A 55,062-nucleotide genomic window follows, 5' to 3' on the forward strand; every position below is an offset into this window, starting at 1 on the left:
CCTCTGGGACGACCAGGCGAACGCGCAGCGCGTCACCGGTCGGCTCTCCGCCCTGCAGGGCGAGCTCGAGCGCTTCACCTCCCTCAGCGGCCGCGTCGAGGACCTCGGCGTGCTCGTCGAGCTCGCCACGGAGGAGGGCGACCCCGACTCGCTCGCCGAGGCCGAGGCGGAGCTGGCACGGCTCCGGAAGTCGACGGAGGCGCTGGAGGTGCGGACGCTCCTCAACGGCGAGTACGACGCGCGTGAGGCCATCGTGACGATCCGCGCCGGCGCCGGTGGCGTCGACGCCGCGGACTTCGCGGAGATGCTGATGCGGATGTACACGCGCTGGGCGGAGCGCAACAAGTACGCGGTCGAGGTCTACGACGTCTCGTACGCGGAGGAGGCCGGCATCAAGTCGGCCGAGTTCGCGATCCACGCGCCGTACGGCTACGGCACCCTGTCGGTCGAGGTCGGTACCCACCGGCTCGTGCGCATCAGCCCGTTCGACAACCAGGGCCGGCGCCAGACGTCGTTCGCGGCGGTCGAGGTCGTGCCGGTGCTGGAGCAGACCGACGAGATCGAGATCGACGAGAACGAGGTGCGCACCGACGTCTTCCGCTCGGGCGGCCCGGGTGGCCAGTCGGTCAACACGACGGACTCCGCGGTGCGCCTGACGCACATCCCGACCGGCATCGTCGTGTCCTGCCAGAACGAGAAGTCGCAGCTGCAGAACAAGGCGTCCGCGATGGTCGTCCTCAAGGCCAAGCTCCTCGCCCTGAAGAAGGCGGAGGAGGCGGCCCTGAAGAAGGACCTCAAGGGTGACGTCGCCGCGTCGTGGGGCGACCAGATGCGCAACTACGTGCTCAACCCGTACCAGATCGTGAAGGACCTGCGCACGGGCTACGAGACCGGCAACCCGACGCCCGTCTTCGACGGCGAGATCGACGGTTTCCTCGAGGCGGGCATCCGCTGGCGCCGCGGCGCCGAGAAGGCCGAGTCGAACTGATCCCGCCGACGGCGAGACCCCTCAGGGGGTCCCGTCGTCCAGCGGTCGCCCCGCCTTCACCACCAGCACCGGCACGCTGACCTCGAGCAGCAGCCGCTGCAGGGTGCGGCCGAGCAGCATCTTGCCGAGCGGGCTTCGCTGGCGCGAGCCGATGACGAGCAGGCGCGGCTCGTGCGCCTCCACGGCGCCGACGAGCATGGCCGCAGCGTCGGCGCCGGGCCGCACGAGGTCGAGGGTCCACGGGGTCTCCCCGTCGGGCGCGCCGATCACGGCGGTCACCTGGCCGACGGCCACCTCGCGCTCGACCTCCTCGGAGCGGTCGTCGTCGACGCCGGACGAGGTCGCGACCACCACCAGGGGTGCGTCCTTCTCGCGGGAGAGGCGCGCGGCGCTGAGCAGCGCCGCCGCGCCGGCCTCGGAGGGTGCGTGCAGCACCACCACCGGGGCGTTCACGACGCCACCACGTAGATGACGGTGGCGAGCGAGGCGGCCACGGTGCCGACGAGCGTCTTCACGACCGTCCAGGTCTGGAACGTCTGGGTGACGCTCATGCCGAGCAGCTTGCCGATGAGCCAGAAGCTGGCGTCGTTGACGTGGGACAGCACCGAGGAACCTCCTGCGAGCACGATGACCATGGCGGCCGCCTGGACCGGGTTGAGGTCGGCGGCGACCACGGAGCTGGAGAGCAGGCCGGCCGCGGTGGTGATGGCGACCGTGGCCGTGCCGAGCGCGACGCGGATGACCGCGGAGATGACGAACACGGCCAGGATCAGCGGCAGGCCGGTGTCCTGCAGGGTCACCGACAGCGCGTCGCCGATCCCGCTGGCGATGAGCACGCCGCCGAACATGCCGCCCGCGCCCGTGATGAGGAGGACCGGGGCGATCGGCTTGAGGGCGTTGTCGAGGAGGTCCTCGACGACGACGCGGCTGGTGCCCCGCTTCGTGCCCAGCGCCCAGGAGGCGACGAGCACCGTCAGCAGCAGCGCGATGGGGGTGGAGCCGACGAGCTGCAGGAGGTGCACCCAGGTGGCGTCCTCGGACACGGCGCCCGTGCGGGCCGCGGTCGTGACCGCCGTGTTGAGGAAGATCAGCACCAGGGGGAGCAGCAGGAGCAGCAGCAACGTCCGCACCTTCGGCGGCGCACCCCGCCCGGCGGCATCGGCGGCGTCGATCTGGGGTCCGCCCATCAGCACATCGGGCACGGGGAGCACGATGCGGCGCCCGATCCAGGTGCCGTACAGGTAGCCGGCGACCCACCAGGTGGGGATCGCGACGACGAGGCCCACGAGGATCACGAGACCCACGTCGGCGCCGAGCAGGATGGTGGCGGCGACGGCGCCCGGGTGGGGCGGCAGGAGCACGTGCATCGTGGTGAGGGCGGCGCCGGCGGGCAGCGCGTAGAGCAGCACGCCACCGCCGACGCGACGCGCCACGGTGAAGATGATCGGCAGCATCACCATGAAGGCGGCGTCGAAGAAGATCGGGAAGCCGAAGATCAGCGACGCGATGCCGAGGGCCAGCGGCGCCCGCTTCTCGCCGAGTCGCTCCACGAGGCCCTCGGACAGCGCCTCCGCCGCGCCGCTGGTCTCGACGAGGCGGGCCAGCATCGCGCCGAAGCCGATGAGGAGCGCGACCTCGCCGAGGGTCCCCGAGAACCCGTCGAGGAGCACGTCGAGCACGTCGGCGGCCTCGACGCCCGTGGCGAAGGCCGTGCCGATGCTGACGATGACCAGCGCCAGGAGCGGGTGCAGCTTCGCGCCGATGATCAGCGCCAGGAGGGCGCCGACGGCGACGGCGGCGATGCCGAGCAGCGCGCCGGCACCGAGGTCGTAGGACAGCTGCAGCTCGTCGCTGGCGGCGAGCAGGAGCGTGGGGGGATGCATGCGTCTCGTTTCTCGCGGTCGTCAGGGCCGCAGGCGAGCCTGACGTGGTGCGAGCCACACTTCACGGTTGAGCAATCAACGGACGCAAGCCAACTTGTGGTCGCGCCCGGATCAGGACGCGGCGACCGCCACCGCGGCGCACCACGCGTCGGCGCGCCCGACGAGCTCCTCCGCGGAGGCCGCGGCCGTCGGCGCCGTCAGCGTGCACGTCAGCCACGCGTCCCCGAACAGCCCCCGGAACGACACCTCGGTGGCCCCGTCCAGGGCGCAGGCGAGGGCCAGGGTGGGCGCACCGAAGGCCGGACCCTCGAGCGCGTTGCAGCCGTCGGTGGGCGTCGCCGCGACGTACTGCTCCGCGTCCGCCGGCGGCACCGGCGGCACGAAGACCCAGGCCGCGGCCGTCGTCGGCTCCGCGGCCCCGTCGCTCCAGCGGCAGCCGAGCTCGTGGACGAGCTGCTCCTCGCCGGAGCCGAGGTCGACGGCGTCGCCGGAGGAGTACGGCGCGGCCTCCGCCTCGCTGTCGTCCGCGGCCCCGAGGGCCGCGGTCACGGCGGCGGCGTCCACGTCGTCGCAGAAGGGCGAGCGCTCCACGACGAGCGCCGTGGTGTCGAGGTCGGCGAGGGCCGGCGGGGGAGCGACGGTCGGCTCCGCCTCGTCCGGCTCGTCGTCGCCGGAGCAGGCGGCGAGGCCGAGCAGCAGCACCGCCGCCGCGACCGTGGAGGCGGTGCGGCGGCGGTGGTGTGCGGACGTCGGGTGCGAGCTCACCCGCCCGAATCTAGGGCACGACCCTCAGAGGGGCAGCGGGTCGTTGGCCGAGTCGAGGTGCTCGACGGTGGTGAACACGAGGTCGCGGTCGCCGACGTTCTCGATGTCGTGGAGCAGGTACTCCCCGGCCGCGAAGGTGAAGTGCCGGGTCTCGCCCGCGTCGTAGGCGACCTCGCGGGTCGTGCCGTCCGCCGTGTGCTGCCGGCTGCGGCCCGGGGTGATCGCCGTCCAGAAGTAGTCGAGCACGTGCCGGTGGGCGTGCCAGCGCTCCCCGGGCGCGAGCCGGATCTCCCAGACGCGGACCCGGCTGTCCTCGCTGAGCAGGCGGCCCCCGACGTGGCCGTCGTGGGCGTGCTCGGCGAACTCGGCCCGCAAGGCGTCGGACCAGCCGTCGAAGTCGCGGGCCACGACGTCGCCGGCCAGGGGCGCGTCGGTGAGGTAGGTGCTGTCGGTCGTCATCGGTCCTCCTGGTGGTGGGGTGGGGGTCAGCGGCCGGGGCCGTAGAGCCCGAAGCGCAGGTCGGGGTCGCCCGGCACCCAGGTGCCGTGCACCTGCGACCGGTCACCCATCTCCTGCACGCGGCGCAGCAGCCGCTGGCCGAGCTCGAGCTGGGCGGGCTCCCACTTGGCGAGCGCCTCCTCCACGTCGCCCGAACCCTCCGCGAGCGCGTCGTGGAGCGCCCAGGCGTTCGCGGCGGCCTTGGCGGTGCCGGCGGCCGCGTGGGGGCGGGCGGCGCTGGCGGCGTCGCCGATCAGCGCGACCCGGCCGAGGGCCATGCGGTCGACCCCCGCGTCGTACACGGCCTGGAGGTAGGGCTCCTCGGTGCGGAGCACGACCTCGGCGGTCGCCGGGGCGAGCACCTCGGCGGCCGTGCGGCGCATCTCCGCGACGTACCGCTCCTGGACCATCCCCGGGTGCAGCGACACCTTGGTGGTGAAGCCCCGCCGGTCGGTCATCAGCTCGTCGAGCTCGGCGCCCTCCTCGACGTTGCGGTACCAGACGTAGTTGAGCAGCCGCTCGCCCACGGCGCGCGCCCCGCCGGGCCCGGGGATCGGGTAGAGGGTGATGTGGGTGCGCGGCCCGACGCTGTAGGTGATGGCGTCGTGCACCAGGTCGAACGTCGCCGGGTCGACCTCGCGCTCGGGGACGGTGCCGCGCCACCCGACGTAGCCCGCGTAGCGGAGCTCGGTGCCGGGGGAGATCCGGCGGCGGCTCGGCGACGAGATGCCGTCCGCGAAGACGACGAGGTCGGCCCGCGTCGTGCTGCCGTCCGCGAAGCGCACGTCCACCCCGTCCGCGTCCTGCGCGAAGCCGGTGGCCGCCCGGCCCAGGTGGTAGCGGTCCGTGCCGAAGTCGTCGAGCAGCGCGGAGTAGAAGGTGCCCCACGAGGTGTAGGACCAGGTCACCGGGTCCTCGTGGAGCACGCGGTCGTCGGCGCCCAGGTACTGCACCCGCCGCGTCGACGTGCTCACCTCCTCGGGATGACGGGCGCTGCACTCGTCGAACCACCGGATCGTGTCGGGCTGCAGCACGATGCCGCCGCCGCGGCCGTCCAACGGCGTGGGGGTGCGCTCGAAGACGTCGACCTCGAAGCCGAGGCGCCGCAGCAGCAGGGCGGTGGTGAGCCCGCCGATCGAGCCGCCGACCACGGCGGCGCGGCGGCCGCTCCAGTCGTGGCTGCCGGGCGCCGGGGGCACGGAGGCGGTCGCGTTCTCAGGCATGGGTGCCTGCCTTCCGGGGGTCGAGGCCGAGGAACCGACGGGCGTTGTCCTCGAGCAGGGCGGGGTCGAGGCCGGCGGCGACCGGGGCGTCGACGGGCTTCGGGGTGCCCATGTCGAACGGGTGGTCGCTGCCGCAGAGGAGGTGGCTGCGGTCGGCCTGCTCGAGGAGCAGGCGCAGGGCCGCCGGGTCGTGCGTCAGGGTGTCGAACCACAGGTCGCGGAAGCCGTCGTGCGGCGGGCGGGCGCTGCCGCGCACCTCCGCGCGCTGCTCCCACCCGTGCCGCCAACGGCCCAGGAGCGCGGGTGCGCACCCGCCGCCGTGGACGAAGCAGATCCGGAGCCCGGGGTGCCGCTCCACCACGCCGCCGAGCAGGGTGGCGGCCACGGCGGTGCCGGTCTCGGTCGGGTTGCCGACCAGGTTGGCGAGGTAGTAGGACCCCCACTCGGGTCGCGGCAGCTGCATGGGGTGCACGAGCACGGCGACGTCGTGGCGCGCGGCGGCGGCGAGGACGCCGGCCAGCGGCCCGGCGTCGAGGGTGGTCGCGCCGACGAGCGGCGGCACGGCGATGCCGTGCACGACCCCGGTACGACGCAGCGCGGCCACCTGCCGGTCGGCCCGGTCCGCGTCGTGCAGGTCCACGAGCCCGAGACCGGCGAACCGGCCTCCGCTGTCGCGGCAGGCGCCGACCAGCGCGTCGTTGAACGCGTCGGCGTAGTCGCCCGCCCCGGGGGCGTCGACGACCCCGAAGGCGAACGGCGGCGCCGAGAGCACCCGCGACCCGAGCCCGGCCGCGTCGGTCTCGCGGGCGACCTGGTCGAGGTCGCTCATCGCCGCGGTCGGGATGGTCAGCGGCAGGTCGCCCAGGTGCAGCTCGCCGTCGCTGTCCCGGAGCGCGGGCAGGGGCGAGCCGGGGGGCAGCGCGAACAGGTCGGCGGGCAACCAGTGCGCGTGCACGTCGACGACGCCCGGACGCAGCTCGCCGGTCACGGTGCCGCTCATCGGGCCACCGCCGCCTCGAGCGCCTCGAACCGCGCGAGCACCTCGGCCTGCAGCACGGCGACCGCCGGGTCGGAGGCGCGGCGCGGCCGCGGCAGGTCCACGTCGATGACCTCGTGGACGCGCCCGCCGGGCGCCAGCACCACGATCCGGTCGGAGAGCTGCACCGCCTCGGTGACGTCGTGGGTCACGAACATGACGGTGCGACGGGACTCGAGCCAGATGCGCTCGAGGTGCTCCCGCAGGGACCGAGACGTCATCGCGTCGAGGTGGCTGAACGGCTCGTCCATGAGCAGCACGTCGGGCTCGACGGAGAAGGCGCGGGCGATGCCGATGCGCTGCTGCTGACCGCCCGAGAGCTGGGCGGGGTAGCGGTCCTCGACGTGGGGCAGCCCGACGAGGTCGAGGTAGTGCCGGGCGCGCTCGGTCCACCCGGCGCGGTCCGACTGCACGAACCCCAGGTTCTGCAGCACCGTGCGCCACGGGAGCAGCCGGGCGTCCTGGAAGACGTACCCGACCTTCGCGTCGCGTCCGCCGGCGGTCAGGCTGACCGTGCCGGACGTGTGCGGCTCGATGCCGGAGACGACGTTGAGGAGGGTGGTCTTGCCGCTGCCGGAGGGGCCGACGATCGACGTGAAGGTCTCGCCCGAGAGCGTGAGGTCGATGCCGTCCAGCACGCGGGTGGTGCCGCCGCGCGCGTCGGTGTAGGTCTTGACGAGGTCGCGGATCTCGATGGTGGCCATGGGGGTCCTTTCGGGTCGGCCGGAGGAGGAGGGGGCGCCGTCAGGCGGTGCGCCAGCGGGTCGCCCAGCGCTCCACCGGGCCGAGCACGAGCTGGTCGACGACGACGAGGAAGAGGACGAAGACGACGACCCAGGCGAGGAAGCCGTCGAGCTGGTTGGCGTCGTACCAGTAGCGGGAGCGCCAGCCGACGCCCGACGTCGAGCCGAACCACTCGGCGAGCAGGAGGCCGTTCCAGGCGCTCATGATGGCGAAGCGCACGGCGGCGACGGTCGAGCCGGCGACCGCGGGGGCGACCACGTGCCGCAGCACGTCGCGACGGGGGACCCCGAACGCGCGGGCCATGAGCCGCAGGTCGGCGGGCACGGCCCGCACGGCCTTCGCGATGTTGACCACCACGAAGGGCAGCGCCGAGAGGAAGACGGTGGTGACGGGGGTCAACCACCCGAACCCGAACCACATGGTGGTCAGCAGCGCCCAGATGACCGCCGGCGCGGCGAGCGCCGCCATCGTCAGGTCGCTGAGCGCGGCATCGGCGAGGCGGGACAGGCCCATCAGCACGCCGAGCGCGACGCCGACCACGAGCGCGACCGCGAGGCCCAGCACGAACCGGTTCATGCTGACGGCCAGGTTGCCCCACAGCTCGCCGGCGGCCTGCTCCGAGCGCAGCCGGTCGACGGCCTCGCCGGCCGAGGGCACGCGTTCGCCGACGACGGTGGCGAGCCACCACCCGACGAGCACGGTCGCGACCGCGGCGAGCACCGCGAGCAGGTCGGTCAGGTGGGCCGTCGTGAGGCGCGGGCCGGCCCGGCGGGGGGCGGCGACCGGGCGGACCGGGGTGGACGACGGGGTGGGGGTGGGCGGCGCGACGGTCATCGCAGCTCCTTCCGCCAGGCGAAGAGGCGGTCCTCGCCGAACGCGAGCGCGCGCTCCACGAGCACCATGAGGACGATGAAGAGGGCCGTCCACGCGAGCATGTCGGCGACGTGGAACTCCTGGTAGGCGCGGCGGATCATGAAGCCGACGCCGTTGCTGGCGCCGAAGACCTCGGTGAGGGCCTCGACCTTCCACGCCATGGCGAACCCGTAGCGGATGCCCGCGAAGACGAAGCTCGCGAGCGCGGGGACGTAGAGGTGGCGCACGACGTCGGCCGGCCGGCGGTCGAAGGCGCGGCACATCGCGAGGAGGTCACCGTCGACGGAGCGGGTGCCCTCGGCGACGTTGAGGGCCACGAAGGGCGTCGCGACGAGGGCCGAGACGACGATCGGACCGGCGGGACCGACGCCGAACACGACGAGGCCGAACACCGCGTAGGTCAGGCCCGGGACGTTGCCGAGCACGAAGAGGGGCAGCGAGAAGTAGCTCGTCGCGAACCGGCTGCGCCCCATGACGAACCCGATCGGGACGCCGGCGACGAGCGCCAGCCCGAACCCGGCCAGGATCTTCACGATGCTCGCCGCGAAGTGCTCCACCGCGGCCCCGCTGCCGACCACGTCGGCGACGGCGACGGCGACCTCGAGGGGCGTCGGCACGATCGGGTCGTCGACCCACGCCGCGACGAGGGCCCACAGCACGAGGGCCAGCACGCCGGTGGCGGAGGACACGAGCCAGCGCGGCGCCCCGGCAGCGGTACGGCGCGGGCGCGGCGCCGGTCGGGGCGTGGTCACCCGCGGTGCGGGCGCCGGGGCGGTCGGGGCGCTCACGGGGTGGCTCCCGTCTCCGTGTCCGCCGGGCCCGAGGGCCGGAAGGCGGGGTCGGGCATGTCGGGATCGGCCAGCCCCGTCGAGCGGAGGAGGTCGAAGACGGCCGCCTCGTCGTCGGCCCAGCGCTGGTCGAAGCGCACGTCGTCCACGACCCAGTCGTGCTCCGCGACGTACTCCTGCATGAAGGCGACGTCCTCGGGCGAGGACACGGCGAAGTGCTGCGGGTAGGCCGCGATGATCTCGTCGCGGTGGGCGTGCCACTCCTCCAGGCCGCGCTCCCAGAGGTCGAGGAAGGCCTCGACCTCCTCGGGGTGCTCGTCGACCCAGTCGCGCTGCGCGACGAAGACGTTGCCCATCGGGCCGTCGTGGCCGGGGGCCTCGAGCTCGGCGAAGAGGTCCGCCGAGGAGCGCCCGTCGTACAGGGCACGCACGCTGCCCTCGCGCAGCTCCTTCGCGGAGAGGTCGGGGTAGCAGATGCAGGCGTCGATCTCGCCGCGGGCGAGCAGGCCCGAGAGGTTCTGGATGTCGGCGACGACCAGCTCCACGTCCGCGTCGTCGCCGGTCAGGCGGAGCCCGTGCATCTGCTCGAGCAGGGCTCCCCAGACGAGCGTCCCCGAGACGGTCGTGAAGACCCCGACGCGCTTGCCGCGCAGGTCGTCGGCGGACTCGGCGGGGTCGTCGGACCGCACGAGGAGGCGGCTGCGCTCGGAGTTGTAGCGCCCGATGATGACGGTGTCGCGCTCGGTCTGCTGCTCGAGGCCGGGGACCTCGAAGGAGGCCGACGAGATGATGTCGGCGTGCCCTCCGGCGAAGAGCCCGAACTCGTCCCAGGTCGCGGAGGTCTCGATCTCGATGCCGGTCTCCTCCTCGAACTCCTCGAGGAGTCCCGTGTCGGCGAGGTGGTCCCAGACGGGGTCGGGGGCGAAGGTGAAGCGGATGACGCCGTCGCGGGCGGCCCGCGACGAGGCGGGCCCGCCGAGGCCGGCGGCGCAGCCGCTGCCGGCCAGCAGCGCGACGGCGACGGCGACGGCGCCGAGGCGGCGGGCCGGGGGTGATGAGGTGCTCAAGGGACGCTCCTGGTGGAACGGGGTGGTGGACGGTCACGTGGCTGTGACGGCAGTCACGCGATGGGTCCACACTCCGCCGTCGGCAACGCGCACGGCAATGTCGGCGTCCACACAAGTACGCTCGGATCCATGTCTCCGCCGACACCGGTCTCCGGGATCCCCGAGGTCCCCGAGGTCCCCGCACCCGACCTCGGGGCGTGGCTGGACGCGGTGGCCGGCATCGCCGCCGCGGTCTCGGACGACGAGCCGGTGGCCGCCCTGCTCGACCGCGTCGCGTCGACCGCGTGTGCCCTGCTGGGCTACGACTTCTGCGCCGTGTTCCTGCCCGCGCCCGACGGGCGGTCGCTGGTGATCGCCGGGTCCCACGGGCTGTCCGCGACCTACGTCGACCAGGTCAACGCGGAGCGACCGATCCTGCTCGACGTGCGTGGCGCGGAGGAGGCGCCGACGAGCGTCGCCTACCGCACGGCCGCCGTCGTCGCCCTCCCCGACATCGACACCGCGCCCGCCTTCCCGTGGGGCGGGGTCGCCCACGAGCAGGGCTACCGGGCGCTCGTCGCCGTCCCCCTCCTCCGGGGCGGCCGTGCCGTCGGCTCCCTCAACTGCTACCGGCGCCGCCCCCACGACTTCGGCGAGGACGAGCTGCGCCTGGTCACCACGCTGGCGACGCAGGTGGCGATCGCGCTGGGCACCGCGCAGCTGCGGGCCCGGGAGCGGGAGACGATCGAGGAGCTCGAGCGCGCCGAGCGCATCCACGGCGAGCTCACCGCGGCCTCGCTCCGGGGCGAGGGCGTGTCCGGGGTGGCGGCGACGCTCGCACGTCTCGTGGGCTGCCCCGTCGAGGTGCGCGATCCCGACGGTCTCCTCCTGGCCGCGGCGGGCGGTGACGGACCGGCGGAGGAGGGCACGCCGGCCGCCGCCGGTCTCGAGCTCCCCGTCGTGCTGGACGGTGACGAGGTGGCCCGCATCGGGCTGGCCCGGCCGGCGTCCGCGGTGGCGCGCCTCGACGTCCGGGCCGTCGAGCACGCCGCCACGGTGACGGCGCTCGAGCTGCTGCGGGCCCGGACGGCCGCGGAGGTGGAGGAGCGCCTGCGCGGCTCCCTGCTCGCCGACGTGCTCGCCGGTGTCGACCTCGTCCACGACCGGGTCGCCGAACGGGCCCGCCGGCTGGGCTGGGAGGCCACCGGGTCGCAGGTGGTGATCGGCGTGCGCGAGACCGGAGAGCCGGCGGACCCCGTCGGACGGCCGCGGTCCGCGCTGGTCGGCCTGGTCCGGGAGACCCTCGACGCCGGCACGCCCCGGGCGCTGGTCGCGTCGCACCGCGGCGACGTCGTGGTGCTACGACCGGCCGGCGACGGTCCGGGCGGTCCGGGTGGTCGGGCGGCCGTGCTCCGCGCCGCCGCCGACCTCGTGGAGCGCGCAGCCCGCCGGGGTCGGGCGGTGCGCGTGGTCGTCGCGGTCTCGGCGGCGACGGAGGACGCTCCCGCGACGTACCGGCTCGTGCGCGGCGCGCTCGACCTCGGGTCGACGCCGGGGGTCGTGGACCTCGCCGACGCGGGGCTCGACCACCTGCTCCTGCGCCTCGACGACCCGACGCTGCTGCGGGAGTTCGTGGCGTCCGTGCTGGGGCCGGTCATCGCCTACGACGCGGACCGCGCCACCGGGTTGCTGCGGACGCTCGACGTGCTGGTGGCCGCCGACCTCGAACGGGCGGAGGCGGCGCGCCGGCTGCACGTCCACGTCAACACCGTCGCGCAACGCGTGCGACGGATCGAGGAGCTGAGCGGGCTACGCGTGGGTCGTCCGCGCGACCTGCTGCGGCTGACGGCCGCTCTCGCCGTGGCGCGCGTCGCCGGGCTGCTCGACACCTGAGCGGCTGCCCGCGGCGTTCCCCAGGACCCGTGCCGCGGCGGCCGTGGCGAGGACGACCACGCTGCCGACCACGGCGGCGAGCACCACGAGCGTGGTGGTGGCGGACGCGGCCTCGGCGAGCAGCCCGACCGCGACCACCGGCAGGGTGAGGCCGGCGTAGGTCAGCAGCAGCACGGCCGAGAGCGCCTCGCCGCGCCGCTCCGGCGGGGCCAGCGCGCCGACCCCCGTGACGGCCGAGCGGAACGACAGCCCGACCCCCGTGCCGGCGACGGCGGCGGCGACCAGCGCCCCCGGCAGGGAACCGGCGAGCGCCGTCGCGGCGACGAGGGCCATGCCGCCGCCCAGGAGCACGGCGGACCAGGTCAGCCGCCGGGCGGTCGACCACGTCGCCGTCGCGAGCTGGCCGAGGGCCGCGCAGCCGAAGAGCAGGGTGACCGGGAGGTTGGCCACCCACGGGGACGTCGCGCCGAACACCTCGCCCATGAGGCGCGGTGCCAGTGCGGCATAGCTGCCGAGCACCGCGAAGGCGGCGGCCGCGGCCACCGCGAGAGCCCAGAACGTGGACCGCGCGTGGGCGGGGGCGCCGGGCCGCCGGGGCCGGGAGCTCGCGCGCGGCCGGGACGGGCGGCGGGTCTCCGGCACGAGGAGCAGCGCCACGGCGGCGACGGCGAGGGCCAGCCCGAGCACGACGTAGGGATCACGGGTGGGGGACCCGACCACGCCGAGGAGGGCGACGCCGACGAGCGGACCGGCGGCGAGACCGCCGAGGTTCGCCACGACCGCCGTCGACGCGGCCAGGTGGCTGCTCCCGGGACGGCTCCCCAGCAGCTCGGCGAGCGCCGCCGTGGCGGTGGGTACGACGAGGCCGATGCCGATCCCGCAGAGCAACCGGGCCGCGAGCAGGCCCGGCAGCGCGGTCGTGCTCGCGAAGACCGCGGCCGAGGCGACCTGCGCCAGCACCGCCGCGAGGAGGAGCGGGCGCCGCCCGTGGACGTCGCTCAGGTGGCCGCCGAGCCCGAGCGCGAGGAGCACGCCGACGGCGAAGGCGGCGAAGACGAGGGTGATCGTCAGGGACGAGAAGCCCTCGAGGCGGCGGTACTCGGCGTAGATCGGGGTCGGCACGGTCGCGAGGACCGTCGAGAGCGCGAACGCGACGACGACGAGGGCGGCCCCGGTGCGGGCCCGGGGGACGGCGGTGGTCATGCCGTCCAGCGTGCGCCCCAGGATTCGGCAGGTCCAGCGAACTTTTCCGAAGCGATTGTGCGCTCGGGTCGCACGGTCGTGGCACCATCGCGCCGTGGACCAACGGAGCCTCGAGGTGCTCGTCGCCGTGGCCGAGGAGCTGAGCGTCACCCGTGCGGCGGCCCGGGTGCACGCCGCACCCTCGACCGTGTCGGCCTCCGTGCGGGCGGCCGAGCGCAGCGTGGGCGCCCCTCTCTTCGAGCGCACGACGCGCTCGATGCGGCTCACCGCGGCGGGCGAGCGCGTGCTGCCCGCGGCCCGCGCGGCCCTGGAGGCGCTCGACCGGGTGCGGGCGGAGGCCCGGGAGCCGGCAGCCGGTCTGCGGGGACGGGTGCGGGTGGGGCTGTTCCCCGCCGTCGACGCGCTCGGGGTGCCGGCGGCCGCCTCCGCGTTCCAGGAGCGCCACCCCGACGTCGAGCTCACGCTCATCTCGTCGCCCGCCGGCTCGACCGGGCTCCACGAGGAGGTCCGCCGCGGCCGGCTCGACCTGGCGTTCTCGGCGCTCCCACGGCCCGTCGACCTCGCGGGGCGGCTGCTCGACGAGCTGCCGCTCGTCGCCGTGCTGCCCGCCGACCACCCCGCGGCCGCGTCCGACCGGGTCGCGCTCGCCGACCTGGCGCGCGAGCGGTGGGTCGACACGCTCCCCGGCTACGCCAACCGGGTGCTCCTCGAGACGGCCCTCGCCGCCGCGGGCATCGACCGCCGTCTCGTCGTGCAGGCGGGCGACCTCCCGTCGGTCGTCGCCTTCGTGCGGGCCGGCACCGGCGTGGCGGTCCTGCCGTCCATCGTGCCGACCGACGGGTGCGTGACCCGGGAGCTGAGCGACGACGTACCGCCGTGGCGCCTGTCCCTCGTCTGGCGCGCCGGGACCCCGTTGGCCGCCGCGGCGGCCGCGTTCCGGGACGAGCTGGTGGCCCGGCGGGGGTGACGGACACGCGCCGGCGGGGTCGCGGAGGCTCTCAGGGTGCTCGACTACCCTCTCGCCAGTGATCCGCTTCGAGAAGGTCTCCGTGACCTACCCCGGCCAGGGGCGCCCGGCGCTCGACGACATCTCCGTCGACATCGAGAAGGGCGAGTTCGTCTTCCTCGTCGGCTCCTCGGGATCCGGCAAGTCGACGTTCCTCTACCTCGTGCTGCGGGAGCTGCGGGCGACCCAGGGCCGTGTCTACGTCGCGGGCCGCGAGGTCAACCGCCTCGCCTCGTGGAAGATCCCGCGGCACCGTCGCCAGATCGGCACCGTGTTCCAGGACTTCCGGCTGCTGCAGAACAAGACGGTCGCCGAGAACGTGGCGTTCGCGCTGCAGGTGATCGGCAAGCCCCGCGCCCAGATCGCCGAGCTGGTGCCGCAGACCCTCGACCTCGTCGGCCTCGACGGCAAGGCCGACCGCATGCCCGACGAGCTGTCCGGTGGTGAGCAGCAGCGCGTCGCCATCGCGCGGGCGTTCGTCAACCGGCCGCAGATCCTCATCGCGGACGAGCCGACCGGCAACCTCGACCCGTCGACGTCGGTGGGCATCATGAAGCTGCTCGACCGGATCAACCGCACCGGCACGACGGTGCTGATGTCCACCCACGACAACAGCATCGTCGACCAGATGCGCAAGCGCGTGATCGAGCTGGAGAACGGCCACCTCGTGCGCGACCAGGCGCAGGGCGCCTACGGCTTCCAGAACTAGCCGACCGCCCTCCCGCGCCCCCTCGAACCAGGAGCGAGTTCCCCCATGCAGCTGCGTTACGTCTTCACCGAGCTCGGTCAGGGTCTGCGTCGCAACGTGTCGATGCACCTGGCCGTCGTGCTCACCCTCTTCGTGTCGCTGACGCTCGTCGGCGTCGGCGTGCTGCTCAAGCAGCAGGCCGACATCGCCGACCGCCAGTTCGGCAGCCAGGTCGAGATCACGGTCTACCTCTGCAACGAGACGGACGTCGCGCCCTGCGACGGCGCCGTCACCGCGGAGCAGAAGGCCGCCATCGAGGCGGCCATCGACGAGAGCCCGGAGACCTCGGGCTTCCGCGAGGAGAGCAAGCAGGACGCGTTCGACAAGACGCTGGCGCTGGCGGAGTCGAACGGCGACACGCGCCTGCTCGAGGGCGAGGACGCGGCGGTGACCGTGGAGGACTTCAACGAGTCCCTGTGGATCTCGCTCAACGACCCCGAGAAGTCCGAGGGCGTCGTGAGCGCGGTGGCGAACCTGCCCGGCGTGCTGCGCATCTCCGACCAGCGCGAGCTGCTGGAGCCGGTGTTCGACGTGCTCGACGCGGCCCAGTGGGCGGCGCTGGGCACGGCGGTGGTGCTGGTGCTGGCGGCCCTGCTGCTGGTCGGCAACACGATCCGGCTGGCGGCGTTCGCGCGGCGCAAGGAGATCGGCATCATGCGGTTGGTGGGCGCCTCGACGCTCTACATCGCGCTGCCGTTCCTCCTGGAGGCCCTGGTGACGGCGTTGATCGGCGTCGTGCTCGCCGGCGGTGCCCTCGCGGCACTGCTGCGCTTCGTCGTGCACGACCGGGCGGCCGACACGTTGCGGTTCATGCCGTGGGTGGACGGGAGCGACTACGCGGTGGCGCTGCTGGTCATCGCCCTCCTCGGCCCGCTGCTCACCGTGCTGCCGACACTCCTCCTCACGCGGAAATACCTCAAAGTCTGACCCGCGTCGTCTAGCGTCGCCTGCGATTCACTTCCCCGAACGAGCGAAGGCCCCTTCCCCATGCGCCTCCTCCCCGCGTTCCAGCGTCGCCGGCTCGCCGCCGCGACGACGGCCGTGCTGCTCTGCGTCGGTGCCGCCATGTCGCCGCTCGCCTACGCCGACGACGATGACGACGACCTGCGCGACCAGCAGAGCGAGGTCCAGCAGCAGATCTCCGGCGCCAACGCCGACCTCGCCGAGTCGAGCCAGCAGCTGGCCGCCGCGACGGCGGCGCTGCGCGAGTCCCAGGCGCAGCTGGCCGGTGCCCAGGCCCGTCTGACCACGGCCCGGGCCCAGCTGGGCGAGGCGCAGGCCTACGACGCGGAGATGCAGCAGCGGCTCACCGTCGCCGAGGCGCAGCTCGACGCGGCCGAGGCCGAGCTGGTCCAGGGCCAGCAGAGCGTGGCCACGCAGCGCGACCGCGTGGGCGACCAGATCGTCGCGCAGTCGATGGGGCCCGGCCCGGAGCTCGAGGCGCTGGGCGCCGTCCTGGGGGCCGACGACCTCTCCGACCTGACCCGTGCGCAGAACTCGCGCCAGACGGTGCTCGGCACCGAGACCCGGGCCTACGACGACCTCCGCGCCTCGGAGGTCATGCTCGACGTCAACGAGCAGCAGGTGGAGGCGGCCCGCGACCTCGTCGCCGACGAGCGCGCCGAGGCCGCCGCCAACCTCGAGCTCATGGCGTCGCTCGAGGCCGAGGCGTCGGCCGCCGAGGCCCAGGTCGCCCAGCTGGTGACCAGCAACCAGCAGGCGGAGGCGACGGCCGAGCAGGCCCGCAACGCCGACCGTGCCGAGCTCAACGCCCTCGAGGCGGAGAACGACCGCATCGCCGGCGTGCTCGCCGCCCGTGCCGAGGCGGCCCGCCAGGCGGCGGCCGCAGCCGCGGCGGCGGCCGCAGCCGAGGAGGCCCGCAACAACGCCGGCGGAGGTTCCGGTGGCGGGTCCTCCGGCGGGGGCGGTTCCTCCGGTGGCGGTGGCGGCGGCGGCAGCAGCAGCGGGCTGAGCTACCCGGTCAACGGGCGCGTCACCTCGCCGTACGGCATGCGCGTGCACCCGATCTACGGCTACTACTCGCTCCACGACGGCGTCGACTTCGGCGCGGCCTGCGGCACCCCGATGTACGCCGCGGCCGACGGCCAGGTCGTCGAGCGCTACTACCAGTCGGCGTGGGGCAACCGCCTCATCATCGACAACGGCTACATGCGCGGCGCCGGCATCTCGACGATCTACAACCACGCGACGCGGTACGTCGTGGGCGTGGGCGACCGCGTCCGCCGCGGCCAGCTCGTGGGCTACGTCGGCACGACCGGCTGGTCGACCGGCTGCCACCTCCACTTCACCGTCTACCGGAACGGCTCGCCGACGAACCCGATGAACTACTTCTAAACCCGTTGCGGGCCCCTGAGAGAATGGCGGAATGGCCAGGGAGCAGGGGCGCAAGATGATCGCGCAGAACCGCAAGGCGCGGCACGATTTCCACATCGAGGACACCTTCGAGGCGGGGATGGTGCTGCAGGGCACCGAGGTGAAGGCGCTGCGGGCCGGTCGGGCCAACCTCGCGGACGGGTTCGTCGACATCGAGAACGACGAGGTGTGGCTGCACGCGGTGCACATCCCGGAGTACGCGCAGGGCACCTGGACCAACCACGCCGCCCGCCGCAAGCGCAAGCTCCTGCTGCACCGCGCGGAGATCGAGAAGATCGAGACGAAGGTGAGCCAGAAGGGCTACACGATCGTCCCGCTGGCGCTCTACTTCTCCGACGGCCGCGCCAAGATCGAGATCGCCCTCGCCAAGGGCAAGAAGTCCTGGGACAAGCGGCACGCGATGGCGGAGCGCCAGGCCGACCGGGAGAAGGAGCAGGCCCTCGGCCGCCAGCTCAAGGGCATGGACCGGGTGTGAGCGCGGAGCCACTCGCCCTCTCCCCGGGCGAGCGGGCGGACTGGCTCCGCGCCACCACGGAGCGCCTCGGCGTGCCGGGCATCTTCGACGTCCACACCCACTTCCTCCCGCCGCGCGTGACGGAGAAGGTGCGCGCCGTGTTCGCGTCGGCCGGCCCGCTCATCGGGCGGGAGTGGCCGATCCGGTACCTCAACCCGGACGACGTCAACGTCGCCCTGCTCCGGTCCCTCGGCGTACGCCGCTTCACCGCCCTGCCCTACCCCCACCGGCCCGACATGGCGGAGTTCCTCAACGACTGGGCGGCGGACTTCGCGCGCCGCACTCCCGAGGCCCTGCACTGCGGCACCTTCTTCCCCGAGCCGGGGGCGGGGGAGTACGTCGCGGCGCGCATCGCGAGCGGCGTGGAGGTCTTCAAGGTCCACGTGCAGGTGGGCGCCTTCGACGTGCGCGACGAGCACCTCGTGCCTGTCTGGGCCGCGCTCGAGGAGGCCGGCACCCCGGTCGTCATCCACGCCGGCTCGGGCCCGGTGCCGACGGAGTTCACGGGACCGGGGCCCGTGGCCGAGGTGCTCGCCCGCTTCCCACGACTGACGCTGGTGATGGCCCACATGGGAGCGCCGGAGTACGACGAGTTCCTCGCCATGGCGGAGACCTACGAGCGGGTGCACCTCGACACGACGATGACCTTCACCCGGTTCTTCGCCGACACGACCGACCGGTTCGGCGAGGTGGCCGGGGTGTGCCGGCACGCCGGCGACTACCCCGACGAGCTCCTCGACCGGTTCGCGGCGGTGGGGGAGAAGGTGCTGTTCGGCTCCGACTTCCCGAACATCCCCTACGCGTTCGCGCACCAGGTCGAGGTGCTCGAGGCGCTCCGTCATCGCCACCCGGCGCTCGACGACGCCTGGCTCGCGGGCGTGCTGTGGCACAACGCGACGCGGTTGTTCGGTCAGGGCTGACGCAGCCACCGCCCGAGCAACCGCGCGACGAGCGGCATCGTCACGAAGGTCGAGAGCGGCACCATGAGCAGGGTCAGCACCAACGTCTGCACCGGCAGCGCCTGGTTCCCGACGAGCGGTCGCAGGAGCCACAGCAGCAGCGTGATGAGCGGGTAGACCGCCAGCCAGCTGGCGACGGCCGTCTTCCACCGGCGCGGCGGACGCCGTTCGGGGCCTGCGTTCATCCGGCGCGCGCCAGGAGGGCCGTGCGGGCCGCGGCCGTGCGCCGTACGAGGTCGGGCACGTCCACACCGACCAGCCGCCCTGCACGCTTGAGCACGCGGCCGTCCACCACGACGGTGTCGACGTTCGAGGGCTGTCCGCAGAGCACCAGGAGGGCGGCCGGATCGGTCTCCTCGTGGAGGGGGAGCATGTTGAGGTCGTCGGTGCGCACGGTGACGAGGTCCGCCCGCTTGCCGGGGGTCAGCGAGCCGGCGGTGTCGTCGAGGCCCAGCACGCGGGCGCCGTTGACGGTGGCGATGGCCAGTGCCTCCCGCGGGTGCATGAGCGGGGTGCTCGGTCCGCCCGCCATGTCCTGCGCGACCACGTCCACGAACGACATGCCGGGGCGCTGCGCGACCCGGTTCACTCCGAGCAGCGACCGCATGGCGGCGAACGGGTCCGCCGCCGACTGGGCCGTGACGTCGACGGAGATGCCGATCCGATCGAGAGCGATCCCGGCCGCGAGCATCTCCGGCAGCGGGGGCATACCCGCACCGATGAGCGGGTCGGTCGCCGGACAGAGTGCGATGCCGACGCCCCGGGCACCGAGCAGGCCGAGCAGCTGCGGAGGGTCGCCGGCGCCGTGGGTGTAGACGACGTCCGGGCCGAGCAGGTCGAGGTGGGGGGAGAAGTCGGCGTGCGGCGCTATCGTGCGCAGCCCCAGCTCGCGTGCCGCGGCGACGCTCCGCGCGAACCCGGGGGCGTGGTGGACGACGGCCCCCACGCTCAGGCGCCCCTCGCCGAGCTCGTCCGCCCGGGCGACGGCCGCGCCGAGCTCCTCGGCGGTGAGCGCGTGCCCCTGGCCGGGCGGCCCGTCGCCGTGGCCGAGGCGGCCCCGGATCCCCGTCTCGGCGAGCGCGGCGAGCTCCGCCTCGGTGTCGGCCGGGCCGCTGAGGCCGTTGGCCCAGTCGTGCACCGTCGTGAAGCCGGCGTTGATCGCCTCGGTGGCGGCGTGGCGCACCGCGACGTGGTGGTCCTCGGGCGTGAAGGCGCGGGCCAGGCGGTGCAGGCCGAAGTAGCCGACCGCGTCGTGGGACAGCCCCCGCCACAGCGTGTTCCACATGTGCCAGTGGGTGTCGACGAAGCCCGGCACCACCACCTGGCCGCGGACGTCGATCCGCTCCGCGCCTGGGGCCTCCAGGTCGTTCCCCACCGCGACGATGACGCCGTCGCGGACGTGCACGTCGCCGCCGGGCAGGTCGCCGAGCGCCGCGTCCATGGTGAGGACGTGGCCGCCCGTGACGACGTACTCCCGGGCGGTGCCCGGCTCCTGCGTCGTCACCGCGCTTCCTCCCGCGCCGGAGCCAGCACGACGTCGAAGCGCGTCCGCGCCCACGCGCCCTCGACGGCGCGCCCGTCCGGCGTCGGCGTGCCCGCCGGCTGCTCGGCGAACTGCTTGACCAGGGAGTCCTTGACGCCGAACACGCTGTCGCTCGCGAGCAGCTTGTCGCCCTCCACGAAGATGTGGGTGACCAGCTGGCGGTGCCCCGGTGCGCGCACCAGGAAGTGCAGGTGGGAGGCCCGCATCGGTGAGCGGCCCGTCGCGGCGAGCAGGCGGCCGACGGGACCGTCGTGGGGGATCGGGTACGGCGTGGGGGTGATCCCCCAGAACCGGAACGCCCCGTCGGCGTCCGTGTGCAGGTGGGCCCGCGCGGACGTGCGGCCGTCGGCGTACTGCACGTCGTAGAAGCCGTCCTCGTCCGCCTCCCAGACCTCGACGAGCGCGCCCGCCAGCGGAGTCCCGTCCGTGCTGGTGACGGTGCCCTCGACCCAGCAGGGCTGCCCGGTCGCGCCGAACGACATGTCGCCGCCCAGCTCGATCTCGGGGGAGCCCTCGACGAAGAACGGACCCCACACGGTGGCCTCGGTGGCGTCGCCCTCGGCCTCGTTGTTGATCGCGATGGTCTGCATCGAGGCGCCGAGCACGTCGGAGAGCAGGATGAACTCCTGCCGCTTGTCGTCGGTGATGTGGCCGACGGCCGTCAGGAAGTCGATGGCCGCCCCCCACTCGTCCTCGGTGAGTCGCACCTCCCGCACGAACGCGTGGAGGTGGCGGGTGAGGGCCTGCATCAGCGTCCGCAGCCGGTCGTCCTCGCAGCCGTCGAACGACGCGGCCACGCGGGCGACGAGCTCCTCCTCGCGCGCGGTCTGCTCGGGGCTGGTCTCGGGGGTCATGCTGGCTCCTCTCCGGCCCACGCCGCTCGGAGCAGCGCCGTGAGGTTCTCGGTGGTGACGGGGGTGGGGTTGTTCGCGGGGATCGCGGCCAGGACGGCCGGCACGGCGGCAGCGATGCCGTCCTCGGGCATGCCGTGGTCGCGCAAAGCGACGGGGGCGTTGACGGCTGCGCGCAGGGACGCGAGCCCCGCGACCGCGCTCGGCGCGTCGAACGCCGCGGCGATCCGCCGCTCGGCCCCGGGGGCGTGCGGGGCGTTGAACGCCAGGACGTGCGGCAGGACGACGGCGTGGGTCTGCGCGTGGGGCAGGTCGAACATGCCGCCGAGGACGTGGCAGATCTTGTGGTGCATCCCCGAGCCGGCGCTCGCGAAGGAGACGGCGGCCAGGTACGCGCCGTACAGGGTCTGCTCGACGCCTCCCTCCTCGCCGCAGGCGACGGCCGGCAGCCCGGCCGCCAGCCCCCGGATGCTCTCGCCGGCGAGGGCCTGGTCGATCGGGTCGACCCGGGGGCCCCACATCGCGTCGACGCAGTGGGCGAGCGCGTTCAGCCCGGAGGCCACCGCCAGCGCGGCGGGCAGCGAGGCGAGGAGCGCCGCGTCGTAGACCACCGAGCGCGGGAGCACCCGGCGGTCGACCCCGGTCGTCTTGGTGCCGTCCTCCGTGAGGCCCCAGACGTCGGTGGCCTCCGACCCGGCGTACGTCGTGGGCACGGCGACGAGGGGGAGCCCGGTCGTGAGCGCCACGGCCTTCCCGAGCCCGGTGGTCGAGCCCCCGCCGACCGTGACGACCACGTCGACGTCGGCCGCGGCCGCCGCCTGCCGGGCGCGCTCGGCGACCGGGACCGGCACGTGCATGACGACCTCGTCGTGGCGCAGGACGACGGGGAGCCCGGCCGCGACGGGATCGGCGAGCGCGGCCTCGCGCTCGGAGGCGACGACCATGATGCGCCGGCCGTCCAGGGCGCCGACCTCGGCCGCCACCGCGTCGGCGGCACCACCGGGGGCGAAGACGACCCGTTGCGGCAGCGTCTCGTGGGTGAACCTCATGCGCGCCCCAGCAGGGTCGCGACCGCGTCGCGGAGGGTGGCCGCCGGGTCGTCGGGGAGGGTCGGGGCACGCCAGGCGACGTGCTTGTCGGGACGCACCAGGATCGCCCCGGACTCCTCGACCTCGCGCAGCTTGGCCCAGTCGAAATAGAGGTCCTCCACCTCCCGGCCCGGTCCGATCACCACGGTCGCGAGCGGCACGCCCAGCTCGGCGGCGACCGCGGCGGCCGCGTCGGCCCACGCCTCGCCGGTGATGCCCGTCAGCAGGGTCCAGCGCGTGTAGGGGGCGAGGTCCATGAGGGCGTGCTTCGTGACGTTGTCGCCGACCCAGGCGTGCGGCAGGTGGGCGCCCGGCGAGGTCGACATGACGTGGTAGAGGTCCTCGTCGCGGCTCGGCGCGGGCCGGGTGCCGTCGGAGAGGATCGCGCCCGACGCGTAGAACTGCCCGAGCTCCACCCCGTGGGCGTTGAACTCGTAGTTCTTCGTCTCCATCGCCCGCACGAGCGCGGCGCGCTTCGCGGCGCCCTCCGGCGTCGCCGCCTTCCGCTCCTCGAGCGCCGCCGCCATCGCGTCCCCCTCGAGCCCCACGACGCCGAGGGCCTCGAAGAGGTCGCCGAACTCGCGGGCGGAGCGGTTGGCGCGCGTCACGATGCGCTGCGCCACCGGGGCCCGCTCGGCCTCGTAGGAGTCGAGGAGCGAGGGCGAGGCGTACCCCTGCAGCACGGCCGCCAGCTTCCACGCCAGGTTGTAGGCGTCCTGGACGGACGTGTTGGAGCCGAGGCCGTTCGACGGCGGGTGCCGGTGGATCGCGTCGCCCGCGGCGAAGACGCGGCCCTGCTGGAGGGTGGTCGCATACATCTCGTTGACGCCCCAGAGCGAGAACCCGGTGATCTCGGGCTCGAGGTCGGGCATGCCCAGCAGGTCCCGCACGATGCCCTTCGCCATCTCCTCGTCGAGCTCGGGCGGCGGGCCGGCGATGTCGTAGCCCCACACGATCAGCCACTCGTCCCACGGGCGCACCATGCGCACGAGGCCGGTGCCGATGCCGCCGACGTTCGAGCCGGGCTGGATCACCCAGTAGAGGACCGACGGGCGGTGGTCGACGAGGGCGGCGATGTCGGCCTTGAAGGTGATGTTCATCGAGCCGGCGATGTCCATGGCGCCCTCGTAGGCGAGTCCGATGTCGGCGGCCACCTTCGAGCGCGCGCCGTCCGCGCCGATGACGTACTTCGCGCGGACCTGGTAGTCGTGCCCCGTCAGCCGGTCCCGCACGTCGACGGTGACCCCGTCGTCGTCCTGGACGAGACCGAGGTACTCGCTCGAGAACCGGACGTGCGCTCCCCGCACGGCCGCGTTCCGCACGAGGATCGGCTCGAGGTAGGTCTGCGGGATGTCGACGGTCAGGCACGGCGAGGCGAGCCGGTAGTCGGCCTCCCGGTCGGGCCGCGTGCCCCACGTGTGGATGCGTCCGATCTCCTCCCCGGCGATGCTCGTGCAGAACACGGTGTCGCCGACGAGCTCGTGCGGCGTCGCGTCGGCGAGCACCTGGTCCTCGATGCCGAGGTCGCGGAAGATCTCCATCGCGCGCTGGTTCGTGATGTGCGCGCGGGGCGTGTTGGCGGTCCAGCGGTACTTCGTGATCATCGTCGTCGCCACGCCCAGCTCGGCGAGGCAGAGCGCGGCGGCCGCCCCGGCGGGGCCCGACCCCACGACGAGCACGTCGGTCTCCACGACCGACCCCCGGGGCACCTCGGTCTCCTGGAGACCGTCGTCGAACACGGGCATGTGCGCTTCCTTCCTGTCCGGCCTGCACGGCGTGCCGCGAGTCTCGATCGCGGGCGTCGGCCCCGGAAGGCTCCGGCCCGGAGATGGCGGAAATGCGTATGTCGCCCGTCACACCGCGGTGTGCCACCATGCCGAGGGCGAGGAGGTGCCGGTGGCGGGCCAAGCGGTGGACCAGGCGGTGGACCAGGCGGGTGCGGGACCGGCCCGTCCGCGCGCCTTCGAGGTGCGGCAGCAGGTCGACGCCTGGGAGCGGCACAACGGCGAGACCCTCCTCGGCCTGCGGTGCGCGGTGCGCGACCGGAGCGCGTTCACGGCGCGCGAGGTCAACCTGCAGCTCGACGACGTCCACCTCGCCCACGTGCGGGCGACGCCCCACCGGGTCGTGCGCGACGGTGCGCTGATCGCGGACCGCCCGGTCGACGCGGTCGTCGTGTACGCCGCGCTGCGGGGCGAGGCGGTGCTGGAGCTCGCGGGGGTGCGCCGCGTGATGCGCCCCGGGCAGCTCGTCGTCTGCGACGCCGACCGTCCCTTCGCGCGGGGCTTCGCGCACGGCGTGGAGGAGCTCGCCGTGAGGGTCCCGGTCGCCGCGCTCGAGGCCCGGACGGGCGGCCTGCGCCTGGGGACGCCCGTCGTGGTGGACGCCCGCGGGCCGGGCGACGACCCCGTCGCGCGGGCGTTGGTGCGTGCCGTGGGACGGGCGGTCGACGCGCCGGTACCGGTGCCGGCCGACGAGGAAGCGCTGCTCGACCTGGTCGCCGTGCTGGCGAGCGCGGGACGCGCGGCGTCACCGGTGGCCCACCGCGCGGCGGCGCGGGCCTGGATCGACGACCACCTCGCCGACCCCACGCTCTCCGCCACGGCCGTCGCGGCCGGGGCCGGCGTCTCGGAGCGCACCCTGTCGCGCCTCTTCGCCGAGAGCGGCACCAGCGTGCCGCGCTACGTGCTCGCCCGCCGGCTCGCCCGGGCGCACGCCCTGCTCCGCCACCCCGACCTCGCCGGGGTGCGCGTCGCCGACATCGCGGCCCGCTGCGGCTTCACGTCGGTGCCCCACTTCAGCCAGGCCTTCCGCACGCGGTACGGCGCGACCCCCGGCCAGGTGCGGCACGAGCCGGAGGCGACGGAGCGCCCGGCGTGATTTCGTGAGACGCGTCCGCACAAAGTAGAGCGAGACACTAAGTTCACTCGATGTGAATCGAGCCAGGTCCCTCGTCCGCGGCGCGCTGCCCCACGTCTTCGTGCTCGGGCTGCTGCTCGCCGCGTGGACCGCCGTGGCCGCCTCCGGCGTCGTGTCGCCGGCCTACCTGACGCCGTCGCCGCTCGAGGTGTGGGACGCGTTCGTGCGGGCGAACACCTACCACCCGGTGGGCGGGGGCGTGGACCGCGTCGTGCGCGGCGAGGAGAACTACTTCCTCTGGGAGCACCTCGTCGTCAGCCTGCGCCGCATCGGGCTCAGCCTCGCGATCGCGCTCGTGATCGGCGTACCGCTCGGGCTGGCGATGGGCTACTTCCGCGGCTTCGGGCGGCTGGTCGGGCCGTACGTCGACTTCCTGCGCTCCATCCCGCCGCTGGCCTACATCGGCTTCCTCATCGCGTGGTTCGGGTTCTACGACACCTCGAAGATCTGGCTGCTCGTGCTCGCGGCCTTCCCGCCGATCGCCCTCGCGACCCTCAACGGGGTGCGCGGCGTGCGGGAGGACCACGTCAACGCGGCGCTCTCGCTGGGCGCCACGCGCCGGCAGACCCTGCTGTTCGTGCTCGGTCCCGCGACCCTGCCCGACATCATCTCGGGCCTCCGCGTCGCCGTCGGGTTCGCCTGGACGACGGTCGTCGCGGCGGAGCTCGTCAACGGCCTGCCGGGCATCGGCGGCCTCGCCTACCTCTCGGGAACCCAGAACAAGATCGCCCTGTCGATCGCCTGCATCCTCGTCATCGGCCTCACCGCTGTGGCCCTCGACGTCATCCTCCGCACCCTCGAGAAGAAGCTCGCCCCGTGGCGAGGAAAGGCCTGACCCATGAAGAAGCTCTCGCCCCTGCTCGGCGCCGCGCTGCTCGCCCCGCTCGCCCTCGCGGGCTGCGTCGGCGGCGGTGACACCGAGGGCGACGCGTCGGCCTGCCCGTGGGAGGCCGACGAGTCGGTCGACACGACGGTGCGCATCGGCTACCAGAAGATCCCGAACGGCGACGTCGTGGTGAAGGACCAGGGCATCCTCGAGGACTGCCTGCCCAACGCGACCATCGAGTGGAGCAACTTCGCCTCGGGTGGCGACGTCATCCAGGCCTTCGGTGGCGACAGCCTCGACATCGGTCTCGTGGGCAGCTCGCCGGCGACCCGCGCCCTGTCGGAGCCGCTCAACCTCCCGGTCCAGGTCGTCTGGATCCACGACGTCATCGGCGCGGCCGAGTCGCTCGTCGTGCGCGACGGCGCCGCGACCGACATCGCGGGCCTCAAGGGCAAGACCATCGCGACGCCCTTCGGCTCCACGGCCCACTTCTCGCTGCTCCAGGCGATCGCCGACGCGGGCGAGGACCCGGCGGACTACGACCTGGTCAACTCCGAGCCCGAGCAGATCGCGCCGGCGTGGAGCCGCGGCGACATCGACGCCGCCTGGATCTGGGACCCGACGCTGAGCGAGCTCAAGGCCGACGGCGGCGAGGTCATCCTCACGAGCGAGGACACGGCCGCGGCGGGCAAGCCGACCTTCGACCTGGCCATCGCCGACCGCGACTTCGTGGCCGACAACGAGGCCGTGATGGACGCGTGGGCGCGGGCGCAGGACTACGCGGTGCAGCAGATCACCGACGACCCCGACAAGGCCGCCGAGTCGATCGCCGTCGAGGTGGGCATCTCCACCGACGAGGCGAAGGCACAGCTGGCCGGCTACGTCTACCTGCGGGCCTCCGACCAGGTCGGCGACGAGTACCTCGGCGGGAAGCTCGGCACCGACCTGTTCAGCACCGCCCAGTTCCTGCTCACCCAGGACAGCATCGCGGCCGTCGCCGACGAGTCGGTCTACGCGGACGGCGTGAACGCCGCTCCGGCGCAGGCCGCCGCGGACGCGGAGTGACCCGGCGATGACCACGGAGGGTGACCGCAGGGTCGTCGTCACGGACCTGGAGCAGCGCTTCGGCGACGTGCACGCCCTCGGCCCGATCGACCTCACGATCGAGCCGGGCAGCTTCGTCACGCTCGCGGGCCCGTCGGGGTGCGGCAAGACGACGCTGCTGCGGTTGCTCGCCGGCTTCGGCGCGCCGTCGGCCGGTTCCATCACGGTCGGCGGCACGCAGGTCCGAGGCCCCGCCGCGGAGCGCGGCGTCGTCTTCCAGCAGCCGACGCTCTACCCGTGGCTCGACGTGCGGGCGAACGTCGCGTTCGGTCCGCGCCTGCGCGGGGCGGCGAAGGCGGAGCGGCGACGCACGGCGGACCGCTACCTCGAGCTGGTCGGGCTGGGCGACGTCGCCCACCGGCGTCCCTACGAGCTGTCGGGCGGCATGCAGCAGCGGGCCCAGATCGCCCGGGTGCTGGCCAACGACCCCGACATCGTGCTGATGGACGAGCCCTTCGGCGCGCTCGACGCGCTCACCCGGGAGCGGCTGCAGAACGAGCTGCTGACGATCTGGCGCGAGACGCGCAAGACGATCCTGTTCATCACCCACAGCGTGGACGAGGCCGTCTTCCTCGGCTCCCGCGTGCTCGTGATGAGCCCCCGCCCCGGTCGCATCGTGCTGGACGAGCCCGCGCAGTTCTCCTCGCGCAGCCACGAGGTCCCGCCGGAGGAGCTCCGCGAGCTGCCGGAGTTCGTCGCGCTGGCGGCCACCGTGCGGGGAGCGATCCAGCACGTGGAGCCCACGGCGTCCTGACCCGGTCCCGGCCGTCGGGAATGCGGCCGGGCCCGGGGGCGTCGTACCGGGGGAACCCTGACCCCGTCCCGGAGGAGTGACGCATGGCCCGCGTGGTGCAGTACGGCGAGACCGGTCCCGCCGAGGTGCTGGAGGTCGTCGAGGTGCCGGACCCGGTGCCCGGTTCCGGCGAGGTGCTCGTCGAGGTGCGCGCCGCTGGCGTGAACCCCATCGAGTGGAAGGTGCGCTCGGGCCTGCGGCCCTCGCCGCCGATCACGGAGCCGCGCCGGCTCGGCTCCGACGGCGCCGGTGTGGTGGCGGCCGTGGGGGAGGGCGTGGACGACTGGCGCGTCGGTGACGAGGTCATCGTGAGCGGCGCCGCGGGCACCTACGCCACGCACGTCGTCGTGCCCCGCCAGAACCTCACCGCCAAGCCCGCCGCCCTCGACTTCGAGCAGGCGGCCGCTCTCGGCATCCCCGTGGCCACCGCGCACCAGGCGCTTGCCTCCCTCGACGTACGCCGCGGGCACGTCCTCGTCGTCCACGGCGGCAGCGGCGGGGTCGGCCAGGCCGCGGTGCAGCTCGCGCGCCACCTCGGCGCCCGCGTCATCGCCACCGCCAGCCCCGCCAACCACGACCGGCTGCGGGAGCTGGGGGCGGAGCCGGTGGCCTACGGCGACGGGCTGCTCGAGCGGATCCGGGAGCTCGCTCCCGAGGGCGTCGACCGCGTGCTCGACGCGGCCGGCACCGACGAGGCGCTCGCCGCGTCCGTCGCGCTGGTCGACGACCCGCAGCACGCGGGCACGATCGTCATGGGCGGCAAGGCCCCGGAGCTGGGCATCCAGGCGTGGTCGGGCGGCGCGCCGTGGCCCCTGACGCCCGAGCAGCTGCGGCTGCGGGAGGACGCGATCCCGGTCGTGGCCGACCTCGTCGCCCGCGGCGTGTTCGAGGTCGAGGTCTCCCGGCGCTTCGCGCTCGACGACGTCGTCGCCGCCGCGAAGGAGAGCGAGGCCGGGCACACGCGCGGCAAGATCGTGCTCCTGCCTTGAGGATCCCGGCCACGTCGCGCCCCGCCCCTCGACAGGGTGGGGCGCGCCTGCTGGCATGACGCGGTGACCGCACCCCGCCTGACCCTGCCCGAGAAGGCCGAGCGCCTCGTCGTCCGTGGACTGGCCAAGGTCCCGCCGCGGGTGCTCGAGAAGGTGGTCGTGCGCCGGGCGGTCAACCGCGACGGGGAGCGCCTGGCTCCGGAGATCGCGCTGGCGCTCGGCGCGCTGAACCGTCTGCCGGGCAGCGACTTCTCCACCCAGCCCCTCGACCGGGCCCGTCACCAGATCGAGGCGGAGGCGGCGGTCTTCGGCGCGTCGTACCCGCCCTTCCACCTCGAGGAGGACCTCGAGGTGCCGGGACCGGCCGGGCCGGTGCCGGCGACGCGCTACCGCTTCCGCGCCGGGGAGCCCGCCGGGCTCGTCGTGTACTTCCACGGCGGCGGGTGGGTGCTGGGCAGTCGTCACTCGACGGTCTCGCCGGTGCGGCTCCTCGCGCAGCACACGGGCTGCGACGTGCTGAGCGTCGACTACCGGCTGGCGCCCGAGCACCCGTTCCCGGCTGCGCTGGAGGACGCGCGGGCGGCCTGGGACTTCGCGGTCGCGCAGGCGCCGGGCTGGGGGATCGATCCGGCGCGGATCGCGGTGGCGGGTGACAGCGCGGGCGGCAACATCTCCGCCGTGCTGTCGCTGGACCTGCGCACCGAGGACGTCCAGCCGTGCTTCCAGCTGCTGTTCTTCCCCGTCACCGACCTGTCGCGCAAGAGCGCGTCCTACGCCGAGTTCCGCGACGGGTTCTTCCTCACGGAGGCGCAGATGGACTGGTACGCCGAGCGCTACCTGCCCTCGCCCACCGCCGCGGCCGACCCGCGCGTCTCCCCGCTGCTCGCCCCGGACCTCGCGGGCGCACCGCCGGCGTACGTCGCGGTCGCCGGCTTCGACCCGCTCCGCGACGAGGGCATCGCCTACGCCGAGCGCCTGCGGGAGGCGGGCGTCCCGGTGGAGCTGGCCCGCGAGGGGGACCTCATCCACGCGTTCATCAACATCACCGCGGTGAGCCGGAGCGCGTACGACGCCACCCTGCGCGCCGCCGTCGCGCTGCGGCGCGGGATCGTCGGGCCGGAATAGTCGGTCGTGCCGGCTCGTTGCAGCAGGTAGTCTGGGCCATCCGCGGCGGTACTGCGGATGCATGACAACTCAAGAGGGGCTGATCGGTTTCGACTTGGGACGTACGTCTCAGGGGAAGCGGGTCGAGAAGCCAGCGTCATCTCGTAAACGATCGCTGGAAACCAATAACTGCCGACAACAAGCGCAGTTCCTTCGCTCTCGCCGCCTGAGCGGTGATCGAAGCGTCAGACCGGGCATCCGTCTCCGTCCCGGACCCTGGCGTCGACTAGGAGACTTGCTGCTCACCTCCTGTCAGGAGGGGTGAGCGGGACTTTTTCCTGACTGAGCCTGTCGCTGACGTGTCTGTGCGAGCAGCGGGGCTGAGAAAAGCGACAGCACAGACTGCACCCGGAGAAGACCTGACACTGCGCTCGAGGACCGGGGTTCGATTCCCCGCAGCTCCACCAGCAGCCCTCTGACACGAACGCCCGCCCGGGTTCCCGGGCGGGCGTTCGTGCGTCGGAGCCTCACCGAGACACCCACTCTCGTAGGTTGAGCCTGGCGGCATGCAGTCGCACCAGATCGCCGGGTCGTCCGAGAGGTGGATCGGTGAACCACAGCCCGTCCGAGCAGCTCGTCATCACGAGAGCGCGTCACGTCGGCGCCGACTTCTCCGGCGTGGACGCCTCGTTCTTCTCGGCTCAGGAGTCGACCTTCACGACCTGCTCGTTCGACGGGGCGACCCTTCGTTCCGCGGCCTTCGGCGCTGGCCGCGGACCGACCGTGTACGTGAACTGCACCTTCGATGGGGCGCGCATCGAGGGAGCGGCGATCAGCATCGCCCGTTTCGAGAACTGCTCCTTCCGGCGCGTGGAGCTCCGGCACTTCTTCTGTCATGCCGCGCGGAGCGACTTCACCGAGCTGGTGCGGGCCATCACCGGCTCCTCACCGATACGACGACCGGGTCCCGACGACGAGAGCGACCGGTGATCGCACGATGAGTGCACGCACGATCGAGTTGGTGCGGAACTTGTGCGCCACGTGGAGCAGCTTGCGGCCCCTCTGGCTGGAGCACCTCGAGGACAACGAAGGCGAGGTCCTCCCGCATCTGCTGTTGTCCGACGTCGTCCGCTGGATGTCGTCGTCCGAGCTCGAGCCCCACCGTGCTCGATGCGATGAGACCTGGCGCTGGTTGGCAGTCCAGTACCAGTCGGGCGACTCCGACGTCCGTGACCTCACCGTGGTGAGCGGTGTCAAGATGATCCCGGACCCTGGCTCCCCCGGTTCCGGGCAGCGAGCCTTCCTCGATCCGCAGCTGCGGGCCCTGGACCCGTGGCGGTGAGACGCCACGGCAGCTCCTCCGAATCACCCAACACTCCCGCGCGGGCGAAGGTTGAACGTTAGAGTCCGGCGCAGCAGTGCTGCTCGCCCCGCCCGTCAAGCAACGGCGTTCTCGGGGTGACCAGCGTGGGAGCAGAGGGGGCACCGTGACCGGTGTCGAGGCCAACGGGAGCGACGCCATCCGGTCGCCGGCACGGCTGGCCGACCTGGAGGCGTCAGGTCTGCTCGACTCGCCCGTCGTCGCCGCCCTCGACGCCCTGACGGACGTGGCGCGCACGGCGCTGGGCGCCGACACGACGGCGCTGGTCACGGCGATCACGGCGGACGAGCAGATCGTGGTGAGCATCGCCGATGCCGGCCCGACGCGGCAGCAGCCCGGCCCGTCGCCGCTCTCCGACTCGCTCTGCAAGAACGTCGTCATGACAGGGGAGCCCTACGTCGACGCCGACGTCGCCGACGACGCAGCCGACCCCGGCAAGTGGAGCCGCCTGGGCGTCGGGGCCTATGCGGGCTTCCCGCTCCGAGGTCCGCAGGGCACGGTCCTGGGTGCCGTCTGCGTCGTCACGCCGCAGCCGCGCGAGTGGACACCCCTCGACCTCCAGGTCATGCGCTCGCTGGCCTCGGCGGCGGAGTTCGTCGTGGCCATGCTCGCGATCGCGCGGCACGAGAGGCTCGCACGGCTCAGTGGCGCCGTACCGCTGGATCCCCTCGCCCGGGTGCAGCACGGGCTCCGGACCCCCCTCACCAGCCTGCTCGGGTTCCTCGAGCTGCTCATCGACGGCAGCGTCGGCGACGTCACGAGCGAGCAGCTCGCAGCGCTGGAGCGTTGCCACCGGAACGCGCTGGAGCTGCGCGAGGCCGTCGACGTGCTGGGCGCCCTCGGATCCTGACGAACGCGCTCAGAACTCCACCGCCGGCGGTCGCCAGCCGGCGTTGTTCTCCGAGTCCGAGACGAACTGGTGGAAGGGGATGTCGCCGACGTCGGCAGGACCGTCGCTGCTCCCGGTGCCTCCTGTCCGGATGGCGTCGAGCGCGTCGAGCATCTGGGTCTGGGCCTCGGCCAGGGCGTCCGCGAGGTTGTCGTGGATCTTGGCGCCGGTGGGCAGCTCGACCGCCCGCTTGTTGAGCACCTCGGTGGCGACGAACCCCATGATGTCGGTGACGAGGCTGGCGCCACCCGCGACGCCGGAGTGGGGCCCGGGGACCGCGGCGATCACGCCGGTCGCGAGGCTGACGCCGTCGAGGATCTCGAGCGCCTTCTCGTCCACGGTGTCGACGTCCTGGATCTCGACGGGGCGGTCGTGCTGCTGCCAGGCGCGGAGCACGTCCTTGGCGAGGTCCCGGGTGTTCTCGGCCGCCTCCAGGATGTTGCGTTGGAACTGGTCGATCGCGTTCGTGACGCAGGCGCTCGTGGTGGCCTGGCGGAAGGTCGCGTCGTAGTAGCGGTAGACCACGTCGGTGAGGTCCTCGTAGAAGTCGTAGAACCCGCTGGCGGCGAGCGAGGCCCACGAGGCCTGCAGCTGCTGGACGAAGCCCGGCATGGAGCTGTCGCTGCCGACCTCGTACTGCCGGGTGAACTGGTAGAGCTGCTGGGCGGTCGTGCCGAGCGACTCGCACGCCGGGACCATCGTGGGGACGTCGGGCCGGATGATCAGGTCGGCGTGGCTGACGAGGTCGCCGACCGACGGGTACCAGGCGTTGTCGAAGGCGAGCCGGATTTGTTCGGAGGCGACGTAGGTCGTGGTGTTGCCGCCCGACGTGAAGGAGTAGTTGAGCGCCCACGACGGGTTGAACGGGTAGTCGGTCGGTACGACGGCGCCGCTGTCGGAGACCTGGGACTCCAGGTCGGTCTCCGGGTGCTCGACGGCGTCGGCGTGCACCTGCGCACTCGTCTCGAAGTAGCCGTAGGCGGTCTCCAGGCCGTTGAGCTGGTAGACGAGCTCGGCCACCTCGGCGCAGACCCCGCGGAACTCCTCGGCGAAGCTCACGTCAGTCCTCCCAGGCCGGGGTCGGCGAGGTGGAGGGAGTGCCGCCGTACCCCTTCGAGTCCAGCCATCCCTGGTGCTGGGCGAAGAAGGCGGCCGCCTCCGCATCGGTGGCGGCGAAGTCGTCGGCGATCTCGTCCAGCGCGACGGCCGAGTCGTTCATCGTGGTGACGATGGTGCCGATGTTGACGACCAGCGCCTCGGCGAGGTTCCCGATGTCGGTCCCGATCCGGTGCCCGGTCTTGCCGACCTGGGCGACGATCGTGGAGCTGGCCGAGACGATGGCGCCGCCCCGCTCGCTCATGAACTGCGCGTGCGCAGGTACGTCGACGTGAGCGGCCCCGTAGATGCGTTCGAGCCGGAGTTCGATGGACATGGATGGTCTCCCCGTGTGGTGTGGCCGAGGTCACCGACGGTTCCACCGGGAGAGGCCCGACAAACGCGGCGGGGAGCGGTGCGTCGTCGTTCGCCGCGCTGGGATGCTGGGGGGCTGAGCGCTGACTAGGGGGGCAACGGACCTGACGCGACCCCATCTTCGGAGGACCCATGCCTCGACCTGCTCGCCTCGCGCTGCACGCGTGCGCGATCGTGGTGATCGGACTGGTCGCCTACCTCCTCGGGACGTCGGGGCCGCGGGGGGTCGCGGCACTCGTCGTGATCGTCGGCGCCGCGCTGTTCCTCGCGATCGTCGGCGCGTCGAGGCGCGCGAAGAGCGAGGGTCCAGGACAGCCGTGAACGCCGCCGTCCTGGCCACGGCTGTGGCGCGGCTCGTCGGCCAGCCCACGTGGGACGGCCGCATCGGGATCGGTTCGTTCCTGCAAGTGGAGATCGGTCCGCCTGGGCCGCGCGGTCCCGGCGATGGGCGCGACTACGGAGCCCACCACCTGTGGTTCTACGGGTGCGCTTGGGAGATCCGCGACGGCGATCGCGTGGTCGCGACGTCGGAGGACGCGCCGGAACGGATGAGGAGGGCAGCCAACCTGCTCTCGGGCACCCGGGTCGTCGAGACCCGGCTGGACGGCTCGCTGGTCAAGCTCGTCCTCGAGTCCGGAGTGATGCTGACCTCGCTGCCTCCGGAGGACGCCGCGCTGACCGACGCCGCGGACGACCTGCCGGAGTGGTTCCTGCACACACCGTCGGTCGTCGTGGCCATGCACGCCGACGGCACCGTCACGACCGAGGGCGATGAGTCGTGAGGCTCGGCGACCTGACCGGGTGCGTCTGAGGAAACGGGTTTGCGCCGAGCCTCGGCTCGGACCGGACGCCGAGGCGGCCTCCACTCGTGGTGACCGCGGGATGAACCGGGTGCGTCAGGCCCGGCGCCCGACCGCCCCACCCCGCCGCAGCCCCACGACCGCCGCGACGAGCAACGCGACGGCCGCGACCGCCGCCGCGACCACCACGGAGTCGGTCCCGTCCGACAGACCCGTCACGGCGATGCCGAAGAGCGCCCAGAGGCCGGCCGCGACGTACGCCGCGAGTCGGCCGATCAGCACCAGCGTCACGAGGGTGACCGTCGCCGCGGCCACGACCACGAGCTGCCAGCCGGCGTCGCCGGCGTCGACGACACCCCAGCCCACCAGGGCGGTGGAGAGGTTGAGGAAGAACGCGGCGGACACCCACCCGGCGTAGAGGCCGAAGGCGATCCGCGTCAGCGTCCGGTGGCCCGGGGGCGCGAGCTCGGGGCCGGTGCGCGCCAGGGTGAGCACGCCGTCGACGGCGAAGCCGAACATGAGGGCCAGCGCCAGGAACGTGGCCGTGCTGCTGTCGAGCGCGGCCATGAGGATCCAGAGGGTGCCGCCCAGGTAGAGCCCGATCTGGTCGACCTGCAACCGCAGCGGCACACGGCGGTCGCGCTTCACCATGGTCGAGACCGCCTGCACGATCGCCAGCGTGTAGATGACGCCCCAGATCGAGAACGCCCAGCCCACGGGGGTGATGAGCAGCTCCGCACCGGCCCCGCTGCCGGGCGACGCGCCCGGACCGTTGATCGTCGCGACCGGGGCGACCACCTGCAGCACCGCGGCGGCCAGCACCGCGTTGGCGAGCCGTCGCTGGCGGGGGTGCGGCCTCGAGCCGGTGTGCGTGCGCTCCATGCGTCGAGATTACGGACGGCGCCCCACCCCGCTGGGCGAAGCCCGAGCCGGTCGACGCCTCACCGCGTCGCCGTGATCCCGCCGTCGACGGGGATCGTTGCGCCGTGCACGTACGCCGCGGCGTCGGACACCAGCCACGCCACGGCTGCGGCCACCTCCTCGGGACGGCCGGGTCGACGCGCCGGCGTACCTCCCGTCATCCGCGCGATCACGTCGTCGGCCGCGTCCTCGACCGCGGCACGGGTCGCGCCCGGAGACACCGTGTTGACGCGGATGCCCCGCGGTCCGAACTCCGCCGCCCAGCTGCGCGCGAGCTGGGCCTCGGCCGCCTTGGTCGCCGAGTAGAAGCCCACGAACGCGTGACCGACCGTCGCCATCCACGACCCGATGACGACGATGGCCCCGCTCCCACGCTCGGCCATCCCGGGCGCGAGCGCGGCGGTGAGCACCTGCGGCGCCCGGAGGTTCACGGCGAGCGTGGTCTCGAGGTCGTCGTCGGTCAGCTGGACCGTGTCGACTGCCGGACAGACGGCGGCGTTGTGCACGAGCACGTCGACCCGGCCGCCCAGTGTCTCCGTCCAGGCAGCGGCGAGCTCGCGGAGGGCCGGCGGGGGAGCGGCGAGGTCGCCGGCGACGAAGCTGGCGGTGCCACCCGTCCCCTCGATCTCGGCGACGAGCGCCTCGCCGCGACGAGCGTCCCGCCCGGTGACGAGCACGTGCATCCCCTGGGCGGCGAGGGCGCGGGCGGTGGCGGCGCCGATGCCGCTCGTGGACCCGGTGACGACGGCGGTGGTGGTGGTCATGCCCCAAAGTCGACCCGATCCGAGGGCGGCACACCAGGGCGCCCGCCCCGCTCCGGCAGCGCCGACGGAGGAAGAACGCGCGGACTCCGACCCGCGACACGCCGATCCGGAGGGCCCTCCGGTCCGCGTTTTCTCTCCCCGAGGCCCGCCGGGCCGCCCTCAGCCCCGTGGCCGCAGCACGTAGGCCGTGTAGCCGTAGTCCGCGCCGTACGCCGCCCGCACACCGATCTCCGCGCCCACCTGCGCCAGCAGGTCGTCCGCGACGCCCTGGCCGCGCAGCTGCTCGATGCGGGCGGCGAGCGGGCCGTAGTACTCCTGCCAGTCGCCCTCGGGCAGCACGTACGTCGCGTGCACCGTCCATCCCGCCGCCTGCATCGCCGCCACGTTGGCCGCCGTCGTGCGCATCCCGGGGTAGGCCGCCCAGAACTCCCGCGCGCCCGGCGCGGGGTCCGGGGTCAGCCACTCGGCCTCCGTCAGCACCACGGCCCCACCGGGCGCGAGCAGCCGCCGCCAGGAGGCGAGCGCGGTGTCGACCCCCACGACGTACGCCGACCCCTCCGCCCACACCAGGTCGACCGAGCCGTCCTCCAGCGGGAGCGCGTCCATCGAGGCGCGCAGCGGGGTGACCCGGTCGGCGACGCCCGCCGCCGCGGCCCGCTCGCGGAGCGCCGCGAGGAACGGCTCGTGCAGGTCGACGGCCGTCACGTGCCCGCCCGTCAGCCGGGCCAGCGGCACGCTCGCGGGACCGGTGCCACAGCCGACGTCGAGCACGCGGGGCGAGGGAGGCAGGTCCCCGACGAGCCCGAGCAGCAGGGCCGTCGTGGCCTCGGAGCCGGGAGCCTCCCGGGGCAGGCCGTCGTGGGCGCGCCAGAAGACGCTCTCGAGGTCCGTCACGGCAGGGAAGCCTGGCAGCCCGGGGCGCGCGCGGCCACCGGATTAGCGCTCGACGACCTGCTTGATCGCAGCCAGCGTCACCGGGATGCCCTCACGCGCCATCTGCTCGCGCAGGTCGACGCCCTCGGGTCCGAACTTCGCGGTCACGAACTCCTGCCCCCGCGGCGTGAACTCCCACGACTCGGTCAGGCGCGAGCCTCCGTCGACGGGCTCGATCGTGTAGGTCCAGAACACCCGCTTGTCGTTCACGGCCCACCCGAACGCGCGGCCCGGCTCCGCGACGACCACCTCCGAGCGGGTCTCCCACGTGCGGTCGGGCGTCTCGTTGCGGCCGGTGAAGTGCGCCCCGACCCGCGGCCCGTCGCCCTCGTCCCACCAGCAGGCGCGACAGATCGGGGACCACTCGCCGGTGCGGGTGACGTCGGAGACGACGTCCCACACCGCCTCGGGGGAGGCGGCGACGACGATCGAGTCCGAGAAGGTGCGGGAGGACGTCATGACCGCGAGTCTGCACCCTCGGTCGCGTCGGCGTCCTCCCGCTCCCGGGCCTCGGCCACGGTCGCGGGCCCGGGGCGCAGCCGGCGGTAGACCGTCCAGGCGATGCCCAGCGCCAGCAGGCTGTAGAGCCCGATCGTGATGGGGCTGCTCACCAGCGTCAGCGGGTCGTTGCCGGAGTTGCCCATGGCGTCGCGCAGGGAGTACTCGGCCAGCGGGCCGAGGATCACCGCGATGAGCACCGGCGCGAGCGGCACGTCGTTGCGTCGCATCACGAACGCGAGCAGGCCGAGCGCGCACATGAGCACGAGGTCGGTCTGGCTGGCGCCCGTCGCGTAGACGCCGAGACTGGCGAACACGGTGATCCCGGCGTAGAGGTAGGACTGCGGGAGCATCAGCAGCTTCGCCCACAGCGGCGCGAACGGGAGGTTGAGCACCAGCAGCACGATCGCCGCCAGGAACAGCGCGGCCAGCAGGGCCCACACGATCTCGCCGTTGCGCTCGAAGAGGAGCGGGCCGGGCTGCATGCCGTACTGCTGGAAGGTCGCCAGCAGCAGCGCCGCCGTCGCCGAGGTGGGGAGGCCCAGGGCGAGGAGCGCGCCCATCGCGGAGCCCGCGGTCGCGTTGCCCGCGGCCTCCGGTCCGGCGACGCCCTCGATCGCGCCGGTGCCGAACTCCGGCTCGTCCTTCCGTCGGTCGAGCTGCTTCTCGGTCGTGTAGGAGAGGAACGTCGGCACCTCGGCGCCGCCGGCCGGGATGATGCCGAACGGCACGCCGATGCTCGCGCCGCGGAGCCACGCCGGCAGCGCCCGGCGGAACTCCCGGCCCGAGAGCCACGGGCGGCCCCGCGACGGGATGAGCTCCGTGCCACCCGAGCGCCCGTGCCGCCCCGCCACGTGGAGCACCTCGCCGACGGCGAGCACCGCGACGGTGATGACCACGATGCTGATCCCGTCGAACAGGGCGGGGACGTCGAAGGTGAACCGCGCCGTACCGGTCGACTGGTCGGTGCCCACGAGGGCGAGGGCGAGGCCGAACACCAGAGCGGCGACGCCGCGGAGCGGCGACTCGGACACGACGGTCGAGATGGCGACGAAGGCGAAGAGCGCGAGGGCGAAGTACTCGCCCGGGCCGAACCGTGTGGCCAGGTCGGCCATCGTCGGGGCGAAGAACACCACGAGGACCGTGGCGAGGATCGAGCCCGTGAACGCGCCGATCGCGGACGTGGCGAGCGCCTGGGGTGCCCGGCCACCACGGGCCATCGCGTGGCCCTCGAACGTCGTCGCGATCGCCGTCGAGTTGCCCGGCGTGTTCATGAGGATGCCGGCCGTCGAGTCGCCGAAGAGACCGCCGAAGTAGATGCCGGAGAACATGATGAGTGCCGCGAGCGGGTCGAGCGTGAAGGTCATCGGCAGCAGCAGCGCGACCGCCATCGCCGAGCCCAGACCCGGCATGACGCCGACCGCGGTGCCGAGGAACGCCCCGACGACGACCCAGAGCAGGTTCATGGGGGTGAGCACGTCGCCGAAGCCGCCGGCGAGGCTGGAGAGCTGGTCCATTCGTCAGCCCCTTCCGAGGAAGCCGGACGGCAGCGCGAGACCGAGCATGCCGCTGAAGGTGATCTGCACGACCGACGCGAGGATGAACCCGACCGTCACGCTGCGCAGGAGGTCGCGGTTGCCGAGGCCGGTCGCGACGGTGGCGAACAGCACCGTCGCCATGACCAGCCAGCCGACGGTCTCGAGCAGCGCGGTGAACGCTGCCAGCCCGCCGAAGGTCGTCACGACCGCGCGCCAGTTGGTGTCGGCGCTCGCGGTGGCCTCACGGTCCCGCTGCTCCGCGGGCTTGGCGAAGGCCGCGCGCACGAGCAGCAGCGCAACGACGATCGCGATGGCCATGACCAGCCACGCGAAGCCCTGCGGGCCGAGCAGTCCGCCGTCGCCGACGACGTCCATCGTGAGGTTGCCGTGGAGGAGCACGCCCGCCAGGGCGAGCAGGAGGAGCGCGAGCACGAGCTCGCCGCGTCCGCTCAGCACGGTACGGCGCGGAGCCGCCGCCACCGGGGCGCTCACAGGATCCCCAGGTCGGTCAGCAGGCCGCGCGTGCGGACCTCCTCGCCGGCGATGAACTCGGCGAACTCCTCGGGCCCGCTGAAGCTGTCGTCCCAGCGGTTCCGTTCGATCGCCTGGCCCCACGACTCGGTGCCGACCATCTCCTCGGTGATGGCGAGCAGCTCCGCGCGCTCGGCGTCGGAGATGCCCGGCGGGGCGACGACGCCGCGCCAGTTGACGAGGTCGACCCCGTCGTAGCCCTCCTCCGCCACCGTCGGCGCGTCCACGCCGTCGAGGCGTTCCGGGGCCACGACGGCGAGGGCCCGGAGCCGTCCGCCGTCGATGAGGTCGCGGAAGTCGTTGTAGCCGCTGACGCCGACCGGCACCGTGCCGCTCGCCTCGGACAACAGCGAGAGGGTGAGCTCGCCGCCGCCCGCGTGGGGCGTGTAGTGGAGGTCGGCCGGGTCGAGACCGGCCGCAGCGGCGAGCTGCCCGGCGACGAGGTGGTCCACCGAGCCGGCTGACCCGCCGCCGATCGGGATGGTCGGGTCCTCCTGCCAGTCCGTCACGAAGTCGTCGAGGGTGGCCCAGGGGGAGTCGGTCGGCACGGCGATCACCTCGTAGTCGTCGGCGAGGCGCGCGATCGGGGTGACGTCGGTGAGGCGGGCCGAGCCGCCGCCCATCTCCACGCCGCCGACCATGGCGGCGCCGGTGACCATGAGCGTCGTCGCGTCGCCCTCGAAGCGGACGAGCTGGCCGAGGCCGATCGTCCCGCCGGCGCCTGGCACGTTGACGACCTGGACGTTGCCGACGATGCCGTCGGTGCGGACCGCCTGCTGGTACTCGCGCGCCGCGAGGTCGTAGCCACCGCCCGCCGCCGCCGGAGCGATCATGGTGAGCGCGGAGCGCGCCTGCGCGTCGCCGTCGCCGCCGCGGGCGTCCTGCACGGCGAAGAACCCGGTGGTGACGGCCAGCGTGAGGCCGATCCCGGCCCCGAGCAGGCCGCGGTCGCCGATCACCGCTTCACCTTGACGGCGAGCACGTCGCAGTCGGCCGCGAGGACGATGCGCTGTGCAGTGCTGCCCATGAGCAGCTTGCCGACCGGCGAGCGGTGCCGGATGCCCACGACGAGCAGCTCGGCGGCGTGCTCCCGGGCGGCCTCGAGCACGGCGTCGGCGGCGTCGGACGCCAGCACGCGCTCGATCCGGGCTGCGACGCCGAGGCCGGACGCCTCGGTCACGTAGCCCGCGAGCGTCGCGTCGGCAGCGTGCTTCGGGTCGGCGAGCGCGTCGTTCGACGACACGTTGAGGACCACGAGGTCGGTGCCCCGCATCCGGGCCTGCTCGAGCGCGGAGCGGAAGGCGGCGTCGGCGGACGGGGCGGGGGAGTGGGCGAGGACGACGGTCATCGTTCTCCTTGGTCGGGTGCGGCTGACCGTGTCGACGCTCACAGGTGACGTGTCCGCCGTCACCCTTGGCGACGTATCGGACGAAAGGGAACTTGTGGTCACGCCCCGCGACGCGTCGTGGCCCCAGCGCAGCGAGAAGTGCTGCGCTGGGGCCACGTCAGGGGGTGGGTCAGGCGGGCTTCACCGCCAGCACCGGCACGTCGGCGCCGAGCAGCACGCGCTGGGCGACCGAGCCGAGCACGAGCTTGCCGACGGGGGAGCGGCGCCGCAGACCGACGACGATCACCGTCGCGCCGGCCTTCTCGGCCGCCTCCAGCACGGCCTCGGCGACGTCCGGTGCCATGACGCGGTGCACCTCGTGGTCGATGCCCGACGCCGCCAGGTCCCGCTCGAGCGCGGTGACCTCGCCGTCGTCGGCGAACCGCTGGTCGACGAGCGCGTCCCCGCGCGTGGCGTTGACCGCCACGATCCGCGCCGAGCGGCGCCGGGCCTCGACGATGCCGTGCTCCAGCGCGGCGTGGCCGAAGTCGTCGGGCGTGTAGGCGATGAGCACGGTCTCGGACGTCATCGGACGCTCTCCTTCTCGACGGTCTCGTCGGCGGCGGGGGCCTTGACCGCGGCCTCGGTGGGGGTACGGCGCGGGCGCACCCGGGCGAGCACGAGGGGCACCGCGACGAGCAGCACGATCACGGCGTAGACCACGACCGCCAGGGGCTCGTCGACGAGCCCGGCGGGGTCGCCGCCGGAGATCGCCAGCGCCTCGCGCATCTTGGTCTCCATCAGCGGTCCGAGGATCACGCCGAGGATGAGGGGCAGCACCGGCAGCCCGAACCGTCGCATCGCCAGGCCGAGCAGGCCGAAGACGAGCAGCAGGAACAGGTCGAACGGCTGCTGGTTCGCCGTGTAGGCGCCCAGCGAGGCGAAGAACAGGATGCCCGCGTAGAGGTAGGGGCGCGGGATCCGGAGCAGCTTCGCCCACAGCGGCGCGAGCGGCAGGTTGAGCACGAGCAGCAGCGTGTTGCCGATGAGCAGGCTGGCGAGCAGCGTCCACACGAGGTCGGGGTGCTCCGTCATGAGCTGCGGGCCGGGCTGGATGCCGTAGCCCTGCAGCGCCGCCAGCATGATCGTCGCGGTCGCGGTGACCGGCAGACCGAGCGCCAGCAGCGGCACGAACGTGCCCGCGGCCGAGGCGTTGTTGGCGGCCTCCGGTCCGGCGACGCCCTCGATGGCGCCGCTGCCGAACTCGTGGCCCTTCTTCGCGAGGCGCTTCTCCAGCACGTACGAGAGGAAGGTGGGCGTCTCCGCGCCACCCGCCGGCACGGCGCCGAACGGGAAGCCGAGGGCGGTGCCGCGCAGCCACGGCTTCCAGGAGCGGCCCCAGTCGTCGCGGCCCATCCAGGGACGACCCACGGGGATCACCGAGAGGGGACGGCGGCGCAGGTGGGCGGCGACCCAGAGGGCCTCGCCGAGGGCGAAGATGCCGACCGCGACGACGACGATGTCGAGCCGGTCCGCCAGCAGCGGCTGGTCGAAGGACAGGCGCGGCTGGCCCGTGTTCATGTCGAGGCCGACGAGCCCGATCGTCAGGCCGATGAAGAGGGCGATGAAGCCGCGCAGCCGCGAGGAGCCGAGGACGCTGGTGACGAGCACCATCGCCATGAGCATGATCGCCAGGTAGGACGGGGCGCCGATCTTCACGGCCACCCCGGCGAGCGCGGGGGCGAAGAACACGACCAGCATCGTGCCGATCGTGCCGGCGATGAAGGAGCCGATGGCGGCGGTCGCGAGCGCCTGCGCGGCCCGTCCCTTCTTCGCCATCTTGTTGCCCTCGAGCGCCGTCATCACCGAGGCGGACTCACCGGGGGTGTTGAGCAGGATCGAGGTGGTGGAGCCGCCGTACATGCCGCCGTAGTAGATGCCGGCGAACATGATGAAGGCCTGGGTCGGCTCGAGGCCGAAGGTGACGGGGAGCAGCAGGGCGACCGCCATGGCGGGGCCGATGCCGGGGAGCACACCGACGAACGTGCCGAGCAGCACGCCGATCGCGGCCCACATGAGGTTCTCGGGCGTGATGGCCGTGGCGAGGCCGTCCGCGAGGAGTGACAGGGAGTCCATGACGCGCCTTTCAGAGGATCCCGTCGAGGACACCCGGCGTGAGCGGGATGCCGAGACCGACGTAGAAGCCGTACCAGCTGCCGACCGCGAGGACGGCGCCGATGAGGAGGTCGCGCACGTAGGTGCGCGAGCCGAGCGACCAGGTGGCGCCGGCGAAGAGGATCGCGCCCGAGATGGCCCAGCCGAGCCAGTCGACGGTCGCGATGGTGAGCACGAGCACGCCGACGAGCTTCGCGACGGTCAGCCAGTCGGAGCGCTGCGAGAGGTCAACGTCCTCGCCGTCCTCCGGGGACGGTACGTCGCCGCGCAGGGCCGCGAGGCCGAGCAGGACCCCGAGGCCGGCGAGCACCGAACCGATGACGTACGGGAACGCCTTGGGCCCGACGGGGTCGGCGAACCCGACGACGAGGGTGGAGGCGTCGTACACGGTGTAGGCGCCGACGACGACGAGCGCCGCGGCCAGGCCGAGCTGCGCGAGGTCGCGCTCGCGCTCGGGAGCGGGCGGAGGGGTGCCCTCGACCGCGGGGGCGGTGGGGGCGGCCGGTCGGGCCGGCTCGGTGGGGGTGGTGGTCATCGCGGGCTCGTTCCTCCGAGGGCGTCAGCAGGGGAGTGCGGGGTGGGGGTCACGACAGGTTCAGCCCGAGCTCGTCGAGGGTGTCGGCCACGCGGGCGTCCTCCTCGACCAGGAACTCCTCGAACTCGTCGCCGGTCTGCAGCGCGTCGATCCAGCCGTTGTCGGCCATCGCCTGCTGCCACTCGTCGGTCCCGTGCATCTCGACGACGAGCTCGATGAGGCGGTCGCGGGCCTCGTCCGAGATGCCGGGCGGGGCGAGCACGCCGCGCCAGTTGTTGAAGACGAGGTCGACGCCGGACTCGCTCACGGTCGGCACGTCGGAGAGGACGTCGTTGGCGAGACGCTCCTCGCCGGAGACGGCCAGCGCGCGCAGGTCGCCCGAGGCGATCTGGCCCTCGAACTCGCCGAGGCCCGAGAACCCGACCTGGATCTTGTCGCCCAGCAGGGCGGAGGTCAGGGGGCCGCCGCCGTCGTAGACGACGTAGCGGACGTCCTTGGGGTCGATCCCCGCCGCCTGGGCCAGCAGCATCGGGAAGAGGTGGTCGGGACCGCCGACGGACGAGCCGCCGCCGACCACGATCGAACCGGGGTCCGCGCGCCAGGCCTCGATGAAGTCGTCGAAGGTCGCGTAGGGCGAGCTCGCGGGAACGAGCACGCCCTCCTGGTCCTCGATCAGCTTGGCGATGGGCGTCGCGTCCTGGGGGCGGACGTCGTTGCCGTTGGAGTAGAGCGAACCGACGACGCCGAGACCCATGTACATCATCAGGTGCTCGTCGCCCTCGGCGTTCATGAGCCGGGACATGGCCACGGAGCCGCCCGCACCGATGATGTTGTTGATCTCGAAGTCGCCCTCGGTGAGGGTGTTGCGCTCCATGGCCGCCACGGCGGCCCGCCCGGTCTGGTCGTAACCTCCACCGGGGCTGTTCGGGATGTAGACCGTGTAGTCGTCCCCGGAGCCACCGCGGGTGACCCCGCAGGCGCTCGCCAGCGCCGCGACCATCACGCCGGCGACGGTCGCGCCGGTGATGCGGGTGAGCCGCGACGTACGGGAGAATGGCTGCTTCATGTGGTGATCGTCACCCCGCTTGTGGTCGGCGTCACGCTTAGGCGCGTAACGGAGGTTTCGGAACTTGTGGTCACCCGCGGCCGGTGCGCGCCGGCCCCGTCTCACCCTCGCGGGGCAGTTCCTCGTGCTGCAGCTCAGCGTGCTCGTGATGGTGCTGGGGGTCGCGGGGTTCGTGACGCTGCAGCAGACCGAGACCTCGTTCCGCGACGAGCGCGGCAGCCGCCTGCGGCAGGCCGCCGAGAGCCTCGCCAACACGGCGGTCGTGCGTGACGAGCTGCAACGCCGGTACCCGGCGACGGAGGCGCTCGCGTCCTACGCCACGGAGGTGCAGAACCGCCTCGGGGCCGACGCGGTCTACCTGACCGACGCGGACGGCCGGCAGGTCATCGGGCCCGACCCGACGCTCGTGGACGAGCGGATCGACCTCGGCGACGGCTCGATCCTCCGGGGCCGGGTCTGGACGGGGGACGTCGACGAGCGCGACCGGCACTCCCTCGCGGCGCTCGTGCCGGTGCTCGGGGACGACGGCGCGCTCGTCGGCATCGTCATGGTGGCGGAGACCTATCCCTCGTGGTCCGAGCTCGTCGAGCGCTCCGTGCCCGACCTCCTCGTGTTCCTCGGCCTCGGCCTCGCCCTCGGCGGGGTCGGCTCGTTCGTGCTGTCGCGGCTGATCAAGCGGCGTACCCGCGGGATGGAGCCCGCCGAGATCTCCGCCCTCGCCGACCAGCGGGAGGCGCTCCTGCACTCGCTCCGCGAGGGCCTGGTGGGGGTCGCCGCCGACGGCCGGGTGACCGTCGTCAACGACACCGCCCGTGCGCTGCTGGGGCTGGCGGAGGTCGGTCCCGACGACCGGCTCGCCGACCTCGACCTGCCGCCCGAGGTGGCCGAGCTGCTCACCGCGGACGAGCCCGAGGACGAGGTCGTCGACGCCCTGCTCGTGGTCGGCGGGCGCGTGCTCGTCGTCAACCGCCGGCGCGTGCGCGGGCCCGGCGCGACCGGTGGGGTGGTCGTCACGCTCCGCGACCACACCGAGCTCCTCGCGCTCCGCAGCGAGCTGCGCGAGCGCGAGTCGGTGACGGAGACGCTCCGCGCGCAGACGCACGAGTTCTCCAACCGGCTCCACACGATCTCGGGCCTGCTGCAGCTGGAGGAGTACGACGAGGCCTCGGCCGCGATCGGCACCATCGTGCGGCGCCAGGCGGAGATCAGCGACGGCGTGCGCGCCCGGGTCGAGGACCCCCAGGTCGCCGCGCTCCTCGTCGCGAAGGTGAGCGTCGCGGCCGAGCGCGGGCTGCCCATCGAGGTGGTCGACACCGACGGCGCCGGCCCCCTGCCCCGCCTCGACCCCGACCTCGCCGCCGACGTCGCCACGGTCCTGGGCAACCTCGTCGACAACGCCGTCGACGCCGTCGTCGCAGCGCGCGCGACCGACGCGGCGTCCCGCCGGGAGGACGTCGTCGAGGTGCGGCTCCGGTACGACGCGGGAGCGGCCTGGGTCGAGGTCGGCGACACCGGCGCGGGGATCGCCCCGGCGGACCACGCGCGGATCTTCGACCGGGGGTGGTCCACCAAGCCCGGCGGGATCGGCGGACGGGGCATCGGCCTCGCGCTCGTGCGCCAGGTCTGCCAGCGTCGGGGCGGGGAGGTGTCGGTCGGGTCGCGTCCGGGGGGTGGTGCGGTGTTCACTGCTCGCATGCCCGGCCGCCCGCACCCCGACGTCGAGGACGGCGCCCGTGCCTGACCGCCCCGACAACGGCCCGGACCTGCGGGTGCTCGTCGTCGACGACGACTTCATGGTCGCCTCCATCCACACCCGCTTCGTCGAGCGCGCCCCCGGCTTCACCCCGGTCGGTGTCGCCGCCACCGCGCGGGCCGCGCTCGAGGAGATCGACCGGCTGCAGCCCGACCTCGTGCTGCTCGACGTGCACCTGCCCGACGCCTCCGGCATCGACGTGCTGCGCCGCCTCCGCGGCGCGGGCAACGAGGTCGGCGTCATCATGGTGACCGCGGCGCGCGAGGCCGAGACCGTCCGGGCGGCGGCCGCGGCCGGTGCGGCGCACTACCTCGTCAAGCCGTTCGAGCGCAGCGACCTCGAGGCGCGGTTGGAGGGCTTCCGCCGCAGCCGCGCCGCGCTCGCGGCGATCGACACCGACGAGGCGTCGGCCGCGCGCGCGACGCAGGACGCCATCGATGCCGTCTTCGCCCCTGCCCCCGGCGCCCGGGTCGCCCTGCCGAAGGGGCTCTCCGTCGAGACCGCCGGTGCCGTGGCGTCGGCCCTCGCCGGCGGCGAGGAGCTGTCCGCCAGCGACGTCGCCGACCGGATCGGCGTCTCCCGCGTCAGCGCCCGGCGCTACCTCGAGCACTTCGTCGAGACGGGCCGGCTCACGGCGCGGTTGCAGTACGGCGGCACGGGCCGCCCCGTGCGGCTCTACCGGCGCGAGGACTGAGCCACTCGAAGCGGACTGGCCTGGTCCGCTGAGACGTGTTCCGCCAATGCGCGCGCGCCCCGGCGCTCCCGCGGCTAGCGTCCTCGGCCGGGTCCGGAGTGCTCTGCTCCGGACCCTCGTCACGTCAGGGAACGAGGATCTCCATGCGCACCACCACGAGGCTCGGGGCCGTCGCCGCCACCGCGGCCGGCACGCTCCTGCTCAGCGGTCTCGGCGCCGTCGCGCCGGCCCAGGCCGCCGCCGGGCTCATGATCGACACGATCACCTACGCCCCGGCGTACGCGGAGTCGCCGTCCCCGTACGTGCCGCTGAACTGCGGCGTGGAGATCGACTTCACGGACCCCACGCGCGGCTACGACTACGACGTCGAGATCTCTCCCGAGGTGGACGTGGACGTCTACCTGGAGGCGGACTACGACGGCGGCTTCTTCTACGTGGACTGTGGTGACGCCGACAGCGGGTTCCAGAACGGCGTCACGTACGCGTTCACGGTGGTGGAGTACAACGACCGCGGTCGGATCACGGAGACCGCTTCGCAGTCGTTCACGTTCAACGAGGTCGGCGCTCCGGTCGACGCGTGGGTCGAGAGCGGCGGCCAGCGGGTCGAGGGAGGGACGCTGCCGACGGGTCTCGTCGACCTCCGCTTCGAGGGCGAGTTCGAGCCCGGCACGTCCTTCCTCACGCTGGTGCGGTACTCGCCCACGACGAACTTCGGCGCTGCGGACGAGGCACGGAACCCGGTTGCCAGCCGCTACGTGAGCAGCGGATCCATGCCGGCCACTCAGCTCTCGGTGCCGCACAACCTGGGTGGCGGCTACGTCTGGATCTCGGTGCGTGCACAGCGGGCAGGACGTGCGCCCGTCGTCTTCGCGTGGGAGCCCTTCCGCGCGATCACCCCGCCGGCGACGCAGCCCGTCCCGGCCAGTTTCGTGCATCATGCCGGGCAGAAGTCTGGACCGGCGACGGCCGGTTACGGAGCAGCGGTCACCCGCGTCAACTTCACCGAGACGGGCGAGAGCAACGGGGCGCGCCCTCACTACCAGTGGTTCCTCGACGGGAAGAAGATCCCGGGCGCCACGACCGACACCTACGTCCCGCCGGTCTCGACCGTCGGTCGCCGGCTGACCCTCGGTCTCCAGATCACCGCCCCCGGCTACCTGCCGCGGAACGGTTCGTTCGACTTCGGCGTGGTCGGGCAGCGCTCGGTCCCGGCCGGGTGGGTCAAGGCGCCGGCGACGAAGTCCGGTACGGCGCGGGTCGGCAGCACCGTCGCGGTGTCGGGTCCGGCCCTCACGCCGACCGCGGTCTCCTCGGGCGCGAAGACCTACTACCAGTGGTTCCTCGACGGCAAGAAGATCCCCGGGGCGACCTCGCGGACCTACAAGGTCCCGGCGGCGGCCAAGGGAAAGACCCTCACGGTGGGGATCGCCGTGACCAAGACGGCGTGGAAGCCCCTCAACCAGACGGTGGGCTTCGGTCGGGTCGGCTGAGCCAGGGCAGGGGGTCGTCGCTCACGGCAACGTGAACGACGACCCCGGCTGCGTCACGAGCACGAAGTCGACGGTGGTGCGCAGCGTGAAGCCGAGGTGCTCGTATAGCCCGACCGCCCGGGCGTTCGCGGCGACGGTGTGCAGCATCGGCCGCTCGCCCCGCTCCGTGATGCCGGCGGCGACGGCGGCGACGAGGCCCGCGGCGTACCCGCGTCCCTGCCACGCCGGGTCCGTGCAGACCGCGCTGATCTCCGTCCAGCCGGCGGGGTGCATGCGTTCGCCCGCCAAGGCGACGAGCGCGCCGTCGGGGGAGTGGACACCCAGGTAGGTGCCCAGCGTGGCCGTGCGCGGGAAGAACGGTCCGGGCCGGGTGCGACGGGTGAGGTCGAGCATCGCCGCCACGTCCGCCGGGTCGTCGGCGTGGAGCCGACGGAGGCCCGGGAGGTCGCGGCCTCCGGCCGGCGGACGCTCGGCGACCATCTGCACGCCCGGCACGCTCTCGACCAGTCGCCACCCCTCGGGCACGGTGACGTGCGGCGCGGTGACGACCGCCGCGTCGTCCGGGCCGAGGAGGTCGCGGAGGTCGGCCCAGCACGCGGGGTCCGCGGGGTCGGCGAGCCCCGCGAAGGGGGCGACGTCGGCCGCGTACCGCCGCGCTGAGCCGGCGCCGACGGCGCGGTCGGCGTGCGGGCCGGTGAGGGCGGACCAGGCGACGTTGTCGAGCACGGGTCGAGGGTAGGGGTCATCCCATCGGGCGACGGCCCCGCGCGTCCGTTGTGGCGGGCCCGCGCAGTCCCTAGGGTGCTGCAATGAGGATCTCGGGCGTCCGGTTCGGTAGTCGTCGCATCGTCTCGTCCGTCGCGCGGGGCGCCACCGGGGCGGTGGTGGGCGTCTCCCTCGCCGCCTTCGTGCTCGGCTCCGCGCCGACGTACGCCGCCACGCCCGTCGTGACCGCTGCCGCGGCTCCCGCCGCCCCGGCCGCGGAGCCCACGGGCGAGCCGGCCGACGAGCCCACGGGCGAGCCGTCGGCCACGACGACGTCCGAGCCGACCGGCGAGCCGTCGGCGCCCCCGAGCACGCCGACGAGCCCGAGCACGCCGACGAGCCCGAGCACGCCGACGACCCCGCCGACGACGCCGGACGCGGACCCCGACGCCGAGCCGACCGCGGACACGATCGCCACCTCGATCGCGGTGGCCGGACCCGCGTCGTACCGGGGGGAGTTCGTCGACGTCCGGATCGCGGTGACCGACGCGAACGGCCAGCCGGTCGCGGGCGTGCCGCTCACGGCGCAGCGCTACGGCTACAAGACCTGGATGCCCCTGCCCGACCTCGTCACCGGCAGCGACGGCACCGCCTACGCCACGATCCAGATGTCGAAGTGGCGCATCGACAACCGGGTGCGCGTCCAGTTCGCCGGCAACGCCACCTACGGCGCGTCGACCGGTGAGGGTGCCGTGACGATGAAGATGCGGGAGGCGGTCGTCTACCTCGAGGTGAAGGGCAGCTCGGTCCGTGACGAGCACCCCTACCGCCTGTGGATGGCCGTCACCGACGAGGTGGGCAACGTCGTGACCGGCAAGCTCGAGGTGCAGGTCGACGACGGCTCCGGCACGAAGGTCCTCACCCGGGTCTCCCTCGACGCGCAGGGCAAGGCGCGGCTCGACGTCTACCCGCGCAAGGGCTCGAAGTACCGCGCGATCTTCCGCACCGAGGAGTGGATCTACCAGGGCACCAGCCCGAGCCGCTACGTGAGCGTGCTGCCCTACACGAACCCGGTCGCGCTGCCCGCGGGCGCGCCCAAGCCGTCGGTCGACACCCGCGCGCTCACGCCCGCGCGGGCGACCGTGGCGGGCGCGTTCCCGCAGGTGCTGACCATCCCGAACCACATCTGGAACCACATGGTGGGGCGCAGCTGGCGCAGCGGCTGCCCGGTCGGTCGCGCCGATCTCCGCCTCGTGCGGGTCAACTACATCGGCTTCGACGGCTTCCGCTACCGCGGCGAGATGGTCGTCCACAAGTCGGTCGCGACGCGCACGGCGAACGCGTTCGCGGCGATGCACAACTCCGGGATCCCGATCCGCCTGATGATCCGCGTCGACTGGTTCGGCTACAGCTCGACGGTCCGCGGCGCCGACGACTACCGGTCGATGGCCGCCGACAACACCTCGGCGTTCAACTGCCGCGACGTGGTCGGAAAGCCGGGCACGCGCTCCCCGCACTCCTACGGGCGCTCGATCGACATCAACCCGTGGGAGAACCCCTACCACTCGGCCCGCGGCGTCGTGCCCAACACGTGGTGGGTCAGCCGGTCGCACCCGCAGGTCGCGTGGCGCAGCTCCGGCCACACGGTGGTGAAGCTGCTGGCGCGCTACGGCATCCGCTGGACCTACGGGCTCAGCGACAAGCACCACTTCGACGCGTGAGCGACTGCGTCTTCTGCGGCATCGTCGCCGGCACGACCGAGGCCGACGTGGTGCACGCCGACGACGCGCTCGTCGCCTTCCTCGACCAGCGGCCGGTGTTCAAGGGCCACGTGCTGCTGGTGCCACGCACCCACGTCGTGACGCTCGACGAGCTGCCGAGCGACCTGCGCGACCCGTTCCTCGCGACCGCGCAGCGTCTCTGCCGGGCGGTCGTCGCGGGACTGGGCGCCCAGGGCTCGTTCGTGGCCGTCAACAACACGGTCAGCCAGTCGGTCCCGCACCTGCACCTCCACGTCGTCCCGCGCACCAGGGGCGACGGTCTGCGGGGCTTCTTCTGGCCCCGCACGAAGTACGCCGCGGGCGAGCGCGCGGCGTACGCCGAACGTCTCCGCGTGGCCCTCGCCGACGACCGTCCGAGCGATCGGTAGGGTGTGCCGCATGGGTCGATTCGACGGACGAGTAGCAGTCATCACGGGCGCGGCGCGAGGCATCGGCTTCGGCACCGCCCAGCGGTTCGCGAGCGAGGGCGCCTCCGTGGCGATCCTCGACCTCGACGAGGCCTCGGCGGCGGACGCCGCGGGCCGCCTCGAGCTCGCCGACGGCGCGAAGGCGATCGGCATCGGCGCCGACGTGAGCGACAAGGCGTCGGTGGACGCCGCCGTCGAGCGCGTCGTCACCGAGCTGGGCGGGATCCACATCCTGGTCAACAACGCGGGCGTCACGCGCGACAACCTGCTCCACAAGATGACCGAGGCCGACTGGGACATCGTCATGGGCGTGCACCTCAAGGGCGCGTTCCTCATGACGCAGGCGGCGCAGAAGCACTTCACCGAGCAGAAGTACGGCAAGGTCGTCTGCCTCTCCAGCGTCTCCGCGCTCGGCAACCGCGGCCAGGCCAACTACTCCGCGGCCAAGATGGGCGTGCAGGGATTCGTGCGCACCCTCGGCATCGAGCTGGGCCGCTTCGGCATCAACGTCAACGCGGTGGCCCCCGGCTTCATCGCCACCGAGATGACCGACGCGACGGCCGCCCGCGTGAAGATGAGCGTCGAGGACTTCCGGGCCGCCGCGGCGGAGCACAACCCCGTCAAGCGGGTCGGCTTCCCGGAGGACATCGCCGCGGCGGTGGCCTTCCTCGCCAGCGACGAGGCGTCCTACATCACCGGCCAGACGCTGTACGTCGACGGCGGCTCGACGCTCGTCTGACCCGTTCGGTCCCGCCCGACCGGCGCCCTCGTCCCGCGCGCCTCCACCGCCCCGCCCCCGCGCATCGGCAGACTCCGCCGATGACCGGACGGTGAGGAGCGGGCGGATGCGTGGGACGAGGGCGGGTCGGGTGCGGACGGGGTTCGCAGCGGCCGCGGTGACGGGACTGCTGCTGGGTGGGTGCTCGTCGGAGTTCGACTCCGCGGCGCCCGAGACCGAGGAACCCGCGGCGAGCGCGACGACGTCCGCCGCGGCCACGACGTGGCCCTACCTCGGCACCCCGCTGGCCGGCGGCGACGCCGCGCGGCCGGTGCTGGTGGTCAAGATCGACAACACCTCCCGTGCGGCGCCCCAGGAGGGGCTCGGCCAGGCGGACCTCGTCGTCGAGGAGCTCGTCGAGGGCGGCTCCACGCGGCTCGCGGCCTTCTTCCAGTCGGCCTACCCCGACGAGGTCGGGCCCGTCCGCTCGATGCGGGCCACCGACATCGGCATCGTCCCGTCGGACGGCAGCACCACCATCGTCACCAGCGGCGCCGCGCAGCGCACGATCGCGCGCATCGACGAGGCGGGCATCCCGTTCGTGGAGGAGGGCGCGCCGGGCTTCTCCCGCGCCGCGGACCGCTCCGTGCCCTACAACCTGTTCGCCGACCTCACCGCGATCGAGCCGACGGTCACCGCCGACGGGGACCGGCCGGCCGACTACCTCGCCTGGGGCGAGAGCGACGCGTACGCCGCGGGCACGCCCGCCACGGAGTTCGACGTGCGCTTCTCGCCCGACCACACCACGTCCTGGGAGCTCGACGGGGAGCAGTACGTCGTCGACGACGCGTTCAGCGCGGACGGGGACGGGTTCAGCGCCGACACGGTGCTGGCGCTCGAGGTCGACGTCGTCGACGCGGGCTACCTCGACCCGGCCGGCAACCCGGTGCCCGAGTCGGTGTTCGAGGGCAGCGGCTCCGCGACGGTCTTCCACGGGGGCCGTGCCGTCGCCGCCACCTGGACCAAGGCGTCCCCGTCCGACGCGGTGGAGCTGACGACGGCCGACGGGGCCGTGCTCACCGTGCCGCCGGGACGCACGTGGATCGAGCTGGTGCCGAGCGACACGGGGAGCGTCGAGATCGGCTGAGGGACCGGGCTCAGTCGCGCAGCTCGTCCTCGTCGGCGCTCGAGGCACTCGTGGCGGTCGCGGGCTCGGCCAGCTCGTCCGCCGTCGGCAGGGCCACGCCCGCCTCGCGGAGGAGCTGCATGCCGCTGATGAGGTAGCCGAAGGCGATCTCCACCCGGCGGCTGGCGTCGGTGGGCTCGTCGCTCTCCGCGACGACCTCGCCGGCGGCGGCGAGCGCCCCGAACAGGATGCGGCTGAAGGTGGACACGAGGCCGGCGTCGACCGGGCGGTCGCGGTCCACGAGGAGCTGGCCCACGAGGTCGTGCACGACGGCGAGGCTGGAGCGCTCCTCCTGCTCGCGCACCCCCTCGGGGCCGAGCACCGCCGGGGCCTCCTGCACGACGACGCGGCGGTAGCCCGGCTGCTGCACCACGTCGACGAAGGCGCGGAGCCCGGCGACGGCCTTGTCCCAGGGGTCGCGGTGCGCCTTCATCGCCGCCTGGATCACGCGGACGGCCTCGCCCTCCACGCGCTCGAAGACCGCCTCGAAGAGCGCGCGCTTGCCGTTGAAGTGGTGGTAGAGCGCGCCCTTGGTGACCTCGGCGCCCGCCACGATCGCGTCGAGGGAGGTGCCCGTGTAGCCGTCCTCGGTGAAGAGCCGCTCCGCGACGTCCACGAGCGCGCGCTTGGTCGCCGCGGAGAACTGGGCGCGCCGACCGGCCCCGGGCACGGAGGGCAGCCCGCCCCGCAGGAGCTTGGAGGCGGCGGTCGCTTTCGAGGACGGCTTCGGCATCGCCGCCCAGCATAGGGACGCCGCACGACGAGGTGGCGCTCGCCACGTGGGGGAGGTCACGGGTTTCCCGCCTTCGGTCTGGGCAACCGGTTCCGCATACTCGGAGTACGTACCGTGAGTACGTACCGAGGGTATGGACCACGGACGGGATCGACCCAGCGAAGGAGAGCACCGATGACCTGGACGACGTACCACCGTCGCGGCGAGGTTCTGCACAACGTGATCGCGGCCGCGAACGCGCGCGGGGACGGGCTGCTCCCCACCGACGTCGAGGGCGTGGCCGCGGTCTTCCGCGACGAGCTCGACCTGCTCGGCGCCCTCCAGCTGCGCTGGCACACCCGCCTGTCCGGCCGCATCGACGGGGTGCTGGGTCGGCAGCCGCTCGACCTCGAGGCCGCCGTCGTCGACGCCTGGGTCGCGACCGCCGGTCAGATGCCGGGTGTCCGCGCCGTCCTCGACCGCGCGCTCGCCGACGGCGTGGGCCCCGAGGCCGACCGCCTGCTCGGCAACGCCGTGGCGAAGGAGCGCATGATGCTGGCCGCGATGGCCGGTCGCTCGAGCTACGACGACGAGGCTGCCGTGGCAGTGGGTGCCAGCATCGAGGACCGTGCGCGCGCGGCGTGGGCGGTCTCCCCGCCCGCCGCCGGCACCGCCTCCACGACCACCGCGGCGCGCTCGACCACCCTGATCGACCGCCTCCGGTCGGCCCTCGCCTCCTGAGCCGGTCGAGCTCCCGCCGGGGCGCGGGGCATCATGGACCCATGGTCCCGCTCCACTCCGGCATGCTCCTGGTCGCCGCCCCGGAGCTGCAGGAGCCCAACTTCGAGCAGTCCGTCGTGCTGCTCCTCGACGCCGACGACGACGGCGCGCTGGGCGTGATCCTCAACCGGCCGTCCCCGGTGCTCGTCGCCGACGTGCTCGAGGGGTGGCGCGACCTGGCGGTCGAGCCGGACGTGCTCTTCCAGGGCGGCCCCGTCTCGGTGGACGGC

At 73.5% G+C, this 55,062-nt stretch carries 60 protein-coding genes and 1 other RNA gene (2 of these 61 running past the window's edge); 29 read left to right on the top strand and 32 right to left on the bottom strand.

Annotated features, from left to right (window positions below; all coding sequences use genetic code 11):
• Positions 1 to 988, top strand: partial view of a peptide chain release factor 2 gene (gene prfB, locus PIR53_00530; GenBank protein ID WZH52502.1) — the 3' portion only. It extends 131 nt beyond the left edge of the window; 988 of the gene's 1,119 nt are visible here — the last part of the coding sequence; the start codon falls outside the window, past its left edge; it ends in the stop codon at positions 986 to 988.
• 21 nt (positions 989 to 1,009) lie between these two features.
• Here prfB and PIR53_00535 read toward each other — a convergent pair whose 3' ends face one another.
• From PIR53_00535 to PIR53_00580, 10 genes are all read right to left on the bottom strand, one after another.
• Complete coding sequence (locus PIR53_00535) at positions 1,010 to 1,441, bottom strand: universal stress protein (GenBank protein ID WZH52503.1); 432 nt, start codon at positions 1,439 to 1,441, stop codon at positions 1,010 to 1,012.
• Positions 1,438 to 2,871, bottom strand: a complete 1,434-nt coding sequence (locus PIR53_00540) for a gluconate:H+ symporter (GenBank protein WZH52504.1) — start codon at positions 2,869 to 2,871, stop codon at positions 1,438 to 1,440. The genes PIR53_00535 and PIR53_00540 overlap by 4 nt, the downstream gene beginning before the upstream one ends.
• A 111-nt stretch (positions 2,872 to 2,982) precedes the next feature.
• Positions 2,983 to 3,636 (bottom strand): hypothetical protein, encoded by a 654-nt coding sequence (locus tag PIR53_00545; protein ID WZH52505.1) that lies wholly within the window; start codon positions 3,634 to 3,636, stop codon positions 2,983 to 2,985.
• A 24-nt stretch (positions 3,637 to 3,660) separates the two neighbouring features.
• Positions 3,661 to 4,095 carry a hypothetical protein gene (locus PIR53_00550; GenBank protein WZH52506.1) on the bottom strand — a complete coding sequence of 145 codons (435 nt, stop codon included), beginning with the start codon at positions 4,093 to 4,095 and terminating at the stop codon, positions 3,661 to 3,663.
• A 26-nt stretch (positions 4,096 to 4,121) separates the two neighbouring features.
• Positions 4,122 to 5,357 carry an FAD-dependent monooxygenase gene (locus PIR53_00555; protein ID WZH52507.1) on the bottom strand — a complete coding sequence of 412 codons (1,236 nt, stop codon included), beginning with the start codon at positions 5,355 to 5,357 and terminating at the stop codon, positions 4,122 to 4,124.
• Positions 5,350 to 6,357, bottom strand: a complete 1,008-nt coding sequence (locus PIR53_00560) for an amidohydrolase family protein (GenBank protein WZH52508.1) — start codon at positions 6,355 to 6,357, stop codon at positions 5,350 to 5,352. The genes PIR53_00555 and PIR53_00560 overlap by 8 nt, the downstream gene beginning before the upstream one ends.
• On the bottom strand, positions 6,354 to 7,097 hold the full coding sequence (locus PIR53_00565) for an ABC transporter ATP-binding protein (GenBank protein WZH52509.1): 744 nt from the start codon (positions 7,095 to 7,097) through the stop codon (positions 6,354 to 6,356). Before PIR53_00565 ends, PIR53_00560 begins: the two co-directional genes overlap by 4 nt.
• A gap of 40 nt (positions 7,098 to 7,137) precedes the next feature.
• On the bottom strand, positions 7,138 to 7,971 hold the full coding sequence (locus tag PIR53_00570; protein WZH52510.1) for an ABC transporter permease subunit: 834 nt from the start codon (positions 7,969 to 7,971) through the stop codon (positions 7,138 to 7,140).
• Positions 7,968 to 8,798 (bottom strand): ABC transporter permease subunit, encoded by an 831-nt coding sequence (locus PIR53_00575; protein ID WZH52511.1) that lies wholly within the window; start codon positions 8,796 to 8,798, stop codon positions 7,968 to 7,970. The genes PIR53_00570 and PIR53_00575 overlap by 4 nt, the downstream gene beginning before the upstream one ends.
• On the bottom strand, positions 8,795 to 9,865 hold the full coding sequence (locus PIR53_00580; GenBank protein WZH52512.1) for an ABC transporter substrate-binding protein: 1,071 nt from the start codon (positions 9,863 to 9,865) through the stop codon (positions 8,795 to 8,797). Before PIR53_00580 ends, PIR53_00575 begins: the two co-directional genes overlap by 4 nt.
• A gap of 129 nt (positions 9,866 to 9,994) precedes the next feature.
• Between PIR53_00580 and PIR53_00585 the strand changes: the two genes are divergently transcribed.
• Entirely contained in the window at positions 9,995 to 11,737 is a 1,743-nt protein-coding gene (locus PIR53_00585; protein ID WZH52513.1) for a GAF domain-containing protein, read from the top strand.
• Here the strand turns inward: PIR53_00585 and PIR53_00590 are convergent.
• Positions 11,654 to 12,940 (bottom strand): MFS transporter, encoded by a 1,287-nt coding sequence (locus PIR53_00590; GenBank protein WZH52514.1) that lies wholly within the window; start codon positions 12,938 to 12,940, stop codon positions 11,654 to 11,656. The two genes, PIR53_00585 and PIR53_00590, sit on opposite strands and share 84 nt — an antisense overlap.
• Before the next feature lie 94 nt (positions 12,941 to 13,034).
• Between PIR53_00590 and PIR53_00595 the strand changes: the two genes are divergently transcribed.
• The 6 genes from PIR53_00595 to PIR53_00620 are packed head-to-tail and all read left to right on the top strand — an operon-like array spanning position 13,035 to position 18,522.
• Positions 13,035 to 13,907: a LysR family transcriptional regulator gene (locus PIR53_00595; protein ID WZH52515.1), complete on the top strand. Its 873-nt coding sequence runs from the start codon at positions 13,035 to 13,037 to the stop codon at positions 13,905 to 13,907.
• 58 nt (positions 13,908 to 13,965) lie between these two features.
• Positions 13,966 to 14,655, top strand: coding sequence for a cell division ATP-binding protein FtsE (gene ftsE / locus PIR53_00600; protein WZH52516.1), 690 nt, complete (start codon positions 13,966 to 13,968; stop codon positions 14,653 to 14,655).
• A gap of 45 nt (positions 14,656 to 14,700) precedes the next feature.
• Positions 14,701 to 15,621 (top strand): permease-like cell division protein FtsX, encoded by a 921-nt coding sequence (gene ftsX, locus PIR53_00605; GenBank protein WZH52517.1) that lies wholly within the window; start codon positions 14,701 to 14,703, stop codon positions 15,619 to 15,621.
• A 60-nt stretch (positions 15,622 to 15,681) separates the two neighbouring features.
• Entirely contained in the window at positions 15,682 to 17,049 is a 1,368-nt protein-coding gene (locus PIR53_00610; protein WZH52518.1) for a peptidoglycan DD-metalloendopeptidase family protein, read from the top strand.
• Between the two features lie 31 nt (positions 17,050 to 17,080).
• Entirely contained in the window at positions 17,081 to 17,563 is a 483-nt protein-coding gene (gene smpB / locus PIR53_00615; protein ID WZH52519.1) for an SsrA-binding protein SmpB, read from the top strand.
• The gene (locus tag PIR53_00620) at positions 17,560 to 18,522 is read left to right on the top strand and encodes an amidohydrolase family protein (protein ID WZH52520.1); all 963 of its coding nucleotides are present in this window, start codon (positions 17,560 to 17,562) and stop codon (positions 18,520 to 18,522) included. Before smpB ends, PIR53_00620 begins: the two co-directional genes overlap by 4 nt.
• Here PIR53_00620 and PIR53_00625 read toward each other — a convergent pair.
• The 5 genes from PIR53_00625 to PIR53_00645 are packed head-to-tail and all read right to left on the bottom strand — an operon-like array spanning position 18,513 to position 23,788.
• Entirely contained in the window at positions 18,513 to 18,746 is a 234-nt protein-coding gene (locus PIR53_00625; protein WZH52521.1) for a hypothetical protein, read from the bottom strand. The two genes, PIR53_00620 and PIR53_00625, sit on opposite strands and share 10 nt — an antisense overlap.
• Positions 18,743 to 20,065 carry an amidohydrolase family protein gene (locus PIR53_00630; GenBank protein ID WZH52522.1) on the bottom strand — a complete coding sequence of 441 codons (1,323 nt, stop codon included), beginning with the start codon at positions 20,063 to 20,065 and terminating at the stop codon, positions 18,743 to 18,745. Before PIR53_00630 ends, PIR53_00625 begins: the two co-directional genes overlap by 4 nt.
• Positions 20,062 to 20,958: an intradiol ring-cleavage dioxygenase gene (locus PIR53_00635; GenBank protein WZH52523.1), complete on the bottom strand. Its 897-nt coding sequence runs from the start codon at positions 20,956 to 20,958 to the stop codon at positions 20,062 to 20,064. Before PIR53_00635 ends, PIR53_00630 begins: the two co-directional genes overlap by 4 nt.
• Positions 20,955 to 22,004 carry a maleylacetate reductase gene (locus tag PIR53_00640; GenBank protein ID WZH52524.1) on the bottom strand — a complete coding sequence of 350 codons (1,050 nt, stop codon included), beginning with the start codon at positions 22,002 to 22,004 and terminating at the stop codon, positions 20,955 to 20,957. The genes PIR53_00635 and PIR53_00640 overlap by 4 nt, the downstream gene beginning before the upstream one ends.
• The gene (locus PIR53_00645; GenBank protein ID WZH52525.1) at positions 22,001 to 23,788 is read right to left on the bottom strand and encodes an FAD-dependent monooxygenase; all 1,788 of its coding nucleotides are present in this window, start codon (positions 23,786 to 23,788) and stop codon (positions 22,001 to 22,003) included. The genes PIR53_00640 and PIR53_00645 overlap by 4 nt, the downstream gene beginning before the upstream one ends.
• A 151-nt stretch (positions 23,789 to 23,939) precedes the next feature.
• Here PIR53_00645 and PIR53_00650 point away from each other — a divergent pair, with 151 nt between their 5' ends.
• From PIR53_00650 to PIR53_00695, 10 genes are all read left to right on the top strand, one after another.
• Positions 23,940 to 24,923 carry a helix-turn-helix domain-containing protein gene (locus PIR53_00650; protein WZH52526.1) on the top strand — a complete coding sequence of 328 codons (984 nt, stop codon included), beginning with the start codon at positions 23,940 to 23,942 and terminating at the stop codon, positions 24,921 to 24,923.
• Positions 24,924 to 24,975: 52 nt separating this feature from the next.
• Positions 24,976 to 25,797, top strand: coding sequence for an ABC transporter permease (locus PIR53_00655; protein WZH52527.1), 822 nt, complete (start codon positions 24,976 to 24,978; stop codon positions 25,795 to 25,797).
• A gap of 3 nt (positions 25,798 to 25,800) precedes the next feature.
• Entirely contained in the window at positions 25,801 to 26,853 is a 1,053-nt protein-coding gene (locus PIR53_00660; GenBank protein WZH52528.1) for an ABC transporter substrate-binding protein, read from the top strand.
• A gap of 7 nt (positions 26,854 to 26,860) precedes the next feature.
• A complete protein-coding gene (locus PIR53_00665) occupies positions 26,861 to 27,646 on the top strand; it encodes an ABC transporter ATP-binding protein (GenBank protein WZH52529.1) in 786 nt (261 codons plus the stop codon).
• Positions 27,647 to 27,729: 83 nt separating this feature from the next.
• Entirely contained in the window at positions 27,730 to 28,674 is a 945-nt protein-coding gene (locus PIR53_00670; GenBank protein WZH52530.1) for an NADP-dependent oxidoreductase, read from the top strand.
• Between the two features lie 63 nt (positions 28,675 to 28,737).
• Positions 28,738 to 29,799, top strand: a complete 1,062-nt coding sequence (locus PIR53_00675) for an alpha/beta hydrolase (GenBank protein WZH52531.1) — start codon at positions 28,738 to 28,740, stop codon at positions 29,797 to 29,799.
• A gap of 75 nt (positions 29,800 to 29,874) precedes the next feature.
• Positions 29,875 to 30,245, top strand: a transfer-messenger RNA (tmRNA) gene (gene ssrA, locus PIR53_00680).
• 142 nt (positions 30,246 to 30,387) lie between these two features.
• The gene (locus PIR53_00685) at positions 30,388 to 30,768 is read left to right on the top strand and encodes a hypothetical protein (protein ID WZH52532.1); all 381 of its coding nucleotides are present in this window, start codon (positions 30,388 to 30,390) and stop codon (positions 30,766 to 30,768) included.
• Positions 30,769 to 30,775: 7 nt separating this feature from the next.
• Positions 30,776 to 31,120, top strand: a complete 345-nt coding sequence (locus PIR53_00690; GenBank protein ID WZH52533.1) for a hypothetical protein — start codon at positions 30,776 to 30,778, stop codon at positions 31,118 to 31,120.
• 145 nt (positions 31,121 to 31,265) lie between these two features.
• Positions 31,266 to 32,009, top strand: a complete 744-nt coding sequence (locus PIR53_00695; GenBank protein ID WZH52534.1) for a GAF domain-containing protein — start codon at positions 31,266 to 31,268, stop codon at positions 32,007 to 32,009.
• A gap of 9 nt (positions 32,010 to 32,018) precedes the next feature.
• Here the strand turns inward: PIR53_00695 and PIR53_00700 are convergent, their stop codons facing one another.
• Positions 32,019 to 33,107: a hypothetical protein gene (locus PIR53_00700; GenBank protein WZH52535.1), complete on the bottom strand. Its 1,089-nt coding sequence runs from the start codon at positions 33,105 to 33,107 to the stop codon at positions 32,019 to 32,021.
• A gap of 1 nt (position 33,108) precedes the next feature.
• Positions 33,109 to 33,480, bottom strand: coding sequence for a hypothetical protein (locus tag PIR53_00705; GenBank protein WZH52536.1), 372 nt, complete (start codon positions 33,478 to 33,480; stop codon positions 33,109 to 33,111).
• Positions 33,481 to 33,650: 170 nt separating this feature from the next.
• Here PIR53_00705 and PIR53_00710 point away from each other — a divergent pair, with 170 nt between their 5' ends.
• Both PIR53_00710 and PIR53_00715 read left to right on the top strand, forming a co-directional pair.
• Complete coding sequence (locus PIR53_00710; protein WZH52537.1) at positions 33,651 to 33,839, top strand: hypothetical protein; 189 nt, start codon at positions 33,651 to 33,653, stop codon at positions 33,837 to 33,839.
• Positions 33,836 to 34,300: a hypothetical protein gene (locus tag PIR53_00715; GenBank protein WZH52538.1), complete on the top strand. Its 465-nt coding sequence runs from the start codon at positions 33,836 to 33,838 to the stop codon at positions 34,298 to 34,300. Before PIR53_00710 ends, PIR53_00715 begins: the two co-directional genes overlap by 4 nt.
• Before the next feature lie 114 nt (positions 34,301 to 34,414).
• On the opposite strand, the gene PIR53_00720 is transcribed toward PIR53_00715, so the two are convergent.
• The 12 genes from PIR53_00720 to PIR53_00775 all read right to left on the bottom strand — a co-directional run bounded on the left by PIR53_00720 (position 34,415) and on the right by PIR53_00775 (position 44,606).
• Positions 34,415 to 35,200: a hypothetical protein gene (locus tag PIR53_00720; GenBank protein ID WZH52539.1), complete on the bottom strand. Its 786-nt coding sequence runs from the start codon at positions 35,198 to 35,200 to the stop codon at positions 34,415 to 34,417.
• Positions 35,201 to 35,259: 59 nt separating this feature from the next.
• Positions 35,260 to 36,003 (bottom strand): SDR family NAD(P)-dependent oxidoreductase, encoded by a 744-nt coding sequence (locus PIR53_00725; GenBank protein ID WZH52540.1) that lies wholly within the window; start codon positions 36,001 to 36,003, stop codon positions 35,260 to 35,262.
• 159 nt (positions 36,004 to 36,162) lie between these two features.
• Complete coding sequence (locus PIR53_00730) at positions 36,163 to 36,897, bottom strand: class I SAM-dependent methyltransferase (GenBank protein ID WZH52541.1); 735 nt, start codon at positions 36,895 to 36,897, stop codon at positions 36,163 to 36,165.
• A 42-nt stretch (positions 36,898 to 36,939) separates the two neighbouring features.
• The gene (locus PIR53_00735; protein WZH52542.1) at positions 36,940 to 37,395 is read right to left on the bottom strand and encodes an SRPBCC family protein; all 456 of its coding nucleotides are present in this window, start codon (positions 37,393 to 37,395) and stop codon (positions 36,940 to 36,942) included.
• Entirely contained in the window at positions 37,392 to 38,951 is a 1,560-nt protein-coding gene (locus tag PIR53_00740; GenBank protein WZH52543.1) for a tripartite tricarboxylate transporter permease, read from the bottom strand. Before PIR53_00740 ends, PIR53_00735 begins: the two co-directional genes overlap by 4 nt.
• Before the next feature lie 3 nt (positions 38,952 to 38,954).
• On the bottom strand, positions 38,955 to 39,464 hold the full coding sequence (locus PIR53_00745) for a tripartite tricarboxylate transporter TctB family protein (protein ID WZH52544.1): 510 nt from the start codon (positions 39,462 to 39,464) through the stop codon (positions 38,955 to 38,957).
• Positions 39,461 to 40,462 (bottom strand): tripartite tricarboxylate transporter substrate-binding protein, encoded by a 1,002-nt coding sequence (locus tag PIR53_00750; protein WZH52545.1) that lies wholly within the window; start codon positions 40,460 to 40,462, stop codon positions 39,461 to 39,463. Before PIR53_00750 ends, PIR53_00745 begins: the two co-directional genes overlap by 4 nt.
• A complete protein-coding gene (locus tag PIR53_00755) occupies positions 40,459 to 40,851 on the bottom strand; it encodes a universal stress protein (GenBank protein ID WZH52546.1) in 393 nt (130 codons plus the stop codon). The genes PIR53_00750 and PIR53_00755 overlap by 4 nt, the downstream gene beginning before the upstream one ends.
• A 169-nt stretch (positions 40,852 to 41,020) precedes the next feature.
• Positions 41,021 to 41,419, bottom strand: coding sequence for a universal stress protein (locus PIR53_00760; protein WZH52547.1), 399 nt, complete (start codon positions 41,417 to 41,419; stop codon positions 41,021 to 41,023).
• Entirely contained in the window at positions 41,416 to 42,966 is a 1,551-nt protein-coding gene (locus PIR53_00765; GenBank protein ID WZH52548.1) for a tripartite tricarboxylate transporter permease, read from the bottom strand. Before PIR53_00765 ends, PIR53_00760 begins: the two co-directional genes overlap by 4 nt.
• A gap of 10 nt (positions 42,967 to 42,976) precedes the next feature.
• On the bottom strand, positions 42,977 to 43,540 hold the full coding sequence (locus PIR53_00770; GenBank protein WZH52549.1) for a tripartite tricarboxylate transporter TctB family protein: 564 nt from the start codon (positions 43,538 to 43,540) through the stop codon (positions 42,977 to 42,979).
• 49 nt (positions 43,541 to 43,589) lie between these two features.
• Positions 43,590 to 44,606 (bottom strand): tripartite tricarboxylate transporter substrate binding protein, encoded by a 1,017-nt coding sequence (locus PIR53_00775; GenBank protein ID WZH52550.1) that lies wholly within the window; start codon positions 44,604 to 44,606, stop codon positions 43,590 to 43,592.
• A 64-nt stretch (positions 44,607 to 44,670) separates the two neighbouring features.
• Between PIR53_00775 and PIR53_00780 the strand changes: the two genes are divergently transcribed.
• The 3 genes from PIR53_00780 (at position 44,671) to PIR53_00790 (ending at position 48,543) form a co-directional block, all read left to right on the top strand.
• Positions 44,671 to 46,347, top strand: a complete 1,677-nt coding sequence (locus tag PIR53_00780) for an ATP-binding protein (protein WZH52551.1) — start codon at positions 44,671 to 44,673, stop codon at positions 46,345 to 46,347.
• A complete protein-coding gene (locus PIR53_00785) occupies positions 46,340 to 47,053 on the top strand; it encodes a response regulator (protein ID WZH52552.1) in 714 nt (237 codons plus the stop codon). Before PIR53_00780 ends, PIR53_00785 begins: the two co-directional genes overlap by 8 nt.
• A 143-nt stretch (positions 47,054 to 47,196) precedes the next feature.
• Positions 47,197 to 48,543, top strand: coding sequence for a hypothetical protein (locus PIR53_00790; protein WZH52553.1), 1,347 nt, complete (start codon positions 47,197 to 47,199; stop codon positions 48,541 to 48,543).
• A gap of 21 nt (positions 48,544 to 48,564) precedes the next feature.
• Here the strand turns inward: PIR53_00790 and PIR53_00795 are convergent, their stop codons facing one another.
• Positions 48,565 to 49,269 (bottom strand): GNAT family N-acetyltransferase, encoded by a 705-nt coding sequence (locus PIR53_00795; protein WZH52554.1) that lies wholly within the window; start codon positions 49,267 to 49,269, stop codon positions 48,565 to 48,567.
• Positions 49,270 to 49,352: 83 nt separating this feature from the next.
• Here PIR53_00795 and PIR53_00800 point away from each other — a divergent pair, with 83 nt between their 5' ends.
• The 4 genes from PIR53_00800 (at position 49,353) to PIR53_00815 (ending at position 53,301) form a co-directional block, all read left to right on the top strand.
• Positions 49,353 to 50,969: a M15 family metallopeptidase gene (locus PIR53_00800; GenBank protein WZH52555.1), complete on the top strand. Its 1,617-nt coding sequence runs from the start codon at positions 49,353 to 49,355 to the stop codon at positions 50,967 to 50,969.
• A complete protein-coding gene (locus PIR53_00805) occupies positions 50,966 to 51,397 on the top strand; it encodes an HIT family protein (GenBank protein WZH52556.1) in 432 nt (143 codons plus the stop codon). Before PIR53_00800 ends, PIR53_00805 begins: the two co-directional genes overlap by 4 nt.
• 10 nt (positions 51,398 to 51,407) lie before the next feature.
• On the top strand, positions 51,408 to 52,175 hold the full coding sequence (gene fabG / locus PIR53_00810; protein WZH52557.1) for a 3-oxoacyl-ACP reductase FabG: 768 nt from the start codon (positions 51,408 to 51,410) through the stop codon (positions 52,173 to 52,175).
• A gap of 106 nt (positions 52,176 to 52,281) precedes the next feature.
• Complete coding sequence (locus PIR53_00815) at positions 52,282 to 53,301, top strand: DUF3048 domain-containing protein (protein ID WZH52558.1); 1,020 nt, start codon at positions 52,282 to 52,284, stop codon at positions 53,299 to 53,301.
• Between the two features lie 10 nt (positions 53,302 to 53,311).
• Here PIR53_00815 and PIR53_00820 read toward each other — a convergent pair whose 3' ends face one another.
• Positions 53,312 to 54,073 (bottom strand): TetR/AcrR family transcriptional regulator, encoded by a 762-nt coding sequence (locus PIR53_00820; GenBank protein WZH52559.1) that lies wholly within the window; start codon positions 54,071 to 54,073, stop codon positions 53,312 to 53,314.
• 174 nt (positions 54,074 to 54,247) lie between these two features.
• Between PIR53_00820 and PIR53_00825 the strand changes: the two genes are divergently transcribed.
• Both PIR53_00825 and PIR53_00830 read left to right on the top strand, forming a co-directional pair.
• Positions 54,248 to 54,793 carry a hypothetical protein gene (locus tag PIR53_00825; protein ID WZH52560.1) on the top strand — a complete coding sequence of 182 codons (546 nt, stop codon included), beginning with the start codon at positions 54,248 to 54,250 and terminating at the stop codon, positions 54,791 to 54,793.
• 41 nt (positions 54,794 to 54,834) lie between these two features.
• Positions 54,835 to 55,062: the 5' portion of a YqgE/AlgH family protein gene (locus PIR53_00830; protein ID WZH52561.1), read on the top strand. It continues 330 nt past the right edge of the window; only the first 228 of its 558 coding nucleotides appear in the window; it begins with the start codon at positions 54,835 to 54,837; its stop codon lies beyond the right edge, outside the window.

Origin of the sequence: Nocardioides alkalitolerans (genome assembly GCA_038184435.1) — a bacterium.
In the GTDB taxonomy this organism is placed as follows: domain Bacteria; phylum Actinomycetota; class Actinomycetes; order Propionibacteriales; family Nocardioidaceae; genus Nocardioides; species Nocardioides alkalitolerans_A.

Bases quoted from the DNA above. Each gene is read 5' to 3' on its own strand.
- PIR53_00540 (WZH52504.1), bottom strand. From the start codon at position 2,871: ATGCATCCCCCCACGCTCCTGCTCGCCGCCAGCGACGAGCTGCAGCTG.
- PIR53_00550 (WZH52506.1), bottom strand. From the start codon at position 4,095: ATGACGACCGACAGCACCTACCTCACCGACGCGCCCCTGGCCGGCGAC.
- PIR53_00555 (WZH52507.1), bottom strand. From the start codon at position 5,357: ATGCCTGAGAACGCGACCGCCTCCGTGCCCCCGGCGCCCGGCAGCCAC.
- PIR53_00560 (WZH52508.1), bottom strand. From the start codon at position 6,357: ATGAGCGGCACCGTGACCGGCGAGCTGCGTCCGGGCGTCGTCGACGTG.
- PIR53_00565 (WZH52509.1), bottom strand. From the start codon at position 7,097: ATGGCCACCATCGAGATCCGCGACCTCGTCAAGACCTACACCGACGCG.
- PIR53_00570 (WZH52510.1), bottom strand. From the start codon at position 7,971: ATGACCGTCGCGCCGCCCACCCCCACCCCGTCGTCCACCCCGGTCCGC.
- PIR53_00585 (WZH52513.1), top strand. From the start codon at position 9,995: ATGTCTCCGCCGACACCGGTCTCCGGGATCCCCGAGGTCCCCGAGGTC.
- PIR53_00590 (WZH52514.1), bottom strand. From the start codon at position 12,940: ATGACCACCGCCGTCCCCCGGGCCCGCACCGGGGCCGCCCTCGTCGTC.
- ftsX (WZH52517.1), top strand. From the start codon at position 14,701: ATGCAGCTGCGTTACGTCTTCACCGAGCTCGGTCAGGGTCTGCGTCGC.
- PIR53_00610 (WZH52518.1), top strand. From the start codon at position 15,682: ATGCGCCTCCTCCCCGCGTTCCAGCGTCGCCGGCTCGCCGCCGCGACG.
- smpB (WZH52519.1), top strand. From the start codon at position 17,081: ATGGCCAGGGAGCAGGGGCGCAAGATGATCGCGCAGAACCGCAAGGCG.
- PIR53_00625 (WZH52521.1), bottom strand. From the start codon at position 18,746: ATGAACGCAGGCCCCGAACGGCGTCCGCCGCGCCGGTGGAAGACGGCC.
- PIR53_00635 (WZH52523.1), bottom strand. From the start codon at position 20,958: ATGACCCCCGAGACCAGCCCCGAGCAGACCGCGCGCGAGGAGGAGCTC.
- PIR53_00640 (WZH52524.1), bottom strand. From the start codon at position 22,004: ATGAGGTTCACCCACGAGACGCTGCCGCAACGGGTCGTCTTCGCCCCC.
- PIR53_00645 (WZH52525.1), bottom strand. From the start codon at position 23,788: ATGCCCGTGTTCGACGACGGTCTCCAGGAGACCGAGGTGCCCCGGGGG.
- PIR53_00660 (WZH52528.1), top strand. From the start codon at position 25,801: ATGAAGAAGCTCTCGCCCCTGCTCGGCGCCGCGCTGCTCGCCCCGCTC.
- PIR53_00665 (WZH52529.1), top strand. From the start codon at position 26,861: ATGACCACGGAGGGTGACCGCAGGGTCGTCGTCACGGACCTGGAGCAG.
- PIR53_00670 (WZH52530.1), top strand. From the start codon at position 27,730: ATGGCCCGCGTGGTGCAGTACGGCGAGACCGGTCCCGCCGAGGTGCTG.
- PIR53_00690 (WZH52533.1), top strand. From the start codon at position 30,776: ATGAGTGCACGCACGATCGAGTTGGTGCGGAACTTGTGCGCCACGTGG.
- PIR53_00705 (WZH52536.1), bottom strand. From the start codon at position 33,480: ATGTCCATCGAACTCCGGCTCGAACGCATCTACGGGGCCGCTCACGTC.
- PIR53_00710 (WZH52537.1), top strand. From the start codon at position 33,651: ATGCCTCGACCTGCTCGCCTCGCGCTGCACGCGTGCGCGATCGTGGTG.
- PIR53_00720 (WZH52539.1), bottom strand. From the start codon at position 35,200: ATGGAGCGCACGCACACCGGCTCGAGGCCGCACCCCCGCCAGCGACGG.
- PIR53_00725 (WZH52540.1), bottom strand. From the start codon at position 36,003: ATGACCACCACCACCGCCGTCGTCACCGGGTCCACGAGCGGCATCGGC.
- PIR53_00735 (WZH52542.1), bottom strand. From the start codon at position 37,395: ATGACGTCCTCCCGCACCTTCTCGGACTCGATCGTCGTCGCCGCCTCC.
- PIR53_00740 (WZH52543.1), bottom strand. From the start codon at position 38,951: ATGGACCAGCTCTCCAGCCTCGCCGGCGGCTTCGGCGACGTGCTCACC.
- PIR53_00755 (WZH52546.1), bottom strand. From the start codon at position 40,851: ATGACCGTCGTCCTCGCCCACTCCCCCGCCCCGTCCGCCGACGCCGCC.
- PIR53_00760 (WZH52547.1), bottom strand. From the start codon at position 41,419: ATGACGTCCGAGACCGTGCTCATCGCCTACACGCCCGACGACTTCGGC.
- PIR53_00765 (WZH52548.1), bottom strand. From the start codon at position 42,966: ATGGACTCCCTGTCACTCCTCGCGGACGGCCTCGCCACGGCCATCACG.
- PIR53_00770 (WZH52549.1), bottom strand. From the start codon at position 43,540: ATGACCACCACCCCCACCGAGCCGGCCCGACCGGCCGCCCCCACCGCC.
- PIR53_00775 (WZH52550.1), bottom strand. From the start codon at position 44,606: ATGAAGCAGCCATTCTCCCGTACGTCGCGGCTCACCCGCATCACCGGC.
- PIR53_00790 (WZH52553.1), top strand. From the start codon at position 47,197: ATGCGCACCACCACGAGGCTCGGGGCCGTCGCCGCCACCGCGGCCGGC.
- PIR53_00800 (WZH52555.1), top strand. From the start codon at position 49,353: ATGAGGATCTCGGGCGTCCGGTTCGGTAGTCGTCGCATCGTCTCGTCC.
- fabG (WZH52557.1), top strand. From the start codon at position 51,408: ATGGGTCGATTCGACGGACGAGTAGCAGTCATCACGGGCGCGGCGCGA.
- PIR53_00815 (WZH52558.1), top strand. From the start codon at position 52,282: ATGCGTGGGACGAGGGCGGGTCGGGTGCGGACGGGGTTCGCAGCGGCC.
- PIR53_00820 (WZH52559.1), bottom strand. From the start codon at position 54,073: ATGCCGAAGCCGTCCTCGAAAGCGACCGCCGCCTCCAAGCTCCTGCGG.
- PIR53_00825 (WZH52560.1), top strand. From the start codon at position 54,248: ATGACCTGGACGACGTACCACCGTCGCGGCGAGGTTCTGCACAACGTG.